This window comes from Coxiella endosymbiont of Amblyomma nuttalli, assembly GCF_018107685.1.
Classification (GTDB): Bacteria; Pseudomonadota; Gammaproteobacteria; order Coxiellales; family Coxiellaceae; genus Coxiella.
The window spans coordinates 461,374-519,044 of the sequence record NZ_CP064834.1 but is presented as its reverse complement, the minus strand read 5'-3'; the positions used below and the strand labels follow the sequence as shown (position 1 = coordinate 519,044).

Here is a 57,671-nt window from a genome sequence, read left to right as displayed (position 1 = left end):
GTAGGTTCATCAGCTAAAACACAACGCGGTTCAGTCACTAATGCTCTCGCAATGGCTATTCGTTGTTTTTCACCACCTGATAATTCTCCTATACGGTATTTTTGCCGATGAATCAAACCCACCTGCTCAATACAAAGTAATGCCTTTTCTTTAATTTGTTTTAGCTTCATAACACGTCTACGTACCAATAGCGGGATACAAACATTTTCTAACACATTAAATTCTGGTATTAGATGATGGAACTGATAAATAAATCCTAAATACTGATTACGTAACAAGCCCTTTTCATACTCATTTAAATGAGTTATATCTTTTCCGGCCACCTCAACTTTACCGGAAGTTGGCTTATCTAACCCAGCTAACAATTGTAAAAATGTAGATTTCCCTGCCCCTGAGGCTCCCATAATTGCTAATCGTTCTCCTTGAAATAATGAAAAATCGACATCCTGTAAAACAGAAACTCGTAATTTTCCTTCAAAATAGATTTTACTCAATTTTTTACAGCAAATTATTGGTCCATTATTCATATCGCAGGGTCTCTGCTGGCTCTGTCTGCAAAGCGATAAATGCAGGATAAATAGTCGCAACTAAACTTAGTGTCAAAGCAATAAAGGCAACACTAATGACATCTAACCACTGTAACTGAGATGGCAAAAAATTTACAAAATAAACTGAGCTTTTAATAAATTGTATATGAAAGTATTCCTGAATCTTATTAACAATAGTCGTGGCATTTAGTGATAAAATTACGCCAACAATAATACCAATGAACGTTCCAATAAGACCAACAATAGATCCTTGAATAATAAAAACTGACATAATAGTTCGTGGACTCACTCCCAACGTGCGAAGAATAGCGATATCTGCTCGTTTATCATTAACAACCATTACTAACATAGAAACTAGATTAAAAGTAGCTACTACTACGACTAATGATAAAATAATAAACATAATAGTTTTTTCCATCGCAATGGCATTAAAAAATGGACCAAACTTTTCTGTCCAATTTGTGATGAAAAAACTACTCATAAGTGATTTTTGTAACTCATGAGAAACCATCGCTGCTTGATAAATGTTTTTTATTTTAACATGTAACCCATTCTCTCCATGGGGAAATAATTTTATGCTATCCTTCATATTAATATAAATAATACCGATATCAAAATCAAAGCCGCTCTTCGTAGTAAAAATACCACTCACTGTAAAACGACGAAACCGAGGAAAAATCCCTAGAGGAGTTGTTGTCATCTGAGGTGTGAAGAGGTTAATTCTATCCCCTACATCTAATCCCAATTGATCTGCCAGCTTTCGCCCAATAATCATATTATAGCTCCCTTCCCTTAAACTACTTAACTGTCCTCTCGTCATTTTTTTATTAAGCTGAGAAATTTTCATTTCTTGGGAGGGTAGTATTCCCAATACATTTACACCACTAACAACACCTGAATTGCTTAAAATACCTGTTCCAGCAACAAACGGAGCTGACGCAACTACACGCGGATTAGCATCAATAATCTTTTGTAAATTTGACCAACTTTGATTAATATCTTTGTTTGTTATAACAGTAACTGAAGGAGCAATTTCAAAAAATTGCGTACGAATTTGATAATCAAATCCGTTCATAACAGATAAAACAGTAATTAACACTGCTACTCCCAGGGTAATACCCAATATTGAAACCAAGGAAATGAAAGAGATAAAGTGATTACGACGTTTCGCTCGCGTGTAGCGTAAGCCAATATAAAGAGCAAGGGGTCGTATCATAAGAAAAAGCTGTAACCAAAAGAACCCCATCTAGCAACTACCGCGGCTCCAAAGGCTTGATGTACTAATCTCATCTAGGTTATAATACTACGTGTATGGTAAAAAGCAATTTTGATAAAAAGAAAGCAATTTAATTTAAATTCTGATGTCATCAAGTAACGGTAAGTTCCACCGTGAGACCTTAATTCTAACAGTAGCGTGAAAGATCACAAAAAAAATGAAAATTTCCAAATTTCTGTCCGATCCATCAAATTATATCAACCACTATTTTTACTTAGTAAGCAAAAAATTAAATCTTCCGTTGAAAAAAAATTCCTTCATATTGATCTATTCGAACAAATAAGTTCAACTAATGAGTATTTAAAAACTATTAAACATTCAAATAAATTACATATTTGCACTGCTGAAATGCAAACTCACGGCAAGGGTCGTTTTAAAAGAAAATGGTATTCGCCTTTCGGACAGAATATTTATTTATCGTTAAAATATCTTTTTAATAAAGATATTAGCGCATTAACCGGTTTAAGTTTGGTTTGTGGAATGGCAGTTTGTAATGCGATTGAAACTGTCTGCCACATTCCTAAAGATATTTTGATGAAATGGCCGAATGATATTATCTGTGATGATAAAAAACTCTCTGGGATTTTAATTGAAATTATTGAAACAGAAACACATGGGTCGTGTTCTGTTATTATTGGTATTGGACTCAATGTAAATATGGACACTGACAATGATAATTGGACTTCAATTAAAAAATTGACAGGCTTCTACCAAGATAGAAATCAGCTTTGTTCTGCTCTTATCAATCGATTAGTCGACAATCTTTCTCGTTTTGAAAAAGAAGAATTTAATCCGTTTTTGACGCTTTGGAAAAAAAGAGATTATTTGTTTAAAAAACAGATGCGACTTCGATCTGGTCAACGGGAATTCTATGGAGAAGGCGTTGGAATTAATGAAAAAGGACACTTACTATTACAACTATCAGATGGTTCTCAAAAAGTTTTTTCTTCCGGTGATACTACATTACTGAAGTAATCACTGAAGTAATCTTCTGCCTTGTCTCCACGTGGTAACACCGCTAAACAAGAGGCTCTTATTTGGTTCTTCAATGTCTCAATATTTTCAGCAAGTACTGACATATCAGGTTGTAAACAATTAGCTACCCACCCTACCAGCGGAATTTTAGCTTGCCTAATCGCTGCTACCGTTAAAAGTGCGTGATTTAGGCAACCTAACCGGATACCTACCACTAAAATCACGGGGATATTAAGTAATTTCACTACATCAGACATTAATTCTTTTTCATTTAATGGAACAAACCAACCTCCAACACCTTCAATAACAAATACATCGGCTGGTATTCTAAATGTTCGATTTATTATGTCTACCACTTTATGTTTTTCAACAGATTGATTATTTAGCTGAGATGCGATATGCGGCGCGATAGGTGCTTCGAAAGCGAAAGGATTAATATATTCATAAGCTTTTTTAATTGAAGAAACTTTTTGTAAAGCAAGCGCATCTTTATTATAAAGCTTATGATTTATCCGGTGACAACCAGACGCAATAGGCTTCATTCCGAAAGTAGAAAAACCTTCATTATTAAATTTTCGTAGCAGTGCTACACTCACATAAGTTTTCCCAATCCCGGTATCAGTGCCAGTAATAAAAAATTTAAATGCCATATTCACACTCCATGATCTATTGCATTGCTTAAAGAGTACAATAGGAAAATCAATTGTCTGACTTTTAGATGATGGATTTTTTTACAATAAAGAAGCCAATTCGATAAGTTAATTGAGTATTTTTTATCCGACGAATCGAGAGTAACCCTTTTTCTCTCTTGCTATGAATCAAACAATTAGCGCCTATATTTTTAATAGAACGAATCGTTTCTATCGGTGTATTAAATGCCTCAACAAAATTTTCTTCCCGAAAAGAAGAAATTTCAAAACCAGTGTCTTCTAACAAATCGACAATGGATTGTGAATCTAAAAAGTAATTTCGATAATCATTTTTTAGCTCGTGGAAAGTACCTTGCAATGGAATTGAAAAAGCCATTACACCGAAATCTGCTAGTTGCAAAAACGATGTCGTTAATGTGTGCTTTAAATCTAACGCCCACTGAAATCCCATATTACACACGAGTAACTGAAAACAATTTTTTAAAAAAACGATGTCATCAAAATCAGCTAAAATAAAAACAACCTTAGAACCTAATTTTTTATTTTTAGCCTTTGCCAAAAGTTTATCGCTAAAATCAATAGCGTAAAGTGTTCTACAAGAAAATGCATTCATAATCTCCTGTGTGCTAATGCCAGTACCACAAGCAAAATCAGCGATAACATCGTGTCGGAAACTTAAATTTTTCAGTTGCTTTAACAAATTTTTACAAACTTCACGCTGAATAAAACTGTATGTATCATAGGTATCTGATGCATTATTAAATGATTGTTGAATTCTAACTTTTATATCATTCATCGTCGTTTATAAATTGAGTTAATTGTTCTCTGCATTCCGCTTCGTGAGAAATGAAAATCATATGCCCTCCTTTTGAAATCGAATAGATTTTAGTACGATTATTAAGGCGCATAAGCTTCTCAGCATTAAGTTGCACAATCGCGTCTTTTTCTCCAATAAGATAAAGTATGGGAATTTCAATAGATCTATATAATTCTCTGATATCTATCGAAAATAAAATTTCTAAATATTTTATGAGATAACTTTTATTTGCCTGCCAATCAATGGAGTGTTTAATTAGCAATGTTTTATAATAAACCGTAGTATTAGGATAATTAACTAGAAACAAAAAATAGTCGAACAAACATGTGATATTATTTTTTGCAAGGTTCAAGAACTTAATAGCTTCATTTTTTCTGATACCCTTCCATCCTTTATCTTTAGCAAACCGAGGTGAACTTGACAACAAAATTAATTTTCTAACTTTTTTAGGAAAAAGCGAGGCCAATTTAATAGCTATTAAACCACCTAAAGACCATCCTATTATAATACTGCCATTAGTGATATTCATAACTAAACGCTTTACGATCAAATCGAGTGTTAATTCATTCAAGTGAGGTAAGTCGATTAAAGTAAAATCACTACAATAACAAGAACTTTCTTTTATCAAATCCGCTCTAAATCCCCATCCGGAAATAAATAAAGTTAGTGATTTTTTTAACATATTTTCAACATAATAGCAAAGCAAGCTGTTGCACTAATTGACTAATTTGTTCTTTGGTATGAAAACAATTAAAAGAGATCCGAATTCTAGCTGTTTTTTCAGGCACGCTGGGTGGACGTATACAAGAAATAAAAAAACCCTTTTCCATCATTTTTTTTTGGATAATTTGCGTTTTTTTATTATCAGCAACAAGTAGGCATTTAATAGGTGTTATCTCAGTAGAAATGAGCACGAGTCCTTTTTCATGGGCTTGATGAATGAAAAATTGTATAATTTCATTAAGCCAATCCCGACGCCAACTTTCTGTTTGAATAATTTCAAGCGATTTTAAAGCGGCGGAGGAAATAGCAGGCGGTAAAGCGGTGGTGTTCCGATAAGTTTTTGAAAACTGCAGAACGGCCTCCATGAGATCTCTCTGACCAGAGACCATAGCACCAGCACAACCAAACGCCTTGCCTAAAGAAGCGATTAAACAAGGCACTTCTGCTTGACTGAGCCCCCAATAATCACTGCTACCTCCCCCATTTTTACCTAATACTCCAATACCATGGGCATCATCAACAATTAATATGGCGGGAATGGTGGTAAACAATTTAATCATAGACGGCAATATTGCAAGGTCACCTTCCATACTGAAATTACCTTCCGTCACTATGAAATCCGGTTTTTTTGCATGTAACAAAAACTTAAAATGAGCAAGATCATTGTGCCTATAACGATAATGCTTTGCCTTGGAAAGTTGAATGGCATCTAACAAAGATGCATGACAAAGTTTATCTGAAACAACAACACTTTCCCGATTTAATAACGAGGTTATAGTCCCTAGATTTGCCATATACCCCGAACTAAAAAAAACAGCTTGATCACGATTTAAAAACGCGGCGAACTTTTTTTCCAATTCTTGTTGTGACTCAAAATAACCAGCAATCAACGCAGAAGAAGCACTACCAGCACCATATTTCTGTATACCTTTCATTAATGATTCTTTTACTGCTGGATGACTAGCTAAACCTAGATAATCGTTACTGCAAAAATTTATACAAGATTCACCATTAACTTTAATCCAATTATCCTTCCGCTCACTAATAATCACTTGTCTCCGCAAAAGTCCATCTTGCATGTACCGGTCTAATCTATTTCTAATCTTCGCCAATAGCATATTTTATACTGCTATCGGTACAGGTGTTTTAAATCCCAATCGATTTAATAAATCAATATCACAACTTCGCTCCGGATTTTTTGCAGTCAATAATTTATCCCCGCAAAAAATGGAATTTGCACCAGCCATAAAACACCAGGCTTGAAATTCATCACTCATATCTTCCCGACCTGCCGATAGACGAACCATTGAATGAGGAAACATAAGTCGCGTTACCGCAATAGTTTTTATAAATTCAAACGAATCCAAAAGACTCACGTTTTCTAATGGAGTCCCTTTCATAGAAATAAGCTGATTAATGGGTATGCTCGTCGGAGGCTCAGATAGATGATACAACTGCATTAGTAATGCAATTCTATCATCCCGCGTTTCCCCCATGCCCAAAATGCCACCGCAACAGACGTTAATACCCGCTTCCCTCACGTATTTTAGTGTATCAATCCGGTCTTGATAAGTACGAGTCGTAATAATCTTTTTATAAAACTCAGGAGAAGTATCTAAATTATGATTATAAAAATCTAAACCTGCTTCCTTTAATTGCTCCGCTTGTTCTTTACCAAGCATTCCTAATGTAACACAAGTTTCCAAGCCCAAGGATTTAACAGCTTTAATCATTTCAAGTACTTTTGGCAAATCATCTTTGGGTGGACTCCGCCAAGCAGCGCCCATACAAAAGCGCTTCGCACCTTCCTTTTTAGCTGATTTGGCCTGTTCAAGAAGAGCTTCAAGATCAATTAATCTTTCCCGTTTAACATCCGTTCGATAATGTCCACTTTGCGTACAATAAGCACAATCTTCTGGACATGTACCTGTTTTAATACTCGAAAGCGTACAAAGCTCCATTTCAGTTACTTCAAAATTCATTCGGTGCACCGTATATGCTTTAAAAACGAGTTCAAATAAGGGTAGTTTAAATAACTTGGCAATTGACTCTTGATTCCAACCGTTTTTCATAAAAAATCCTTCCGAAAGATCCATCCCAGAGATTAATCACGGGACTTATGGTTATACATAGCTACTTGTTAAGTTAGTTACTTGTTAAACACAGAAATTCTATGATAATCTTCACCGTAAGTCAACTGTTTAAAATTCAAGGTTAATTTCCTATGATAAAAGAATTACTAAACTTAGATTCACAATACATCTGGCACCCTTGTTCTCAAATGAAAGATTACGAACAGTTCAGTCCTCTCATTATCAAAAGTGCTACTGGCAGCTATATCGAACTCGCCAATGGAAAAAAAATTATTGACGCTATTTCCAGTTGGTGGTGTAAATCATTAGGTCATGGTCATCCAAGATTAAAGAAAGCGTCGCAACAACAAATAGAAAATTTTGAACATGTTATATTCTCTAATACTACTAATCAAATTATTATCGAACTATCACAACAATTAGCCTCACTAATAACCGATTTAAATAGAGTATTTTATGCAGGTGACGGCTCCTGTGCCATTGAAATTGCTATGAAAATGAGTTTGCATTCAAGAATTATTAAGGGCGAACAACAACGAACAAAATTTATTGCTTTACACAATGGTTATCATGGAGAAACTATCGGTGCTTTGAGCGTAAGTCATGTGGGCATTTATCGTACACCTTACACGACAATGCTATTCGAACCTTATTTTATTACATCAATCCCTTACGTATTGAATACTCAAGATCCTCAATGGAACGATTGTTCTGACCAGTGGAAAATTATCGAACGCTCCTTAGAGCCCTACGCTGAAACTGCAACAGCTATACTCATTGAACCAATCGTTCAAGGCGCCGGTAATATGAAAATTTACAGTCAAGATTTTCTATCTCGTTTATCTCGATGGGCCAAAGCTAATCATATTCATTTAATTGCCGATGAAATCATGACTGGCATTGGCCGAACTGGAAAAATGCTAGCTTGTGAGCATGCTAAAATTGTGCCTGATTTTATTTGCCTTTCAAAAGGGCTCACTTCGGGCTGGTTACCTTTTAGTGCTGTACTGACGCATAACGAAATCTACCGCGTTTTTTATGATGATTATCAAACAGGAAAAGCATTCCTGCACTCTCATACTTATTCCGGCAATGTATTAGCAGCAAGTATTGCTCTTGAAACATTAAATATTATTCGTGAAGACAATATTTGTGAAAAAGCTACTTTCCTTGGTGAGATCATGCTCCAAAAAATGGATGCAGTGGCACAAAAAACCGGTCAATTAATGAATGTAAGGGGTATTGGTGCTTTAGTTGCCGCTGATTTAATCCCTGATCCCACTCGTCCTCGTCTAGGCTATGAAATTTATCAGGAAGCTATCAATCAAGGTGCTTTACTTCGTCCGTTGGGAAATACTATTTATTGGTTACCTCCGTTAAATAGCGATTTTAAGCTCATTGAAGAATTAGAAAAGATTACAACCAGCGCAATTTTAACGACCAAAAATCGACCTCGTCAAAAATGAGTTAACCAATAAAATGCCTTCCTGCAATCTATACTGAAGAAATTAAATTGTAAGAAACTGCGGCAATAGGTAGTATTAAGGGTTGGTCCATGGCAATTTATCACGTAACTGCTGAGGCAAAAGCTGCGTTTGTAGTTGCGTATTTTATGACGTATCCACTCTCACTCTCATTGTAACTTTAGGCGAAGACGTGCTCTGAAGTAAGATAGATTGCTTTCATTGCTTTATATTTAAAATTTATTACACCAATTTTTCTTGGGAATAGCTCTAACTATTTTAATAGAGCATCATCAGCCACCATATCGCTATAACGGAGAGGGCGGGATTCGAACCCGCGCAGGCCGATAAAGGCCTCAGCCGATTTCGAGTCGGTGCCGGTTGACCACTTCGGTACCTCTCCAAAGAAAAGTTATTGTATAGAATTAGATATACAATTCAAGAGATTGCTATGTAAAAGTACAGAGTTTGCAAACGAAAGAGATACTACTGAAGAGGAATTTTCAAACGATGCGCGATTTTTTCATAGGACTCGACAACTCGACCGAGATCTTTTCGAAAACGATCTTTGTCGAGAGATTTTTTTGTTTTAGCATCCCAAATGCGACAGGAATCAGGGCTGATTTCATCACCTAAATAAACTTCTCCATTACTGATGCCAAATTCATATTTGGCATCTACTAAAATCAAGCTAGCATTTGAAAATAAAGAAAAAAGAATACCATTAATTTTTAAAGACAACATTTTAATTTGATCAAGATAATTTCGCGTTGCCCAATTAAAACTTAATACATGATCTTCAGTAACCATTGGATCATGTAAGGCATCATTCTTCAAAAATAATTCATATAAAGGTGGATTTAATTGAAGTCCACTTGTGACACCCAAGCGATGACATAAACTGCCCGCTGCAATATTTCGGACTACGCATTCAAGTGGTATCATTTTAAGTTGTCGTACTACGGCGGCTTGAGGTGGAATTATTCTCTCAAAATGTATTGGAATACTAGCCTCTTTTAACATCTGCATAATATGGGCATTAATTTGGTTATTGACCGTTCCTTTTCTTGCTAATTTCTCATGTTTCTCACCATCAAATGCCGTTATATCATCTCGAAATTCTATAATCAAAAATCCCGGATTTTCCGTTTCATATACAGATTTAGCTTTACCGCTATAAAGTAATTTTTTCTTTAAAAATATCATGGCACTCATTTAAATTTATACGAACTATTGCCAACTAAACAGCAACATCTTCTATATTTGCTGCGAATGCTTTTAGCAGTTAATTAATCTTTAATTTAAAGTTATTTCTGTAATTGTATATGTATAGTACACGGTTACGTATCTATAGTACACATTTAACGTAATACGAGTTAATCTATAATACGAGTTAATCGTATTGGTTTCGATGATTAAATCGTTGTAAATTACTGCCAGGTGGAACTAGCGAAGGAGGTGTTATAGTCATAATTGAAGTAGAATCATTTGGCACTGGATAATAATTTTTGCTTGTTTTGAATTTTATATCTACTGGTATAACCATGGGATGCACTGTTTGAGCATGAGTAATATAACTTAAATGTTGTGCAGTACAACCAACAAGAAAAACTACTATCACAGCTACCAAAGTCATCATTAAATATTGCACACTCATCGGCTTTATCTTAAAAATTTTAATTCCTACTTAAATTTTAATGCCTACTTGTCGTAAAGCTTGTCGCACATTATCGTGATATTTCTGACTTAACGACATCAAAGGCAAACGCATAACATCAGATATCATATTCATTTGTGATAACGCCCATTTCGTTGGAATTGGATTAGATTCAATAAACAATGTATTATATAGCGGTGATAATTCTTTGTCATACTGTCTTGCCAACTTGGCATTACCTGAAACTGCTGCCATACACCATAGATGAGATCTTTTCGGCACAATATTAGCAACTACTGAAATTACTCCCTTACCTCCCGCCAACATAAAATTTGTCGCTGTTTTATCGTCCCCACTCAATAAATCTAACTGGTGTGTAGCTTGTAGTAATTGAGTAATTCGTTCTATATCGCCACTTGCTTCCTTAACTCCTACAATATTGTGATATTTCGTCAAACGAAGTATCGTTTCAGGCAAAATATCAGAAATAGTCCTTGAAGGAACGTTATACAGTATTTGAGGAATAGACACGGCTTTTGCAATTGATTTAAAGTGCTGAAAAAGGCCTTCTTGAGTAGGTTTGTTGTAATATGGTGCCACTAGTAAGGCGGCATCAGCACCTAATGCCATTGCTTGCTGCGTCAACTCAATACTATAATTGGTTGAGTACGTGCCCGTTCCCACAATGACTGGAATTTTTCCGTTGACTTGATTAACCACTTGCCGAATAATTCTTGTTCGTTCGTTAGGAGTAATTGTTGGAGATTCGCCCGTTGTTCCTAAAACAACAAGGCCATCGGTACTGTTGTGGACATGCCATTCTACCAGATTTTTAAAACTCTCATAATCAATTTCACCATTAGATTTCATTGGGGTAACGACAGCGACCAGACTTCCTTCAAACATACGCCTTGCCCTCTTTTTCTTAAGTCTATGCTAACTTCGTAATGATCGCAACGAATCTATGATCAACGAGAAGTGATGACACCAACAAAACTTACAGTTTTTTGAAAAGCCACTACGAGATTTAATCCTTTTGGAAAGTTATCAAACATATGAATCATTGCGATTGTCGCTATTCTTGCGTTGTATCCCTAATTAACCAACTAACCTGTTATTCTTGCATGCTATCTGGTAATCAACTAATTATTTAACATCATGTGATGAAAACATTTAGCTGCGTTTTAATTAAGGCGGCCGTGTCTTAAGGCAAGACAATAGGTAGTTAATTTTAAAATTTTAAATTTCGTGCCATCTAGATCTAACCGAAAACGAGAACGAAAATTAGTGTCAAAAAAATTTAATATTTTTAATATTTTTTAATATTTTGTCCTCAAGATAGTGCAAAAACTTATTGCGCCCTGTAATTGACGAATAGCGATGTAATCCCTGATAAATAGATTACACAGATTACACCAAATTCAAGTAGTCATTAGCACAAATGCTCTCCTTTTCCATTGCCCAATTTAGGTCTCAAGCCAATTTAATTGATTGGTTCAACCAAACATTTGAGCGCATTTTTCCTGAAAAAGAAAATAGCGATATAGGCGCTATTCCTTATACTCATTCCATAGCAACTCAATCTCCCGGAGAATGTAATATCAACTTTTATCCATTCGTCAATGCACATGCAGGAGAGGAAGCTCAACAAATTGTATCTATTATTCAGTCTTGTTACCAGAAAAACCCTAACATAAAAATCGCTATTCTCGTTCGTTTACGTTCTCATCTTCAAAAAATCATCCCTGCTTAATGCTAAATAGTGTGCCTATAAGTCCCGATTGTATAAACATGCTTTCTTTAAAACTTATTGTTATCGGGCACCCATAAGTTCTTGTGAACTGGTTAAATGGTTCAATACCCTACCTAATTATCTCTCTCAATTTTATTTTTTATATAATATCTTCTAATATCTCCTAACATCTTCTAGAATCTGGTATTATGTCATACGTACTATGATGGATTGCCAATCGATACTAATAATAACGGGAGCCTCCACACTCATTACACTTAGTGTGGGTATCTTAATTTGCTTTAACGTTAAACGACAATATCAAATACATCAAGTCATCACTCAACAATTAATGCTTATCCAGCATCGTTTAAAGCAATTAGATGAACAACGACACTTTATGCAAGTACTGATTAATCAACAACAAAAAGAACAAAACGAACAGCGACAACGGTTTGATGAGTACCAAATAAAGAGTTTAAAATTGATTCAAGATAGTTTATTGCAGGTTATGCAAAATATCCGTGAGCAAGTAAATACGGCGTTAATTAGTCACGCCGAAAATCTTGGTAAACGGGTGGATAAATTAACTAATGAAACTCAACAGCGACTTCAGGAAATTAGCGGCCAAGTGGATCGTAAATTGACAGAAGGATTTGAAAAAACAACAACAACTTTTACCGACGTAGTTAAGCGATTGGCTATTATCGACGAGGCTCAGAAAAAAATTACGGAACTATCGAACAGTGTCGGTAGTTTACAAGAAGTACTGGCTGATAAACGTTCTCGTGGTGCTTTCGGAGAAGTGCAATTAAATAATTTAATTCAAAATATGCTGCCAAAATTACATTACGCTATCCAACATACATTAACTAACGGTAAACGATGTGACTGCATTTTATTTTTACCAGAACCAACTGGGAATATTGCTATCGATGCAAAATTTCCGCTTGAAAGTTATCAACAACTCCATAGCCATTGTATCACCGATAATAAGCGTCTTCAAGCAGAAAAACAATTTCGACTAGATATACGCAAACATATTCATGATATTGCTGATAAATATATTATTCCCGGTGAAACTGCGGATGGTGCTGTGATGTTTATTCCTGCGGAAGCGGTCTTTGCAGAAATTCATGGCAATTATCCTGAATTAATAGAAATGGCTCATAAATCTCGTGTCTGGTTAGTATCTCCCACCACTATGATGGCTATTCTTACTACAGCACAAGCCGTTCTTAAAGACGCAGCAACACGTAAACAAGTACATATTATTCAAGAGCATTTAATCATGTTAGGAAAAGATTTCGATCGTTTTCAAAAACGAATGAACAACTTAGCTAAACATATTCACTTAGCCAATGAAGATGTTACCCAAGTTCATAAATCTTCCCAAAAAATTGCAGGACGCTTTAATAAAATTGAAAAGGTAGAATTGGACAGAGAAGATAATGAACCAGTTTTGCTTGAATAAAAAAGCCAGGAAATAACATCTGGCTTTTCCGATAAGATTCGATAAGACAATTTTCATCCGTGAGTACGTTTACAATGATACTTACCATGATGAGAATAACCCATTTTTACTTTTTTACAAGCAGGGGAACTTAAATGGGCTGGTTGCTGTGGAGTACACCCGCTTAAAATAACTGCTGCAACAAGAACCGAAGCAATAACAACACCTTTTTTGCTCATAATCTGATCCTTTTCAAGGTTAAATGAATTAAGCCACCCAAAAATTTTAGGGTGATTTTCAAGGAAATGCAAGTGCACTTTCACTTATATTATTACATGTCACTTGCACAAAACTCCTGGATAGTAATATCATGGAGACAAACAGATGATCATCTACTTTGTATTATTCTTGTAGTGCTTGTAAAAAGATATCAAGATAGACTCTAAATAAGATGTTAAAACATCTTGACTCGACAACAACAAATCCAGGTACAAATTTTAGATAACTTCCTGCCATGCAACCATTTTCATCATAATACCATAATAATACCATACATACATAAGTTAGATCATAAGCTGTTTTGGACATGACCGTCCGTAATACAAATATTCTAATTTTTGTCGTAATAAACCCAATCACAAAACCCCTATCTGTAACAATGCTAATATGGTTAATTTGACGCAAGGATATATTGACACACAATTAAAATTATCGTTCTATAATATACTGGCTGCTAAATCAAATAGCTCACGAATTGCTACAAATAATATAGCAAAGTCTTTTTTTTCCACATTTCGCATGGCTGCTAGAATATTTTGCCAACGCTGGATCATCGGTTCGTGTTCAGTAAACCACTCATTAATCTTTCCTGGAATGCTTCGTGCTTTTGTATCCAACAATACACGCACAGTTAACTCACGCTGGAGATAATCTAAATCTCCTTTATAACCCGCTCTCGCCAGAACAGCCCAGCGATCACTCACTGGATAAGTATTAATTTTTTCACGAAACCAAAACAAATCTAACCGATCCACCAACATAAAATAAATCTTCGCTACCCGAAACACTTCTTCATGATAAGAAGTTGCTGCTTCAATAATATTAAGCGCATGAAAAAGCGATGGCATACCAGCGATACGAAGTGCTAATTCCGCAGGTACATGCTGCTCTATTAACGATTTCTGTTGATCATTCATGGCTTGTTTATCGGCACCCAATAGTAGTTTAGGCAAGCGCGAATAAATCGCACCAACATAGTCTGAAAAATGATTGATGGTAACTGCAATATCTAGTTCACCACGGTGATGTCGCAATAGCCAACGTGACGCTCGCCGGATTAACCGAATTGCTTCTACGTTCATTTGATATTGGACTTTTGTTTCTATTTTATAGTCTAGCGTATCAATATTCGTCAATAATTCTTCTACTTGAAATATTTTTATTGCTGTAATAAAGGCGCGCATAATTGATGGTATGGAAACCCCCAATTCATCCTGCATTTGATAGAGAAATGGAATACCCATCATTGAAATCAATCTATTGCTAAGTTGTGTGGCGATAATCTCTTTTGATAGATAATGCGCTTTCATATGCTTACTAAATCGACGACGCAAAGGAGTTGGAAACACATCTGCTACATATCTAGATAAATAAGAGTCCTCCACCAAGCTTGAAGCTTTGACTTGAGCTTTTAAAATAATCTTACTATAGGCCAACAATATACTCAATTCAGGTCGAGTTAATCCTAAACCCGCTGCACGACGTTCAAGCAACGTTTTGTCATCTGGCAAAAATTCCAAGCTTCGATTAATTTTTCTTTCTTGCTCAAGTACATCAAGAAAACGCTTATTCAATTCAAAATCACGTACGGCTAAATAAGAAGCCAAGCTAAGCGTTTTATTCTGAAAATAGTTATCTTCCAATACCAATCTTGCCACTTCGTCTGTCATACTCGCCAACAATTCATTACGCTGCTTTTCTGTCATATTGCCCTGAGCAACAATATAATTGAGTAAAATTTTGACATTGACTTCATGATCAGAACAATCTACACCAGCAGAATTATCAATAAAGTCCGTATTGATTTTTCCACCATTTAGTTCATACTCGATCCGGCCCAGTTGCGTAACTCCTAAATTTCCTCCTTCACAAATAACACGCGAACGGATATTTTTTGCATTCACTCTTAAATTATCATTACTACGATCACCTACATCGATGTTTTTTTCCTGACTAGATTTGATATAGGTGCCAATACCACCATTCCAGATCATATCTACTGGCGCTTTCAAAATGGCGCGAATTAATTCATTCGGCACCATGATATCTTTTGTAACTTGTAATAATGTCTTAATTTCAGGTGAGAGTCGGATAGCTTTAAGCATTCGCGAATAAACACCCCCACCCTTGGACAATAACGCCCGATCATAATCGTTCCAACTAGATCTCAATAAATGAAACAATCGTAATCGTTCGTTATAACTCGTTAATGGTACAGGATCTGGGTCTAAAAAAATATGTCGATGATCAAAGGCAGCAACCAATTTTATCTGATGCGAAAGTAGCATACCGTTTCCAAAGACATCTCCACTCATGTCGCCAATGCCAACAACTGTTATTTCTACTTCGTCTAACTTAATGCCTAAATCCTGAAAATGTCGCCTTGCAGCTACCCAAGCACCGCGCGCCGTAATGCCCATTTTTTTATGATCGTAACCTGTAGAACCACCAGAAGCAAACGCATCACCCATCCAATAACCTTTTTCAATAGCAACATCATTTGCTATATCTGAAAACGTGGCCGTCCCTTTATCAGCGGCCACCACTAAATATGGGTCAGATCCGTCATAGCAAATCGTACTTTCAGGCGAAATAATTTGACCATCTTTTAAATTGTCGGTCAAATCTAACAAACCACTAATAAAATTTCGGTAACAAAAAACTCCCTCTTGCATTACTTCTTCACGATATGCATCCAGATCTAAAGACAGTCGTTTAGGCAAAAAGCCACCTTTAGCACCAGCAGGAACAATAATTGAATTTTTTACTTGTTGGGCTTTCATTAGACCCAATATTTCTGTACGATAATCTTCCCGTCGCTCTGACCAACGAATCCCTCCTCGTGCCACTTTAGCAGCCCGTAAGTGCACCCCTTCAAATCGAGGAGAATAAACAAATATTTCGTATTTAGGTAGAGGTAATGGCATATCCGGAATTTTCGAAGGATCAAACTTAAATGAAAGATAAGGCTTGGGATTACTGTCTCGATCCACTTGAAAATAATTAGTGCGCAATGTAGCATGAATCAATGCCAGGTATTGTCGTAAAATACGGTCTTTATCAAGAACGGCCACTGTATCTAGTTCTTTTTGAATTTTTTCTTCAATTGCCTCAGCTTCTTTTTTTACCATCATTACTTGTTGTGGATCAAAATAACATTTGAACAATTCAATAAGTAATTGTGCTACTTTCGAGTTATCAATTAACGCATCAGCAATATAACCTTCACTAAAGGTAAAACCTACCTGACGGAAATACTTAGTATATGCCCGAAGAACAGAAATTTCTCGCCAAGTTAGTCCTGCTCCTAAAACCAATTGATTTAAACTGTCATTTTCTGCCACGCCTAACCAGATTTTTTCATAAGCTTCTTGAAAAAAAACTTTAACAGTTTCAATTTCAAACCTAGATTCCTTAGCATAAGCCATTAAAAAATCATTTATCCAAACCCTACGTCCATCACGAAAAATTAACTCATATGGCTGTTCACCAATAATCCGCAAACCCATATTTTCCAGCATAGGTAAAGCGTCAGATAAAGGAACTGTGAAGTCAGAGTGAAATAATTTAAATCGAATGACGTCTTTTGCAACCCCATGTGGACGATAAATATTCATACCTAATTGGCTTAACTGAGACAGTTTTTCAATATGCTCCACGTCATAAACTGCTTGTTGAGGAGGAAATTCCTCTCGATAACTCGAAGAAAAGGCATATCGATAACGATTAAAAATATCATTTCCATATTCTTCGCCGAAATGTTCAAGTGCATACTTATAAAATTCATCCTGCCAGGATTCACCAACTTTAACGAGTTTTTTTTCCAACTCCTTGACATTATATTCAAGCGAACGCCGAGGGTTAATGCGAATGACGAAGTGAATACAAGCTAATATAGATTCTGAGAAATAAGTCGTAAAAGTTACATTCAAGCCATGAAATGTTTTAACCAAAACATCTTGCATGCACTTCACCAAATCCGTTGTAAAATTATCACGTGGTACATAAACTAGACACGATACAAAACGACCGTAAATATCTTTACGAACAAATAAACGAATGTGACGACGTTCTTGTAAATGTAATATTCCCATTGTCCAATCGAATAATTCATCTGTAGTTGCATGAAATAAATCATCACGAGGTAATGTTGCAAGAATACGTTGTATATCTTTATATCCATGACTTTTAATAGGTAGTTTCGAACGTTTTAGAATAGACTCTACTTTGGTACGAATAATTGGAATGATGCAAGGATCAGATCGATAAACATCGGAAGTATAAAGACCAATAAAACAACGCTCGCCGATTAACTGTCCTGTTTTCTCCTTAAAACGTTTGATACCAACATAATCCACGTAAGCCGGTCGATGAACTGTTGACATCATATTGTTTTGCAATCTAATTAGTATTTGATTAGTTGACAACACCATTTTACGCGCAGACTTTGGTAAATCAGCATACCGTCGAAACATCTTACTATGAGTATAGTCACGCAAAATGCCTAATCCAGAATTAGGTATCAAGCGTAATGCCGACTCTCTTGCTTCATCTACCATTTCATAGTCACGAAATCCTAAAAAAATAAAATGGTTGTCAACCAACCAATTTAAAAATGCTTTTGTCTCTTTAATTTCATCGGGTTGTTGCAGCATTTTTTCCGGATTTAATTCATCAATGGTCTCATACATACGTTCTTGCATTAAACTCCAATCTTCGACAACAACGCATACGTCCTTTAAAACACGACGAATATTATGCTGAATATTAGATAATATTTTAGGATCCGTTTGGCGATCCATTTCTATATGGATAGGCGCTTCAAGTATACAGTCTTTATGATGTTCGGTATGATAAGCTAAAACATCATCAATTTGATGCTTTTGATTGCGACAAACTTTAATACCACCAATATGGATCATTAAATGTATCGTTAAACCAAGACGATTAATTTCCATGCGAATAGAATCAATCAAAAATGGCATATCAGCCATTATGATTTGAATAATTGTATGGGTAGATCGCCAACCATCTCGCTCATATTTAGGATTAAAAACATGAATCTTTACTTCGGATGGTTTACGCTGCAGCATTAATTTCCATTCTGAAATAGCGGCGCCGTATAAATCTGGAACAGAACGTTCCTGCATGTCTTCCAACGCCATCGTACCATAAAAAAATCGAATAAATTTAGTCAATAACACAACTTTATCTTTAGATAATTGCTCTTTAGCATAAACAATAACTTTCTCAATTACCTCTTCCACCGAGATGGAAAAATGGTTCTGTGTCACAGTTTGCTACCTCTATCATGATTCAAAAAACGATTTTCGAAGACATAACGCTGCTCTCAAAAAAGGTGTTTGTTGCATTTAAGGTAAAATTAAACTAGCATACGAATGAGTCCGATTGTGTGACCATCGCTTAAATATTTCATCAATCGATCCCATTCTATCACGTCCGTTATGCGAGTACATATATGGATGAGCTTAAACAAAGATCGGTTGCCGAAATATCATCCACGATATCTAGAAACGATCATCAAATGTGTCAATTTGACTCATTACTCTAGGACACTCTTTAAATTAAAAATGATGTCGTTGTTCACAAATTTAGCAGATGTAGTAAACGAGTTTTTGTGTTTTTCACATTATCTATACTAAAACTGTCGGCAATGATCTAGAATAAGAAACTATTATGCAAATCGTTAACTTGTAAATTGCGTATACAGAAGCTAAACCTTCTGGTTCTTTTACAATTTCAATAAGTAACTGTATGGGCATGTTATCAAAAAGAGTTTAATCTTATTGATAACATAATAATAAATGCAATAAATTGAAAAATTTTTTAAGATTCTATGCTTTTTTATTACGCTTTAGCTTTATATTAAAAAGTTTGACACCTCTGCTAATATCAATATAGAGCTATAAGCAATCTTGTTGAATTAGAAGAAACTGTAATGAAAATTGTGTGCAGTATACAGCAAATTATGCCTACATTGGATCAAGACACTATCGTACTTACGGCGAGTAGCCATCTTAGTTATCACCTTAAACAGCAGTACGTGCAATACGAAGCCAAATCTAACAACAAAAAAAAACGATCCATCCCCATCATTATACCATTAAATGAATGGATTTCTCAATGCTGGCAGCATTGTCAGCAAACTTCCGAAATTCTATTGAGTGATTTTCAGGAATACTTACTATGGCGAGAAATTATTCCATTTACTAAAAATACATCAAATTTAATCAAAGAAGCTTGGCAATTGATGAAAGCATGGAATTTATCCTTAAAGGATTTAGAAAAAGAAGCTAATGGTGAAGTACGGCATTTTATACAATGGGCACTACAATTCGAAACCCAATTGAAGAAACATCACTGGATAAGCAATGCTGAATTGCCGAAACGACTAGAATCTTTAACTGCTCATTTAAAATTACCTAAGCAAATTATTCTGGTGGGTTTTTATAACTTAGCGCCGTCGATTCGGCAATTTTTAGAGGTATTAGCAAACAATGCCGTTCTTTCTGCTTCTTCTTCTAATAAAAGCGGAAATTCGGAAGTCTGCGTTAGTTATTGTGTTCCTCTTGTAACAAGTACTACAAAGCAATCACAGAGTATTTATCAGATTCATTTACAAGACAAGGAAAATGAAATTCAAACTATGGCAAGATGGGTACACGCACAGTGGATTATCAATCCCGCTAAAAAAATTGGCTGTATTATTCCTAATCTCACTTATAACCGTTCTCAAATTCTTCGTCTTTTTATGGAAGTATTCCATTCTGATAAACTATTTAATATTTCGTTAGGTGAACGTCTAACAAACATTCCTCTTATCAAAACTGCACTCGACATTTTAGAGCTAAATTACTCATGCATTGATATTATCCAACTGGGAGTTGTTTTTCGTTCTGCTTACATTAACAGTACTGATGATGATGCTTGCCTTGCTGCAATGTTGGACGTTAAATTAAGACAACTAAGGCAATGGAAAATCTCCCCTCGAACGTTTACCTATCATCTCAGTCAATTAAACAACTATTTTCAGCATTCAACACTAAACATGCGTTGTCAACAATGGTTTGGCATCGAACGCTCTACCACGCCAAAATATCCTAGCACATGGGCACAACAATTCACTACCGAACTTTTAGCTCTCGGATGGCCAGGACAACGAACACTAAATACCAAAGAATATCAGCAACACGAAAGATGGAGACTACTTCTTGAAGAATTTACTGCACTCGATTCAACAACTACCTATCCCTGTACACGAAAACTTGCCCTCCACCTATTAAGACAGCTTGCACACCATATATTTTTTCAACCCAAAACAGAAACAACTTCTATTCAAATCCTAACCTTATTAGAAGGTGCTGGAGAAAATTTCGATAAAGTATGGATGATGGGTCTCAATAATAAAAACTGGCCGCCTTTTCCGAAGCCTAATCCATTTTTACCACTCGACATACAAAAACGACATCACATGCCGCATTCGTCTGTAAAACATGAAATCAATAATGCCATGCAATTGCAGCAACAGTTATTGCATAACACGCCTACAGTCATTTTAAGTACTGCCTTACAAGAAGGTGATTTTCAATTATCCCCCAGTTCACTCATTCGTCAATTTCCTCTAATAACACTTGAAGAATTACAACTCCCACCTTTGCAGACAGTTGACGAAAAGATATTTAATGCTACAACAACTGAACGAATTGTCGATCAAACAACCCCGCTGCATGATAATGAGTTTGTTAGAGGAGGAAGCGGTTTACTACAAAGTCAATCTGTATGTCCTTTTCAAGCGTTTGCCAAAATCCGCCTACAGGCAAAACCGCTAGAAGAACCACATCTAGGATTAAGTAATATCGAACGTGGAGATTTTTTGCATCGCCTCCTCAATCTTATATGGAAAAAAATTAAAGACTGGCATACATTACATAACTATTCTAATCAAGAACTAGAAACGCTTGTTGATGAAACCATTAATCGTGTTTTCAAGAAAAAAAAATATTCCCGGTCTATTTTTATTCGTATAGAAAAAAAACGTATTAAACAACTCATTAAAAAATGGTTAATTTTTGAAAAAAAACGTGAACCTTTTATGGTAGCCCAACGAGAAACTACGCGCCATATAAAAATTGGTTCACTTAATTTACAGGTACGCATTGATCGAATTGATGTTATCGGCAACAACCAATTCCTGATTGACTACAAAATGAGTAATAAAAACAGCCCTAATGCTTGGCTAGGCGATCGTCTGAAACACATTCAGCTCCCACTTTATTGCACTTTTGCAGCACTTGATGTCAAAGGAATGGCATATGCAGAAATGAGTAGTAAAAAAATGCAATTTACCGGATTAATTGATTCCCAAGTAAAGACTTGCTTTAGGGATATCACGGTTTCTCCTAAACCTTGGGATATATTAATGAAAAAATGGAGAATTTTGTTACACCAATTGGCGATTGATTTTTCCAGTGGAAAAGCAGATGTTAATCCTTTAGACGCAGAAACTTGCAAATATTGTGAGCTAAGCACATTATGTCGCATTGGAGAAACGGATGACTGATCAAAAAATTCGAGAACAGATACTGGATCCCAAGCAATCATATATCGTTCAAGCACCAGCAGGTTCAGGTAAAACTGAGTTATTAATCCAGCGCTTTCTTCTACTACTGACCGTTGTAAAACTGCCTGAAGAAATTGTCGCTATAACTTTTACGCGCAAAGCCGCAGCCGAAATGGGAAACCGGATCACAAAGATACTTGAAGAAGCACAATATCAGCTGAAATCCACGAATCATCATCAACTATTAACACAGACATTAGCGAAAGCTGTTCTTGAGCGAAATCAGAAATATGAGTGGAAATTGGAAATTAATCCAAATCGCTTACGTATTTTTACTATTGATGCTCTCGCTCATCACATTGTTTCACAAGCGCCAACTTTATCCGGCTTCGGTGTACCTCCTTCAACGGTTGAAGCAGAAGAAGCTGACCTACTATATCAACAGGCTGTTGATGCATTGTTACGTTCAAGCAAGCATAGTAACCTTATCGAACAATTGTTATTACATCTTGATAATAAAGTATATTCTCTACAAAAATTATTAATTCAGATGATTAAATGTCGGGATCAGTGGTTACCGCACATTATCACGCACCGTCAAAATTTAAATATCGTTAAAAAAGAATCAGAAAGTGCACTAGAAGCTGTTGTCCTTGATATTTTAGAGTCGGCAAAGCTATCGTTAGAAAAAAGTAACTTAAAATCACCCCCTATTGCAATTGATGCTATTCCTGAATGGAAAACAATGGCAAATCGGCTCATCACTAAAAAAGGTCAATGGAGAAAAAGACAAACATTGGTCATCAAGCCAACGGAAGAATTAAAAGAAATACTTAATGAAATAAAAAACTCTCCTCCAGTAAAATACGACAATGAACAGTGGATACTTATGCAAGCTCTAATAATTTTGCTTCCTTTTCTTGTTGCACAATTAAATGTAATTTTCCAAGAAAATGAGAATGTCGATTTTATAGAAGTGACCTTAGCTGCGCTCCGTGCTTTAGAAAATGGAAATCAACTGTCTGATTATGCTATACAATCAGACACTGAAATTCACCATCTATTGATAGATGAATTTCAAGATACTTCCACCATTCAATTTCATCTGATCGAAAAACTAATTTCGGATTGGCGGCCCAATGAAGGTCGAACACTTTTTCTAGTGGGTGATCCCATGCAATCTATTTACCGCTTTCGGCAGGCAGAAGTTAGCTTATTTCTAAAAGTAAAAAATGAAGGCATCGGTGCTATTCGACTAACATCAGTGACTTTGTGCAATAATTTTAGGTCTCAAGCCAATTTAATTGATTGGTTCAACCAAACATTTGAGCGCATTTTTCCTGAAAAAGAAAATAGCGATATAGGCGCTATTCCTTATACTCATTCCATAGCAACTCAATCTCCCGGAGAATGTAATATCAACTTTTATCCATTCGTCAATGCACATGCAGGAGAGGAAGCTCAACAAATTGTATCTATTATTCAGTCTTGTTACCAGAAAAACCCTAACATAAAAATCGCTATTCTCGTTCGTTTACGTTCTCATCTTCAAAAAATCATCCCTGCTTTACGAAAATCAGCCGTTCCTTTTCAGACAGTAGAAGTTGAAAACTTTGCCAAATGCACAGAAATCCAAGATTTGCTCGCGCTAACGCGCGCATTACATCATCTAGGCGATCGCATTGCGTGGCTCTCTATTTTACATGCTCCCTGGTGTGGTTTAACTTTGCGTGATCTGCATGTCCTATCACATTATGCTGGCGAGAGACCGCTATGGGTAGCCATAAAAAATGCTAAAGAAATTAAGGCGTTAACATCAGATGGAAGAAATCGTATTGCTCACTTTTTTTCTATTTTATCTAATGGGTTGTCCAATCGTGAACGACTGCCCCTTTCTGTATGGATCAAAGATGTATGGTCTGCTTTAGGTGGACCAGCCTGTCTAAATGATGTAACTGAACTAGCCAATGCTCATACTTATTTTCGGATCCTAGAAACTATGGAAAATAAATTTACGTTTCATCGCTTAATGCAAAAACTTGGACAATTTTACACGCGAACTTACAAGCCTGGAATAAATGCTGTTCAAGTCATGACCATTCATAAAGCGAAGGGACTTGAGTTTGATTGCGTTATTTTACCAAGTTTGGAACGTATACCTAAGCGCGAAAATGACTGTTTGTTACGATGGATTGAACGACCTACTGTTACGTTACCTTTAGGTATAAAAAATCATCTTATTTTCGCTTTATTTAAAGCCACTTCACAACATGTAGATTCTATCTATAATTACGTTAAGAGAATAGAAAAGAAAAAAACGAATAATGAAATTATTCGTTTACTTTACGTCGCCACAACACGTGCTAAAAAAGAACTGCATCTTTTAATGAACCTAAATCGAAAAGATATAGACAAATCGCTTAAATTACCTGACCAGAATAGTTTTGCCGGAATTTTATGGCCTATTTATCAACTAGAGATCAAAAATACTCTTATTTTATCCGATAGAAAACAGGGACCAGTCTTCGAAGAAAAACCTAAAAAATTGCTACGTCGACTATCTAATGACCGTTTTTGTTTTATAGCTTGATCTGAGTCAATCGTATCACGCACCCTTATCAGATATTGCTTAAGACAATGCTACCATTACAATACATTTATACTTTTTGGAATATTCGTATCAACAAGCTAATGAAAATGCTATACTCAACTAGTACCTTTGATCTATGCTATGTTACATAACGCTGTTTATTTCAATATTGCAGCAAAAAGTCCTATCAGATCAGAAACAAAAACTGTAAGTATTGAGCTGATACTGTGTAAGCAGTAAGGAATTATAGCACTGTCGATAATCGGAAACCTATAAACCTAAAGGAAGGATGCAATTAGCATGTAGTGTGTACAATAAGGTGTATGAATTTGAAATTGGTGTCAGCTGTTATTAAGAATATGAAAATCAGCTTGAGTGCAACACAATGACGGCTGTTAGTGTTAGCGAGGACAATCTTATCTGGCTTGACCTTGAAATGACGGGACTTGATCCTAATCGGGATCGTATTTTGGAGATTGCAACAATCGTGACTAGTAGCAATCTTAATATCCTTGCCGAAGGGCCCTCTCTTGCTATTCATCAATCAAACGAAGTATTAGAAGCGATGGACGATTGGAATACTTGTAATCATACCACTTCAGGCTTAATTAAGCGGGTCAAAACTATCGGCATAACTGAAAGAAAAGCGGAAATTGAAACATTGGATTTTCTAAAAAACTATGTACCGAAAGGAAAATCTCCTCTTTGTGGTAATTCTGTCTGCCAAGATCGACGATTTTTACATCGCCACATGCCTACATTGGACCAATTTTTTCATTATCGTCATCTTGATGTTTCCACTTTAAAAATCCTGGCCCAACGCTGGGCTCCGGAAATTATGAGAGGCCTTATCAAAGAACTACAGCATCTTGCTTTACAAGACATCCGTGATTCTATCGAAGAACTTCGATATTACCGTACTCATTTATTAAAGTAGACATTTCGTTCATAAATCGATATCATTAATTTCAATGTTTGATCAAAGGATTAAGGCGTATGGGATGCCTCATTAGTGTTACTCTGGCTTACTTTATTGGTTCTCTTTCTTTTGCCATCATTATTTCAAAATTGATGCATGCTCTAGATCCGCGCATGGTGGGTTCAGGTAATGCAGGCGCCACTAACATATTGCGACTTGTGGGTAAACAAGCGGCCATATATGTTTTGTTGGCCGATGGATTAAAAGGGCTCATTGCTGTTCTTATCGGTCGATTGTTCCATGTTCATGGGATGAATCTGGCTTTTGTAGGGCTTATTACTGTTATTGGTCATATTTTTCCCATATATTTTAGTTTTAAAGGTGGCAAAGGTGTCGCTACGATGACAGGAGCTCTATTTGGTTTATCCTTTTGGGTAGGGTTGTTTAGTATTTTGGTTTGGTTTACAGTCGCGTATTTCACACGTTATTCTTCTGTTGCTACCCTCGTACTTACTATCGCCGCACCTGTTTTTATGGTAATTAGCACTCATATAGATTACTTTTTTCCGGTGTTAATAATGGTTACTTTCATTATATGGAAACACTGGGAAAATATTCAGCGGCTTTGCCAAAGAACAGAAAGGAAAATTGATTTTGGTAAACGTTAAAACCATCCCATCCAACCTTATCTGTTAAAAAATTTTACTATAATTACAAGATAAGGCAGAATTAGGCTTTGCTGTATATTGATAGATAAAGAGCCTGTAGGTTTGATTTGTTTTCACGGATTAAAATCGTGATCATAAACGAAGTCATAAATATCAGCTAGCTATAGTGGTCAGCGAATCCATCGGCCATCTGGCCCGAACATGAATCGTGTTATTTTCTTTTGCCCCAGCATTCAAATGCAACCAACCTATGTAGGCAATCATTACACCGTTATCAGTACAGAATTCCTGACGTGGATAATATATTTCTCCAGAACGATTGATCATTACTTCATTCAATCGCTTACGTAGTTTTTTATTAGCTGCTACACCACCTACTAAAACTAATGTATTTATCTTCGTTTTTTTAACAGCACGCAAACACTTTTGAACTAAAGTATCTATTACAGCATCTTCAAAAGCACACGCAATATCTGCTCGTGCTTGCTGATCATTACCATATTGCCTAACATAATAAACAGCATGTGTTTTTAAACCACTAAAACTAAAATTGAGATTTGGTTTATGTACCATTGGTCGCGGGAAATAGAAACGAGTAGGATCACCTTTTTCGGCTAATTTCGCCAATCTAGGACCACCTGGATAAGACAATCCTAATAATTTTGCTGTTTTATCGAATGCTTCTCCCACTGCATCATCAACACTTTCGCCTAACAGTTTATAACAGCCTAGATTTTCTACCAGCACTAACAATGTGTGTCCACCGGAAACCAGTAAGGCAATAAATGGGTAATCTGGCGATTTTTTTTCTAATTGTATCACCATCAAATGCGCTTCCATATGATTCACCCCTACCACTGGAATTTGCAATGCATAAGCTAAACTTTTTGCCACCGACGCACCAACCATCAAAGCGCCAATCAATCCCGGACCTTTCGTGTAAGCGATACCACTAATATCTTTCTTTGATAGCTGCGCATTGGAAAGAGTTTTGCTGATTAACGGCAAGACCTTTCGAATATGATCGCGCGAGGCAAGTTCAGGAACGACGCCTCCATATTCTACATGAACTGCAATTTGACTATAAATCTCATGTGCAAGCAACCCCTGTCTTCTATCATAAAGAGCTACAGCGGTTTCATCACAGGAGGTCTCGATACCTAAAACTATCCCTGTTTTATTCTTTAGCCTTTGTAGCACTAAATATTCCTCCGTTTACTCATCTGCTGATCTATATCATTGATATCTTGCAGTACTAAACTAATTACCATCCTATCATAACTATCTCTTTTTTTAATTATTTCCTACAAACCTATAACACAATATAACCTTTTCATAAACACCAAAACATAATCGCTACTTAGATAGTTCACAATAATTTAGCATCTAAAATAGAGCATTTTTCGAAAGCCTTAACTACATATATTTAATTGAATCTAGTAGTTGAAAACTATTACTGGCTAAAATAGTCAAGAAAAACAATGCATCCGTAGCTAACATAGTAATTACCATTAAATCTAACTAGTTTTCAAGGCATAGGATCAAATAAGTCCTAACTCTCTCACCGCATCTCGTTCTTCTCGCAACTCATCCAATGTCTCTAGCAACTTTTGCTGACCAAATTTATTATGTTGGATATTTTCAACAACTTTGACAACACTATTCTCTGTGCGACAAGGAAATGAGAAAATTAAACCTTCATCCACGTCATATTGACCTTGTGAGCACAAAGCCATTGAATAAATGTCATTCTCTGGTGTCTTAGTCATTAAACTCCATATACTATCGATCACTGCATTGGCTGCAGAAGCAGCTGAAGAAGTACCTTTAGCTTTAATTATAGCGGCACCACGTTGCTGAATTAAGCGAACAAAATCTTCCATCAACCAATTCTTATCACGAATGACACTAGGAATCGATAGACCGTCTACTGTCGCATGATAGAAATCAGGGTATTGTGTTGAAGAATGGTTACCCCAAATAATCATATTCTTTATATTAGTAACGTTAACACTCGCTTTAAGTGCCAACTGGGCAATCGAGCGGTTTTGATCAAGGCGCGTCATGGCGTAAAATCGATCATTAGGAATATCAGATGCATTTTTCATTAAAATCAAACAATTAGTATTACATGGATTACCGACAACAAGCACATGTACATCATCCGCTGCCCTCTCATTCAGAATATTACCCTGATAGACAAAGATTTCACCATTCTTTTCCAACAAATCTTTACGTTCCATGCCAGCTATTCTAGGAGCAGAACCTATTAAAAGAGCCCAATTCACATCTAAAAATGCAATGCGCGGATCGGAAGTAACTATAATATTACGCAATAATGGAAAAGCACAATCCTCTAATTCCATTACAACCCCATTCAAGAGAGATAAAGCAGGCTCAATTTCCAATAAATGCAGATCAATGGTCGTTTCTAATCCAAAAGCTTGCCCTGAAGCTAAGCGCGGTAATAAAGCATAGCTAATTTGTCCCGCTGCCCCAGTTACTACGACTTTAATATGCTTAATCATTGTGAGCGCACCTTCTATATTTCATTAATTTCATTAAGTTCAATAATACTGTTTTTAGTTCTAAGATCCCTAATTGCAACAAGGACAGAAAGCAATAAGCGAAACCTCTCTTCTCATGCTCGCAGGAGCGCACCATGACTACAAACAGTGTTTTGCCATTTAAATTAACCCTGATACCCATTTTACAATGTGATAACATACAATAAATTGTTTAAACAGATTATCCGATAAAATGTTAGAACTAAGGTGCTTTAGACACTACTCCAACAGAATGCAGGGTGTTTCTAATTCACTTGATAATTTATTGCTCATCTACTCAAATACACTATGTTATTCGGGAAGGTAACGTCTTCGAAACAGCGTATAAATAATTCCAACATTAGTCGATAGTGTTACGCTCAATTAAAATAATATCTACCATAAATATCACGTTTTCTACAAAATCTATATATCAACCTCAGATCTAAATAACCAATAATACCCCATTATCAATGAACATTCTCTGTGTGATGAACATTCTCTGTGTGATATATCTCCCGCTATAGAAATCAGGATTTGTTGAGATTAATACTTGTAACCCTCGATAATAGCGTCATATATTTTCAAAGGTCGACTCGGTAATAAGTATATTATCTTTTTTATGGATGATATCGTACCATTATTTCATGCAGAAACACATGATACTTATAAATATCTTAGTCTGCTATTAGTAAGATAGCCTATCTTAGACGTCGTTCATTGTTCGCACTGCCGTCTTTCAACTAAAAATAAAGCAGCAACACTACGTGCGTCATGAAATTCAGGATGGATCAATAGTTCATCCAAATTAGCAAGTTTCCAGGGAATAATTTCGATAGGTTCAGGCTCATCACCAAAAGCTTTTTCCTTATATAGATTTTTAGCAACAATAACATGCATCATTGAATGCAAATAACCTGGAGAAGCACTATAACAAGCAATAATCGACATATTATGTGCACCATAACCCACTTCTTCTTTTAATTCACGTTCAGCAGTAATTAAAATATCCTCTTTATCTTCAATGGCTCCCTTGGGAAAACCCAGCACATAATTGCCTATTCCTGCACCATATTCACGCACTAACAGTACTGTTTCTTCATTTAAAAGTGGAACAATCATCACAGAACCATATCCTCGTCCAGAGATTTGCTCAAAATGACGTTCCTGTCCATTAGAAAAGCGCAAATGAAGCTCTTTAATATCAAATAAACGACTTTGAGCCACTACAATCTCGTTAAGAATCAGAGGTTTTTTATTCATGATGCTCACTCATTAATCTCAAGAAAACGAAACCTCACGAAAACAATTTACACCCGTATGCCCCTTTTTTGCGGAAACCACATAAAACTCTGTTAAAACTTTGTGACATTTTTTATCCTGCTTAGTTTATATATTCATACACTCTATTAATGATTTGAGACATGTTTTTATTGCTGTGATTTTGATTGCCATACACGATATAAGAACTCAAGAAAGTTGTACACGACTATATATTAAAACATTCATTGATGATCTAAAATAATGATTAATCGATTACGTTTTACTCATTCCATTTTTATTAGCAGATACTTTCTCAATTTATTCTCTATAACAGCTTATACATAAAATATAAAAATTATTTTGATCTATAAGATAAATATTAACTGTATCTATTGGTGTGAAAAATTTTCAGGTTTTTATACATTAAAACGTTAAGTAGCGTCACATGCTATCTAACGCAAATATGCTATTCAATCAGCTAACGTACCATTTTGGTAACGTCAATATCCTGTCCACAGATGTTATTCCACAATAGCTTGATATATCACTTATTTATTTTTCATAGTTCTAAACCTAAATATTTTTCTTACAAATATTTACTGATGCTACTAATGAACAATTAAATTTTAGTGATACAAGCTATAAAAATATAAAATTTCTGCTTATTATCATAAGCCATAATATTTATTTAAATAAAATATATAAGATACTACTAGTAATATACTATTAATAATATGAAAGTCCTTGATTTGATACGTTAATTACAACTTAAAAATTTCGTAAGAACGAAAATTTTAAGAATTTAAAATATGAAAATTCATGGATTATTATTTCATCACCAAAATAGTATTTATTGTCTTTCTAAATAAACTTTTATAATTTTTTAAGAAATATCACTATGAGGCGACTGAATCAAGAAATAAGAAATATCCTACAGAAAATTCTTTATGCATTATTTTAGCATGCACTGCAAAAATAACTTTAGAATGGATTAATAGACCGACTAGTTCTGGATTTTTTCTTCCTAAAAGTATCAGAAATATTGCTATTTAAAAATCACTTTTAGCTACTTCTGTATTCCACACTTCATATTCCACATCCGATGGCTGATATGGGAGCCATTTTTCTGTTTATTGTGGTAAATGATTTATAATAAATTCTTACTTATATATGTTCTTTATTACAAGACTTCATGGTTATTTTTTCATCCGAAAACGCATATAAATAGCTTTGCTTAAGCCAAAGAGACTGATTAATAACCATATAATTTCAATCACTCCTGAAGCTAAATTCCAAGAAAAAAATAAAGAAAATAAGATTAAATTTGCACCAAGTAAATTCATAAATGAATACATGATACTATCTTGATTAAGTTTATGAATTTGCAATAAAAAATAAGCCAATAAAACAAAAACAACGCCAATCATACCAATGACGTTGAATTCGGATGATAAAAACTGTAAAAAAACGCTTATCATGCTCTTCCTACGTGATCTATAATTAGTTATTGACACGTTGTCGCTATCGTTGATCATTTATCGTTACATCCGTTATTCGCAATTTGTTCTTCCATAAGACATTCCACTACATAACCACTATATTTTTGAATATTGACCACACCGCTGTCTAGAATTAGATATTGCCCTTTTATTCCTAAAAGACGACCATGGACTAAAAAAACTTTATCTAGTGATAACGCTTTTACTTTATCGGGATACTGTAACACTGGATAATTTAATCGTGTCACTATGGAAGTTCCAACTGGATGAATATCTTCTGACTTAAATTGACCCGTAACTACTTTGAGTGAATGATGAGCTTCTTGAAGCAATGCATCACGGACTGCAATTAAATCAACTTCTTTCGTTTCATTTCTCAACATTCGTCGCCAATTGATTCGATCCGAAATGAAAGCTTTTAACGTAACTTCGATGATACCAGCTTGATAACGATTTGCTGTATAAAAAATAGGAACTGCTTGTAATGCTCCCTGATCAATCCAGCGTGTCGGTATATGAGTTTCGCGTGTAATGCCCACTTTTAAACCAGATGAGTTGGCTAAGTAAACTACGTGACTTTGATGACAATGTGTGTGTGCCCAATCATCCACTGGGCATTTTTCTTTTTCAATTTGGCAACGTTCGGGATGAATAATGCAAAGATTACATTCCTGTAGTCTACGCAAACATGGAAAACAAAAACCCCGCTGAAAACTTTTATTTGTTTTACGACCACACTGAATACAACAAATGATACCAATATGATAAAAAGAAATCAATTTGCCAAGGAATGCATTCAATAATATTTCCTTATCGTCCAAAAGCAGATAATAATCAATGGTTGTATTTAAAACAGTTTTTAACTTTTTTAAGTGACCTGTGATTTTTTTCATAATTTTTTAATTAATTTTTAATTAATACGTATTCTTCGACCGGCTTGTTACAAATAAAATATCTTTAAAATATTTTTGAATAATCTACTTAAATAATGGCAGTTATGCAGGGGTGATACCATACTCTACTTAGATAGACAATAGCAATATGGCACCTCTTGATAACAGATCCAAAATAATTAACCTTTACCCTGTTCTACAAATCCTGCCTTCGATGACGAATCCTATAGGTTTTTTATCCTGTTTTTCTGAAAGCAGATATACACTAAAGGCTATTTTCTATGGCAGTCACAATTAATTGTTATTTTGTGAAAACAAAAGCTTATGATTATCACTGAAATTCAACATTCGCTGAAGCGGTATTTTAGCTTTAGTAATTATTTCTGGTTCTATCGTGATTTCGTTATGACCAGTAATCAATGATTGTTCTAGACGCTGCAAGTTATTCATAGCCATCCAGGGACAATGTCCGCAGCTCTGACAGGTTGCCCCATAACCTGCAGTAGGTGCTTCAATAAATGTTTTGTGAGGAGATTTCTGCTGCATTTTATAAAAAATTCCGCGATCTGTTGCCACAATAAGAGTATGATGAGGCAATTCTTGAGAAGCTTTTAATAATTGAGATGTCGAGCCTACAACATCTGCCTGATTTATTATTGCAGGTGGTGATTCCGGGTGAACTAAAACAGCCGCTTGAGGATACTGTCTTCGTAAATCTACAAGTGCTTGTTCTTTGAATTCTTCGTGCACAATGCAAGCACCGTTCCATAAAATCATATCAGCATTAGTCATTCTATGAATATAGGCACCTAAATAACGATCTGGTGCCCACAGAATTTTTTCACCTTCCTCATCTAGATAGTTAATAATCGCTAATGCATTCGACGATGTAACCACCCAATCGGCACGAGCTTTGACAGCTGCCGACGTATTACAATAAACAACTACAGTTCGATCGGAATTTTCATCGCAAAATTGAGCAAATGATTTAATAGAACAAGAAAGGTCAAGTGAACAGGTGGCATCCAACGTCGGCATTAATACACGTTTTTCAGGACTAATAATCTTTGCACTTTCTCCCATAAAACGCACACCTGCAATCACTAATGTTGATGCAGAATGGTCGCGTCCAAATTGAGCCATCGCAAGAGAATCGCCTACAAAACCCTCTGTGCTATCAGCTAAAGCCTGCATTTCAGGAGATGTATAGTAGTGAGCAATAACTACTGCATCTTTAGTCTTCAATAAATCAGCAATGCGCACAATAATTTGATTAGGTTCAGACATACTATAATATACCGATTAATTATTTATTCGGTCGAAGTTTGGTGATAAGCTTTCCAGGTTTCAAAACCACCAATTAAACTGTAGGCTTCTTTAAAGCCTTGCTCAACAAAATACTGAGCCACTGACCGACTACTTACTCCATGATAGCAATATACTAAAATAGTTTTTTCTTTATTCACATTGTTAAAATATTTCTGCAACACTGCCATTGAAAGGTGAATGGCATCGACAATATGCGCCTCTTCGTAGCTATCTTCGTCTCGCATATCAAAAATCACGATATCACGTTGAGTTATCAACCGTTCTGCCTCGATGTGAGAAATTTGCTTGTACATTAAATTTAAGCTTCCTCATGTCTGTATCTACTGTAAGATACTCTAACTCAGATTATATCGTATTCATTCATATTCGCTCAATCCTTTCTGTCGCAAATAGGTAATCCAACCAAAGATTTGATAAAATTTCCTGAGCGCAATTCTGAGATAAACGTTCATCAATGTTGTCGATATCTACCACCTCCATGGGTTGGTGTTGCCAGGAGCAAGCATAAACTGCCTTGGTTCTTTTCCCTGTTATAGGATCAATTTGCCACTGCAAACATTGAGCACAAACTCCTTTTATCATACATTGCATTGGACCATAAACCGAAGCGATGAATTTTACACCAGATTGAAAATATTCTTTTAAACAGTCCTTGCGAGCTTTCTGGACACATCTCAAAAGTTGAGTCGAACCCACTACATATACTTGATCAATAGATTGTAACAAAATAGATGATGGCTTCAACGCATAATCACGTAATGCTGAAGTCAATTCTCCTTGCTTTGTGCTGTCTTGAGGTCGGATAGGATAAACCATTTCCCCCTTTTTTGTGATCCACAAAATAGCGTCACTTGTGGCTTCTAATTCTTCTTTATAAAATAATTCCTCAGCTGTCTCCATCATAGCTACATAGAAAATTCTGTGTCCTGCTTGGCGGAAAATAGGGCCCAAAGAGCGTAAATGAGCAGCTGCCATATAGCCACCGACGATCATGATGGTTTTTGGTGATTTATCGGTGGGAATTTTACTAGCACATCCTGTAGGCCCCATAATGGAAATTGGCTGATTTGGCTTTAGGGTGGCAATTAATCGAGAACTTGCCCCACGTTCCAATATCATAAAACTCATTACATCAGGATCATGACTTTGATTAGCGCCAATCATAGCCAGTGCCTCCGTTTGCAAACGAGTCCCTCCAATTAACGGGGAAAGACATTCATAATTTTGTAAGCGATAAAATTGACCGACTGCAAAATTCCGTACTGCCATAGGAGCTCGAATTTGGCATTCCACCATTTCAGAGGTATGTCGACGAACAGTAACTATTTTAGCCTGAAAAAATATCTGCATTTGTTGACGAAACTGGTCATACTCAGCACGGTCGCAATTGAAGCGATGATTATGCTGTAAAGCTTCGATGATTTTTGGATAAGTCCGTTTCGCTGAAGAGATAGCTTTTACCACACTACCATGAAACACAGGGTGTGTATCGCCCAAAAAACTAACGCGATGATCCTCTTTTTCGTAAGAAGTGAATGGTCCGAAATTTTCCGTTTTGCAATGGCTTAATTCACTGATAGCTCGAAGCTGATTCTCAACTAGTTCAAATCTCTCATAAGTCAATCCTTTTCGTGAAAATGTATTTTTATGCTCATAAGCATACGCAATATTTGGTCTCGCTCCAGTTGCAACAAAAATAGAGCGGGCTAGTAGAACTTGCTCTTTATCCGTTAGTGTCCATACTCCTTCCTCGTCCATAACACGAGATCGACAAATCAGGGCAGATACCCATCCTCGCTCATCCACTTCTACAGCTTTCGGTTCGAGTCCTTCAGCATAGTAAATACCTTCTTCTAATGCCTTGATTATTTCTGTGTAGCTACGTTTATAGGCCGGTGATTCTTGCATGGTTTTCCGATAAGCAATAGTCACTCCGCCCCATTGATGGATAAGATGAGTAAAGTTTATCGATCTCTTTTCTTCCTTTGCTTTTTGACGTTCTAAAGCAACGAGTTGCCCATGTTTCAGAAATTCATCAAGGATCTCCATAGAAATTTTGTCAAAATGGGATCTTACTGTTTCTTCTCCAAAATATTTGGTAACTATTTCATATCGCTGTTTTACTTTTTCAACTTGAGCAATATAATACGCTTGAACTTCCGTCGCTGTATCAATAGCGGTTAATCCACCTCCTATGACAACAGCCGGTAAGCGAACTTGTAAAGTCGACAGACTGGAAGATTTAGCAGCACCAGTTAGTTGCAGGGACATTAAAAAGTCATTTGCTTGTCGAATGCCAGGTGCTAAACTATGAGGGATCTGTAATGCGCGCGGTAGACCTGCCCCTACAGCTACTGCCAAATGGTCGAATCCCAGTCGCCACGCATCTTCAACAAGCAAAGTTCCACCAAAACGAATACTTCCAAATACTTGGAAATACGGACGTCTTAACAAACTAATATAAATTAGTTTTAAGAAATTTTTATCCCAACGCACGGTGATTCCATATTCAGCGACTCCTCCAAAACCAGCCATGACCCGATTATCTAAACGCTCTTTTAGTGCATCATAATTTCGAATAGGTTGAGTGATAATTTCTCGCGGCAACGATTCAATTTTCAAACCTTCCGCTCCTACTACTGCAAAACCTTCCATCAAAAGATAATGCGCTAATGTAAAGCCTGCTGGCCCCATCCCCATAATTAATACTTTTTTTCCAGTATAAGGCTTTGCCACGTATTGTTTACAGCGTAAGGGATTCCAACGAGTCAATAAGTCGTAAATTTCAACGCCCCAAGGAAGATTCAATACATCAATTAAAACACGTGTTTCTATTTGAGGGATGTCAACAGGCTCTTGTTTCTGATAAATACAGGCTTTCATACAATCATTACAAATACGATGCCCTGTTGCAGGACACATCGGGTTGTCAATCATTATAATCGCTAAGGCTGCAATGCCAAAGCCTTCTTTCTTTAAAAGATGCATCTCCGAAATTTTTTCATCCAACGGACATCCTGTTAATATTTCCCCTAATGGATTAGTTTTTAATCCTTGCTTATAGTTACCTTTTTTTACCGGAAAACCTTTGGAACAAAAATCTCTGTTCGTCTTATGACAATAAACACAATAATGAACATGATCCAAAACTTCACGGTGACGCATGCGTGGATCGGTTAAATCAAACCCATCACGACAACGGCGAGATTTAGAAGACCCTTCAAGTCGACCAATGGAGTCGTTGGAAACAGTTACTGTTTTGACTAGATTTTCATAGTTTAGATATTTAGGAACATGAAAACTCACCCATCCTTTAACAGCTGCTTGTCCTTCCGACTGTGTTATGGCAGCTATACACCACCGTGTTAGTCTTTCGATGAGCTTTGCATTCATCTGCGGCTCTTGCAATAAACGTTGACCCCATATTGCTATAGCAAGTTCACGATCTTCCTCTTCTAACTTATTTTGTTTTAGCTGTTCTGTTACCCATCGATCTATTTTATGAAAATTATCTATTTCTTCTGCTTTCTTCAATAAGCGACGTGCTTGACGGAGGATATAAAACTTCTTGAAAGCAAAAATTGGATTTTCTTTTAACGTCATGGCTTGTAAACAGCTAACAGCTTCTTCAATCGAAAAAAGATCGGCAATAAAAGATTCTAAAATAGGCCCGCATTCAATGATTAATTGACTGATTTCTTCGGGTCTTAGGTAAATACCTTTACGATAATTAAGCAGTCGAGCTTGCAGTCTCTCATCAACGCTTTTTAAAAATTTTAAAAAAGATGTGTCTAATCTAGTAAGACCATCTGCGTTAAACAGTTCTGAAAAATGAAATTCCTTTAACGATAACGATGAATATGGCATGGAAACAGCGTCCATTTCATTTTATAATGAAAATTATTAACGATAACTGATTTACACAGCTTTTTATTGTAGCAGAACTTCTGAATATGTTTATAAGGAAAAAAAAATCTCAATACCATGGTGCTTTTATTAGTGAAATTGATAAACATCTTGTAGAATTTGATCGTACGCACGATTGGTCCAAAACACAAGCTGCCGAAAGAAGAAAATACGGACGTATTTTTAAGTTGCGAAACGAACCTATTAAATCAAAGGAAGAAAAAACTATCTGGGATTTTTAATGACAGACATAAAATTCATAGACCTTTAAATAAGTCCATTAAAGCCCCGCTTTCATATAATTCTCCGATAATATCACTCCCACCAATAAATTCACCTTTAACGTAAAGTTGTGGGATTGTAGGCCAATTAGAAAATTCTTTAATGCCCTGACGAAGCTCAGATGATTCCAATACGTTATAGCTTGTAAACTCAACTTTACATTGCTCTAAAATTTGTACGACACGTCCTGAAAACCCACATTGCGGAAAATCAGGCACTCCCTTCATATACAAAACAACAGGATGATTGCCTATTTGTTGTCGAATTTCTTCTTCTATATTCATTGCCTTACTAATCTCCTTTATATTCATTGGGTGTATAAGTCTTGAGTGAAAGCGCATGAATATCAGAGCGCAAGCGATCACCTAATGCTGCATAAACTAATCGATGCCGTGCTATAGAAGTTTTCCCTTCAAAGGCACTGCACAAAACCACCCCTTCGAAGTGATACCCGTCTCCTTTAATAAACACCACGTGACTCTCTGGTAAGTTCGCTTCAATCCATTCTTTAATGTTACCACCTGTAACCATAAAATGACTACCCTCTCTTCTTACGTTACACTACAATTATAACTTTTCATATACCATAATATATCATGATGTATCAGGAGGGAGATATTGTAACATGACTTTTGTTGTAATCGATAGTTGTATACGCTGCAAGTATACGGATTGCGTTGAAGTCTGTCCCGTTGACTGCTTTCGTGAGGGGCCTAATATGTTAGTCATCGACCCAGATGAATGTATTGATTGCAATCTCTGTGTGCCTGAATGTCCTGTTGATGCTATTTTTGCTGAAGATCATTTACCTCAAGATAAGCAATCCTATATTGAGCTTAATGCAAAACTCTCAAAAGAATGGCCAATTATTACCTCAAAAAAAGATGCTCCTCCAGATGCTGATGAGTGGACGGAAGTAAATAATAAATTACAATATCTAGAAGATAAATGGCCAAACAAAATAATTAAATAAATTGTTTTGTGCTAAAAAAAGGACATATCACGCAGTGATACTTTGGAAATCAACACCACTTGCTTGATAATCCAACATATAATTTAGGTTAAGATTAAACTTAGCTAACATATTCCGAAGTAATAACCAATAAGGAGGGCAAGTCATTCTATATTTATTATTCTGTCATGCAGTAGTCATGAGATCAAGCATTCAATACTCGACATAGTATCTATTATTATTCTTGACTACGTTGAGTGATAAATGAATTCCTGATAATAAAAAGGTTTGGCATTGATTATTACCAGTGGGTTTGTATCAAGGATACACATTTTAGAAATTAACTACCAATAGGCATGATTATTAAACTATAAATTATGGCATTGTTTCCAATCTTCTAAAGATTAATGATGCAGTGACAGCGTGTTATTCTAGTGTAGTTAGAAAAAAAGATTTGTTATGTCCTATAGTTGTTGATCAAAGAATATCTTCTTATTTTTATTCTAGAAATCAAATCATGAACCGATAATAAAATCTCATTGGAAAAATTAAGTCAATAATTTTTCCAATGAGATTTTGTCAATTTATTTTTATCAATCCCATACCATCAGGATAGTTATCCAACAACTTGACGAAGACAATATGTGGTGTGATTCTAATTTTTAGACAAGTGTAAAAAAGATAAGTGTAAAAAAAGGATATAGATCAGCAGTTCTTTTTAAAGAACATCCAGATTGTTGGATAATAATCAAATGAGCAACATACATATTTAAAGTAAAATATACTCAATTTTGATAATTCATCTACTAAGCGCTTTTAAAAAACTTGGTAAACAACGAATTTATTTAAGGAAAATACGTTGCAATCACTAAAACAAAAATAAATATAATAAAATAAATTAAGGATAGCTTATCTTAATAATTAAGTCTCGCGAAACATCTCTTTTTAAAAGAGGAAAATTGAAAAAATTGAATGTATCTAATATGTGGTGATTGACCAAAAATATACTTTAAAGTTATAAAAAATGAACCACCGCTACATCCAAATAAGCGAGACTCGGAAATTTCATTGTTCCTATACATGGTCAATCACTGTTATTCTTATGCTTGTCGGTTTTTTAGCCGCATGATTACAATAGTCGCTAGTTATGGCGATTCCTGTCAAACAGCTGAAAAGACGTCTTGCTGCATTAGTAATTAACAGTGTTTCATTCGTTTTATAATGTTTGATTTGTTCTTAAAATATATTAGTTCATTTTTCTCCTAATTATAATTAAGTTTATTTAGGTATTTTGACTCTTGAAAGTTGTATCTCATAGATAACTTTTTAGTATATTTATTGTATTATCGACAGATCACCAGCTATATTGTCAATAATGCTAAACGTCGTTTTGAAAATTACTTTACTAGATATCACAAATGTTACTGACGTATTGACATGTTACTGACACTAGCACAGTAGGGCCTGTTTGTCTATGGTAATAGAGCCTCTCGCATACTTTGTACAGGCTAGTATTAATTAATTGTCAAGATATTATACTTAAATCTTTAACAAGAGTTATGCACGTTAATTTTGTAGACTAGCTGTATGAGCAATCTTTAGATATTGGTCTAAGTTACTACTTATTTTCTTACTCTATTACGCTATTAATTATTTATTTTCAGTATCTTCTAAATACCTTGCGATATTTATATAAATTGTTATACTATTTTCTGGATGTGATCTTACTTATAGACTTGAGTGTTGCTTTCTGTCTAGGTTCTTAGACTTGGATGGACGAAAGGCGCGTTGTTCTCTTTGTCTGAAACTTTGTATTTCTCCATTCTCTACATCCGACTAAGGCCGTTCCATTTCGGCAGATGATAGACATACCAGTGAAAACATACCAGTGATACTGTGATTGCTTTACAGGAGATATGCATACTAACATCCAATCGAATAAAGACATTCGAAGTAAAGAAAACGATTTTTGCCACAATTAGATCTAAGAGCATTGCTTCATGAAGAAACTATACATAAAAACGTATGGCTGTCAAATGAATGAATATGATTCCGCTAAGATATTTGATGTGCTTAGAGCTTCGCATGGACTGGAATTGACTATTGATCCAAAAAAAGCAGATTTGATTTTGATCAACACCTGTTCTGTCCGCGAAAAAGCGCAAGAAAAGGTATTTTCAGAACTGGGGCGATATCGTCTACTTAAAGAAAATCGACCAGAAGTGGTAATCGGCGTGGGTGGCTGTCTAGCCAGTCAAGAAGGCAAGACTATTATCAAGCGCGTGCCTTTTGTTGATATTATTTTTGGTCCACAAACGTTACATCGATTACCTGAGCTTTTAAATAAATTCATGCAAACACGACAACCATCGATCGATATTACCTTTCCAGAAATCGAAAAATTCGACCATTTACCAGAACCAAAAGCTTCTGGCCCAACAGCATTTATTTCAATCATGGAGGGATGCAGCAAATATTGTACATTTTGTATAGTTCCATATACGCGGGGTGAAGAAATTAGCCGCCCTTTTGATGATGTTGTTGCTGAGGTCGTTAAATTAGGTCAACAAGGTGTGCGTGAAATTACTTTATTAGGGCAAAACGTTAATGATTATCGAGGTCTTATGTACAATGGACAAGTGGCAGATTTAGCGGTACTTATTCATTATTTGTCAGCTATTGATGATATTCAACGCATCCGTTTCATCACTTCACATCCTTCAGAATTTTCTGAAAGTTTAATAGACGCTTACGAAAAAGAACCAAAACTTGCCAATCATTTACATTTACCTGTACAAAGTGGATCAGATCGTATCTTGAGTGCAATGAAACGCCGATACACGGTGCTTGAATTTAAATCTAAAATTCGAAAATTGCGGAAGATTCGTCCCAATATTAGTATTTCTTCTGATTTTATTGTGGGATTTCCTGGTGAGACAGCAACTGATTTTGAAGCTACCATAAATCTCGTTCGCGAAATCGGTTTTGATCATTCTTTTAGCTTTATTTATAGTCCCCGCCCGGGTACACCAGCAGCACAATTTCCAGATGATGTTTCATTAGGAATTAAAAAAGAAAGATTAGCTGTTCTTCAAAGTTACATTAATGTCAATGCTGCCAAAATTAGTCAGGCGATGCTAGAAACCGAGCAACAAGTATTAGTTACGGGCTCTTCTAAAAAATACTCCGGGCAACTAAACAGTCAAACGGAAAATAATCGCGTAGTAAATTTTATAGGGGCGCCATCATTGATTGGGCGAATTGTAAGAGTTAAAATACAGAAGGCCAGGCTCAATTCGTTCTGGGGTGAGATTTTAGGGTGAGATACACTAAAGGCAGCTTTAGATGTTTCAAACAGATAATGAATATTAAATAAAAACACTTAACGAAGAGACATCTCATCAATTATAACTACCATCATAGCCCATGCACAACTCATATAAAGATGTCAGTGCACACCTGCGAATTAATCATACTATCATATATCATCGACAAAAACAATTTGCATATAAGCCCTTAAAGTACATTTACTCCGAATAAAACACGTATATTCAATCAACAATATCTTGATGAGATGCATAAACATAGTACTAATAGGGCATAAACGTGATACCAATTTTGGCTCTTCTAATATTAACAAAATTTCCATTGCTTACAGATTGTCCGTTCTAGAAAAGGAAGAAATCTCTTGCACTGTATTGGCACAGTTAGTTATCGAAGTTGGGGTAAAATTAGACTATTTATCTTAAAGTCTAGCTATTAATATAAAATGTCCACTATAATTATATCTTCGTACAAGGTACACTCTATTAAAATACCAGCAATCCTAAGTGAATAATTTTCTGGAAAAAACACAGTTAGAACTATTCCTTAATCATCGCGATATCGCACAGACGGATTTACTAAAACGTATATTGTATTGTTAATTTATTGCGAGTACAACGATGAATGCATTCAATTTTTGAAATTAATGATATTGTTACTACTCACAATGCAACGCACCACTGAGGTATGCAAAGGGGATGGCGAATAAAATAAATATTAAATTTCAGAATGTAACACAATTTCAATCTTTACCCGTACTTTCACAGGTACAAGAGTGGATTCACTCTGTGTTTCAATTTATCCCTTCTTATTCTCGCAGTAGTTCAGAATTAACTATTCGTTTTATAGATAAAAAAGAAAGCGCAGAACTAAATAAAACCTATCGCTATAAAAACGGTCCCACGAATATTTTGTCATTTCCGGATGAATCTATCCCAGGATTTTCTTCAACTTCGCTCGGAGATCTGGCCATCTGTGCGCCGCTTGTGGACGAAGAAGCTACAGCCCAAAATAAGATGTTAGAATCCCATTTTGCCCATCTCATTATTCATGGCTTGTTACACCTATTAGGTTATGATCATATTGAGGAAGAAGACGCAAAGGGAATGGAAGAACTCGAAATTAAAATTTTATCTAAGCTAAATTATAAAAACCCCTACGACTACGAGTAAAATGAGAATTTTGTAGAGGATGCTATAAAATAGAAAAAGAGCGAAAAGACCCATTCGTAAATAGTGTATCTATGGGAGTGTATATCTTCATGTCTTTTGACGCTTCTTCGAATTTACTTAGGTATCATGATGCATATTTAGTTAATTTTGTCATACATTCTCAATGATGCTCGGTGTTTTTATTTTTGCGAAATCTGTTGCTTGATCTGTCACATTCACTAGTCAGATTCATAAGGTATTATTGATTTATCTTTAGTTTTTTAGCATCTTAAATCGCTACTAGTAGTTTTCAGCATGTATTAGGAACTAGTAACTCTACTTTAATATATTGGTAGATATTTTATTATTAAGTTGTTTTTATTAGGATATTCTTTAAAATAGCAGCGAGCAGTTCAGATGGCTGTTTGTGCCAGGCTTGGTTATTCGTTTATTATCATTGTGTCTTCAGAACAAACTTTCATTAGAGATATCACACCATACCATATATAAGAATTATATTTCCTAGAAGCAAAAGTAATTAAAGTAGTTGCACGATTTTGAATTATTAAAATTAATTTTCGAATGGTCGATTTTATTTTAGTCGTTTTTATCGGTTTCTATTTTTCTTTATTTACTTTATTTATAAACGAGACAACTAACGATATAATCTATATCGATAGTGAGTTACAAATCTGTATTACCATTCTGTGTTACCATGTATACATAGTAGTTTATGAACTGAAGACCTCACGTAATTTGCTGTTTTTTAATTCCAAAATAATCATTTGATATTCTATTGTAAGCAAGCATTTAAGCTGAAACATTATCATATGATCATGATCATCGACGAATATAGCCACTTCTCAGAATTAGTACAACTGAAAATATGCTCAAATCAATCATTGACAATATTTAAGCATTAAAATGGATAAATATAAATTTTTGAAACAAATATTATAAATATAATTTCAATACATACTATAAGTGACTATGTTATATCTATGTTATATAAAACATAAGGATAGTCAATTAAACTAATTAATTTGATAGTAATATTAGCCAACAACACGATGCAATATTAGTTACGATGTTTATCAAATAAATATAGGAAATGAATAATTTCATATTCACGCTTTTAGCTATGAGTAGTGGTGCTATGCTAGTGCTGGCCTTTTCTCCTTTTGGCTGGTTTCCTATCGCCTTTATTTCTCCTGCTATTTTATTGGCCATTTGGCTTCGTTCAAGACCTTTACAAGCTCTATGGCAAGGATGGATCTTTGGGGTTGGGTTTTTCGGTGCGGGAATCTCATGGGTTTACATCAGCATTCATAGTTTTGGTCATACTCATATCCCTTTAGCTGTTTTAATTACTATTTTATTTATTTCTGTTCTCTCTTCATTTCCTGCCATTCAAGGTTGTCTCTTTTCACTCTTTCGAAAAAAAAATTCTATTTTGATTGCTCTTTTCATGTTTCCTGCTTGGTGGGCTATCTATGAATGGTTGCGAAGTGAGTTATTCACGGGATTTCCTTGGCTTTTTTTAGGATACAGTCAAACTAATTCTCCATTGCGAGGATTTGGACCTATTTTTGGAGTGTATGGCATCTCTCTGATTGTAACCTTTATCAGCAGTTGTTTATATCTTCTATTCTTTCATAAAAGAATCTTCGTAAAAATACTTAGTGTTATTTTAATTATTCTATTGTTTATAGCTGGCGGTATTTTAGGCATGATTCGTTGGATACATCTTCAAAAGATATCACTTAAAGTTAGCTTAGTGCAAGGTAATGTATTTCAATGGCGAAAATGGGACATCGATCAATTACTTTCTATATTACAGATTTATCGTTCCGAAACAGAAAGACATTGGAATACTGATATTATTGTGTGGCCAGAAGCTGCTATTCCTGTCTATCCACAACAAGTTTCTACTTTTCTCAAAAATTTAGATGAAAAGGCTAAACAACATAAAACAGCACTTATTATTGGTATTCCTATCTGCCAGATAAAAAGTAAAAAACTCTTCAATGGATTAATTGTTATAGGTGATGGGCAAGGTTTTTATTTAAAGCGTCATTTAGTGATTTTTGGCGAATATACCCCACCATTTTTTTATGCTGTGATGAAAAATTTTGATATTCCTCTGTCAAATTTAAAGCCCGGTCCTCAATATCAATTCCCATCTTTAGCCAAAAATATGTCCTTTGCTCCATTCATTTGTTATGAAATCACTTATTCTCGTGAAGTATTAGCAAATCTACCAAGAAAAAAATTCATTGTTGTCGTTAGTGACGATAGTTGGTTTAATGGAACTATCGCTTCATCCCAACAATTACAAATTGCTCAAATGCGTGCGATAGAAACGGGACGGTATGTACTCTACAGTACAAATACTGGTATTACTGCCATAATTAACCCTCAGGGTAAGATTCAACAATCAGCTCCAGAGAATAGACAAATTGTTTTATCAGGAAAAATTTTTCCTGTTACAGGAAAAACGCCATTAATGGCATGGGATTATTATCCGGTAATTGGGATAATCATCTTATTTTTGTTAATAACGTTTACTTGAAAGATCATTGCATGTTCATAATTTTTCAGTTAATTTTAGTATCACAATAGTGTACTCACCGATCAAACTGCATCAGGTACGAGTCTAAATATGATATCAGATAGGGAATTTCTTCAAATGCATATCGTTTAGACTTAGTAAATTTGAATAAATACCAATTGCTGCTTGCTAATAATCATGGCTAATAGATGATTAATATTTTGAAAATTTCTTCTACTTGAAGCAAACTTCTTCTGAAATTGTATGCACGCCTAGATTTTCAACCATTCTAAAAACATCAAATATCCGTATACACCATATGCCATTAATCAGAAACATTTTCAGATCGTGCGTTAATAAACATAATAGGCCTGTCTGTAATAATTGTTGCACCTAAAGTATGTACAGACCAATGATACTCCACAGTTAACAAAATTTAGCATTTCAACGTAGTTGACCGAGGAAATAGTTTGCACAGTACAATTTAAGAGAGTGATGCTATAGAGAGTGATGCTCTAGTATGCTTTGACACTCATACAATATCTGTTGAGAAATTTGTAACAGGCTCAGCTGCCATTTTGAAACTTATCAATTACCCATCATACCAACGAGGGACGTTTGTATTGACTAGAATAAACCGAAAAGTATATTCACACACTAACGTACTTTAAAATATGAGTTAGAACTAGAAGTGACGGTACTCAACGTCGTAAGAATTTAATATTTAGGAGTGCGATAGAACACAAAAGAGATCGCTTCATTCAACGCCATAATTATTACGCATCAGCAATATAGATTTGTGTTCAATGTTACGAATGCAAGTTTATATGCACTGGTATCATGGAAAAATCTACTTTGTCCACCTACTTTGTCCACATTTGTCCACATTGCCAAATAGACAAGCAATACTAGAATTTTCGCGGTGGATATACGATGAAAAAGCAGATGGATTTTGTTTATAAACAGTTGCTTAATTTGCTTAATCGATCTATTTGGCAACTTATTATGCCTAGCGGCTATACTACAATTGAATCAACTTCTTTACTCTTTTCTTTTTTAAACACTCGAGTACTAGAGAATCTTTTAAAAACAGATTATTTACTATGAAGGGACATTTAATAAATTTCCGCAGTGTAAATATACTGCCTATCCTATTGTTGGTTATCCAACAAGGAATGTAGATATTGCACATCATCACTGAAGGATAATAAAGTAATTTTTCTACCTTCCATCTAGAAAGTCACTGAGGTATTCTAGCCAACTATGAACAAATCATACAATCCAGCAAACGTAGAAATAGCTGCTCAAGCTTACTGGGAAGATAACGAGTGCTTCAAAGTAAAAGAAGATCTTAGTAAAGAAAAATTTTATTGCGTGCCCATGTTACCTTATCCCAGTGGGGAATTACATATGGGGCACATACGCAATTACACTATTGGCGACTTTATCACTCGATATCAAAGGTATAAAGGCCGTAATGTTCTTCAGCCCATGGGATGGGATGCCTTCGGCCTTCCAGCAGAGAACGCTGCTATTCGCCGAAAACTATCTCCTGCCGTATGGACTCATAAAAATATCAAAAGAATGCGAAAACAGTTCAAAAAATTTGGTTTCTCTTACGATTGGTCACGAGAAATCACCACTTGTGAACCCGACTACTACCGTTGGGAACAATGGTTTTTCATTCAGCTCTATAAAAAAGGATTAGCTTACAAAAAAAATGCTATTGTTAATTGGGATCCGATTGATCAAACTGTCCTTGCTAATGAGCAAATCATTAATGGCCGAGGCTGGCGTTCTGGTGCTCTCATTGAACACCGCGAAATTCCACAATGGTTCTTGAAAATTACTGATTATAGTGAAGAATTATTAAAAGGTCTGGATGAATTAAAGGGATGGCCAGAGCAAGTCATTATCATGCAACGTAATTGGATCGGACAAGTACAAGGTATTGTTGTTAAGTTTGCCCTTGAAAAAGAAGACACTATACTAGAAGTCTTTACCATGCGTCCAGATACTCTAATGGGTGTGACTTATCTCGCTATTGCTCCTGAACATCCTCTAGTAAAAACATGTACCAAAAAGAGCAAAAAAATCGCTGCTTTTTTAAAGAAATATCAACAAACGAGAATAAATGAAGCTGATATTGCTACCAATGAAAAAGAAGGTATTGCAAGCGGACTTTTTGCTATTCATCCCATCACACATGAAAAACTGCCAATTTGGATTACTAATTTTGTCTTAATGGAGTATGCTTCTGGTGTCATTATGTCAGTTCCAGCCCACGATGAACGTGATCATGCATTTGCTATCAAATACAATTTACCAATTAAACTGGTAATTGAACCAGATAATCCTGAATGGAATTATCTACAGACTGCCTACACAAAATCCGGCAATTTAATTAATTCGACACCTTTTGATGGAGTAAATTCTAAGACAGCTTTTGATGTTGTTGCTAATTACCTTAAAAATAATAATCTTGGTCATCGACAAATAAATTATCGTTTACGAGATTGGGGTATTTCACGTCAACGTTATTGGGGAACACCTATTCCGATTATCTATTGCCAAACTTGCGGTACCGTCCCTGTTCCAGAAAATCAATTACCTGTTATTTTACCAGAAAATATTATTCCCACTGGTTATAGTTCCCCATTGAAAGATTCGCTTGATTTTTATAAAACCAGATGTCCTACTTGTAATAAATCTGCTGTTCGCGAAACCGATACGATGGATACTTTTGTTGAATCTTCTTGGTATTACGCACGCTATGCCTGTCCTGATCAAAGTAGAGTAATGCTTGACGATCGTGCAAAATATTGGACTCCTGTGGATCAATATATTGGTGGCATTGAGCATGCCGTAATGCATCTTCTTTATGCACGTTTTGTGCATAAATTATTGCGTGACCTTGGACTTTTCAATTCAAATGAACCTTTTATTCATCTATTAACGCAAGGCATGGTTTTAAAAGACGGTACGAAAATGTCAAAATCGAAAGGTAATATCGTTTCGCCTCAATCGCTGATTAAAAGATATGGTGCAGATACTGTTCGATTATCTATTATTTTTGCCGCCCCACCTGATCAAGATTTAGAATGGTCTGATAGCAGCATCGAAGGCGCTTATCGGTTTCTAAATAAATTATGGAATTTTTCTTTTAAAGTCAAAAACATATTAATTGCTATTAATCAACAGAAAAATGGCAACGACTATCAATTGGAGACCTCTTCGCATAAACAGATTCGTCAAACATTGCATAAATATTTGCAACAAGCTAATAACGATATAGAACGGATGCAATTTAATACTGTAGTTTCAACTACCATGAAAATACTAAACTTGCTGATGGAATTAGCTACGGATAATGAAGCGGATTCTCATTTAATTCATGAGGGAATAAGAATTTTATTAAGATTATTATCGCCAATTACGCCTCACATTACTCATCACTTGTGGTACGCCTTAAGATTTGGTGAAAATATTCTTGAAACAAACTGGCCAAAACCAGATTCTAAAGTACTACAAACTGCTCAAACTGAAATGATCGTCCAAATTAATGGGAAGCTTCGCGCTCGCATTCAAGTGCCCACTGAAGCGACCGACGACATCATTAAAAACACCGCTTTACATCAGGAAAATGTGCAACGACATCTTATCGATAAAAAAATTAAAAAGATTATCATTGTTCTGCATAAGCTAATTAATATTGTGACAGATACGCATGAATGAAGTTAAAAGCAACATTGTAAATTTATTTAAAACGCTATTAATGGGAATTTTAATTTGTAGTATTCTTGTTGCTTGCGGTTTCAAGCCACACTTACCAAGCGATATTACTAAACAAATGCGTATACTGTATCTAGATTCACCTAACCCTTATCACCCGTTGATTGTCCAACTACGCCATATGTTACAGGCATTAAACGTACAATTTACCCAACGCAGGAAAAGCGCTCCAGTCATATTACAGATTAATAATATCGGCTGGGATGTCATTATTCCTCCAATTGTACCTATCACTAATAATACCATTGTTTATACCTACACTTTACATGTAAAGGTTGTATTAGAAACAAAAGAAGGAAAAAAAATACGAGGTCCTCACACTTTTTCATTAAGTCGCACCTTAGTTCAAAACAGTACTCAACTCTACACGCCCAATGCAACCTATTTGATGAAACGAGAAATGACTCGAATCATGGTGAATTTAATCTATCATTATCTTATTACAACTACAAAACTTCTTGACCAGTAATAACTGTATGCAATTATCTTACAAACAACTTAATGCTCATTTAAACCAGAACATTCTTTTACCTGTTTATTTAATTTGTGGTGATATTCCGCTCTTAGTACAAGAATCAGGTGATCTCATTCGAAAGATTGCCAAAAAGCAAGGGTTTCAGCAACGTGAATTACTTTTTGTTGAAACTGATTTCCATTGGCAGAGATTCACAGACATTGCTGATAATTTTAATTTACTCAGCAAAAAAATCATCATTGAAATTCGGAATGCCAAGGCGAAATTTGACGAACAAGCAACTCAAACTTTATTGCGTTATCTCAACCATCCACCTAACGACAAACGCCTATTGATTATTACCAATAAATTGACTGTCACCCAACAAAAAACCAGATGGTACAAAGCGATTGAGTACTATGGCGCTGTTATCTCACTATGGCCTTTATCGACGCAAGAGCTTTTAGTATGGATTACGCAACGTTTAAAGTCAGCGAATTTAAATGCGGATGCGGAAAGTATTACATTTTTAGCAGAGTTAACTGAAGGAAATTTATTAGCCATTCAACAATCTATTGAAAAATTGCGTTTGTTTTATCATGATAAACCCATTACTTCTACAGCCATCAGCACAATAGTGAGTGACAATGCCTATTTTACAATTTTCGATTTGACGGAAGCAGCGTTAATCGGCGAATCTTCGCGTGTGATTCGAATTTTATGGAATCTATACTGCACTAATAAAGAATTAGCTTCACTTGTCCTATGGACACTCACACGTGAACTACGTGTACTCTACCCATTAGTCTACGACTATCAACGTGGTAAACCTCTCGTACAATTACTTGCCTCTCAAAGTCAGGTACGTAAACAGCTATTCAAAATAGCGCTTCCTCGACTCAACACGGAAACTATCGCGCAATTACTAAAACAAGCAAAACATATCGATCATATTATTAAGGGGATCATACCTGGTAATGCTTGGCAAGCGCTAGAAAGTTTAAGTTTGGTAATTGCTGGTCAGAAATTAACATGACATTTTCATTATTAGGTATTTTTGGCGGAACTTTTGATCCTATTCATAAGGCTCATTTACTTATCATCAACAAATTAGCTAATAAATTGCCATTTAAAGAAATCCAACTAATTCCTTGCGGATATCCTCCTCACCGAAATTCACCAGTAGCAAGTCCAGAAGACCGTGTTGAAATGATAAAACGGGCAATTGTCCATATCCCTCATTTAAAAATCAATGAAATCGAAGCAAAAAGAGAAGGTTTTTCTTATACAATCGATACTCTTAAATCCTTGCGCGTTTCTTTTCCCCGTCAATCACTTTGCTTTATTATGGCGACAGACGAACTTTTACGTTTTAATCAATGGTATCATTATCAGGCTATTTTAAGGTACTGTCATCTAATTATTGTCAATCGTCCAAACTATCCTTTGTCAAAGAAAAAATGGCTCAATGAATTGCTTTTACAACATCAAACTAATAAAGAAGAAGATTTGAGTTATATACAATCTGGTAAAATAATTATCAAACATCTCTCTCCAAGTAAAATCAGCGCTACAGAAATCCGCTACTTCTTAAGAGAAGGCGATGATACTGCTGTAAAACAGCTATTACCTGCACAGGTATTTGACTATGTTAAAGGGAAGCACCTCTACCTCTACTAATGAAATTACTTTACTAAGAGATTCCTTTTCAACCAGAGCTTGTTTAAAACAAACAACTCTTATATTATTTAAAGCGAATGAAGACAATTGAACTCGTTAAACTGATTACCGACACGTTAGCAGAATATAAAGCTTTACAGATCACTGATCTTAACGTTACAACGCTCACTGATATTGCAGATCATGTGATCATTTGTAGCTCCATCTCGCGACGTCACGCCGGTGGGCTGGCTGATAAGATTATCCACCGTGTAAAAGAAAGCGATGTACGACCGCTTGGGATTGAGGGTAAGGCAACGGCTGAATGGATTCTAATCGATCTTTGCGATATTGTTGTACACATCATGTTACCCAAGATTCGTAATTTCTATAGCTTAGAACAATTATGGAGTACGACAGAGGTCACTTACCATTAATAAAATAGTACAAAAATAGTACAATAAATATTACAAGGTGTAATTTTCACACATATGTTGAGTCTATCATCCGATTTTGTTTTAAGTTTGCTGAAATATATAATGCCCTATTAACCTCATCATCGCTAAAGAGTAACTACGGTTGGCATGAAAAAACAACCACTTGTAATTAAAAACATTCAATTGGAAATACGTTTGTTCAAAAGCCGCTGCTTGATGGCTCTCCTGCTCCTTTTTGTATTTGCCTTTATTCTCACTAGTCGATTAGCCTATTTACAAATTAAAAATCATTGTTTTTATTCAACTTTATCGCGACACAATTTACTCAATATTATTCCTATTCAACCTAAGCGCGGACTAATTTTCGATCGCAATGGGCTTTTATTAGCTAAAGATATCCCCATTTACACATTAGCTATAGTTCCAGATACAATAAAACACTTGGAAAAAACGATAAAACAATTAAGTAAAATTATTCCTATTTCAAAAGATGAAATAAAACGATTCCATCACATTGCTTATCAATATCGCCCTTATCAGCCTATTCCACTAAAATATAAATTAACCAACGAAGTGGTTGCTCGTTTTTATGTCAATCGATACCGGTTTCCTCAAGTTGAAATTGAAACGCGAATGACACGTTACTATCCATTAGCTGATATTACCAGTGACGTATTAGGATATGTCGGGCGTATTAGCCCGCAGGAATTACAAAAAGTTAACACAAGCAGTTATACTGCCGATGATGATGTTGGTAAAATGGGCATTGAAAAATATTATGAAAAGCAGCTTCGCGGTACTCTCGGCATTAAAGAAGTAGAAATCGATGCTAGCGGACGAATCGTTCGTATTCTAAAAGAAATTCCTCCAAGTGCTGGTGACAACATCTATTTAACTATTGATAGCAATCTACAAGCAGAAGCTAAGAGAGTATTAGGTGATGAAAACGGTGCCATTGTAGTGATGACACCAAATACTGGCCAAATACTGGCATTGGTCACTAAACCTAGCTTTAATCCTAATCCATTCGTATCCGGGTTGAGTGTACAAGCATATCAAAGATTATTACATTCACCTCTACATCCTCTTTACAATCGCGCTATTCGTGGGCAATTTGCATCTGGTTCCACCATCAAACCATTCTTGGCTGTTTTTGGTTTAGACGAAGGTATTGTCACTCATCAATATCAGATTTATGATCCAGGCTGGTTCCAACTACCAAACACAAAACATATTTATCATGATTGGCAACCTACTGGCCACGGTTGGGTTAATATTGTTAAGGCCATCGCTGTTTCTTGTGATGTTTATTTTTATAATCTTGCTGTTATGATGGGTATCGATCAAATCGACAGAATATTATATAAGTTTGGTTTTGGCCAGTTAACTGGTATTGATTTGCCTGAAGAAGTACCTGGGCTCGTTCCCTCTCCTCGTTGGAAAAGAGATACACAAGGTTGCCCGTGGTATACAGGTGACACTATTGAAACCGGCATTGGGCAAGGATTTTTTCTGGTTACTCCTTTACAGCTAGTACAAGCAGTTTCCATTATTGCTGAACATGGCAAGCGGTACCGACCCACGCTGTTATTTAAAAGTGTAGCTCCGGATGGAACAGAGATGATACCACAACCTATTTCTGAAACACCAGTGATATTAAAAAATCTGAATAATTGGGATATTATCATTCGTGCAATGCAAGAGGTAGTAGATAAGCCATGGGGGACAGCTGATTTTTTTGGAAAGCACTCAGGATTTACTGTGGCAGCAAAGACTGCAACTGCCCAGATTTACGGCCATCAGAGAGATGAAGACGCCAGTCGTGCTAATATTCCTAAACAATTACGTAATAATCATCTTTTTATCGCTTTTGCATCTGTTGACCATCCTACAATTGCGGTCGCTGTGGTGGTTGAGCATAACGCTATGGCTGATAAAATAACAGGTGAGATTATGAATTATTACTTTAACCATTTAACAAAAACCCAAGATGCCCCATCAACTGCCACTCAATAAGATAAACCAAGAGTCGTATTTCAAACGGCGAATGGTTTATTTAGAGTGTAAAACATTACGCATTGATCCTCCACTTTTTGTTTTTATTTTTTTACTAGCAGCGACAGGACTACTTATTTTATTTAGCGCTAGTAATCAAAATATGGGAATGATGTTAAAACAAACCATCTGGCTATTTTTAGGTTTTACTATACTGTTTATTTTCGCCTATATTTCCCCAAAATGCTATCAGCAATGGACGCCATGGATATTTTTTGTGGGACTATTATTATTAATTGCGCTATTAATTTTTGGAAACGTCAATAAAGGTTCTCGTCGATGGTTTGATTTAGGATTTTTTCATTTGCAACCTTCAGAAATTATGAAGCTCGCTATGCCGATGATGTTAGCTCACTATTTTAGTGATAAAGAATTACCTCCTAAAGCAATTTCCCTCATGGTGTCTCTTTTTTTGTTAGCTTTACCAGTAATTTTAACAGCAAAGCAACCCGATTTAGGCACAGCCATTATTATCGCTGTCTCTGGTCTATGTGTTTTATTATTGGTTGGACTCAATTGGCAGCTTATTTGCACTTTTTTATCTATCGGCGCTCTAAGCATGCCTATCTTATGGCACTTCATGCACACTTACCAAAAAGAACGCGTGCTAACTTTTCTTAATCCGGAACGTGATTCTTTAGGGAGCGGTTACCACATTATTCAATCTGAAATTGCTCTCGGTTCTGGAGGATTATTTGGTAAAGGATGGTTACATGGCACACAGTCACATCTTCAATTCTTGCCTGCTCACACCACTGATTTTATTTTTGCTGTTGATGGAGAGGAATTAGGATTTATTGGCTGTCTTATTTTATTGGCTATTTTATTCGCTATTTTTATTCGTTGCTTTTATATTACTAGTCGAGCACAAGATACATTTACTCGCTTATTAAGTGGTAGTTTAAGCTTAACATTTATTTTCTCAGCTTTTGTAAATATCGGTATGGTGATTGGCATTCTACCAGTTGTTGGTGTTCCATTACCTCTGATAAGCTATGGTGGTAGCTCAATCATTACCACAATGGCTGGGTTTGGTGTGATTATGTCTATTCATACACATCGAAAATTGTGGTCTAGTTAAGAAGAGAGATTTTATGTTAAGGAAATGTATAGAACGAGGGCTATGCGTAGTGTTGTTATTATCAAGTCTATCTGTTTTTTCTGTCGAAACAAAATATCAGTTCCTCTTACCAACGAAAGAGAGTATTTTTATTAACTATATGGTGAAACGCTACCACTTCAGTCGTGCTAAGCTCACCGATATTCTTTCTAAATCAAAATGCAATAAAGACGTAATGCACCGGGTTACTCATCCTTATGAAGCTAAACCATGGAATGTGTATCGTACCTATTTTTTAACAACACAACGTATTCAAAATGGTCTTAATTACTGGAAAATGCATAAAGACGTGTTAGAGTACGCTGAACACCATTATGGAATTCCACCTCCCATTATTGTAGCTATTATTGGTATTGAAAGTAATTACGGTGCATTAGTTGGAGAATTTTCTGCATTAGATGCTTTAACAACATTAGCCTTCCATTATAAAAAACGAGAAAAATTCTTTGCACGAGAATTGGTGCAACTTCTTTTATTAGCTAAAGAACAAAAGCTAACACTCAAATTAATAAAAAGCTCTTATGCAGGTGCTATTGGTATTCCTCAGTTTATGCCAGGTACTTATAGATGTTACCAAATAAATTATTTGAAAAATGCCCATGTTGATCTCATACATAATGATGATGAGGCTATTATTAGTATTGCTAATTTCCTCAATAAGAACGGCTGGAAAATCCATCAACCTATCGCTTATAAACTTACTGTCATAAAATCATCCGATCCGCACCTCATCTCAAAAGAAGCTATTGCACAGAAATCCATTAATTTTTTGAAAAAAAATGGGATTACCATATCCTATTCTTTATCATCCAATCAAAAAGTCACTGTCGTTCGACTTAGAAGCGAAAATACCGATGAATATTGGCTAACCCTTCATAACTTTTATGTAATTATGCGATACAATCCACGTGTAATCTACGCAATGGCAGTTTATCAATTGAGTCAAGCAATTCAACAAGAACATGGCCAACAGCTTCTTAATAAAGATCGTGGAGAACACTCAAAGGTTATCAAAATCTACGAAGGAACCGAAATAGGTTAACACTTTTTGCGTACGCAGTTTTAGGATTGTCTTATCACAATTGATATATCAAACGTAGCATGACAATGTGTGATAAGCTAGTTATCTTTGTATCTTTAGGAATCCGTCCTTTCAAGTAGCCGTAACTGTATAACATATTATCTAGTCAGAATACTCATTGAAGCTATTAATGCAAAAGTTTAAAGGACTACTTCTGTTTAAGTCTATACCCAATTGCTGCCAGTCGCTTTACTAGCGATGGATGAGTCGAAAAGAAATCACTAAGAAAGTGCCGAAACTGTGTTCCTGTGATTACAGGATTGAATATATAAGAGGCATGACGAACAGCCTCATGAGGAGTGTGAAAATATTGATGAGAATAATCTTCTTGGTTTTGTATGGAATCATTCTGAATTTTTATTAAAGCGCGTGCAAGAGGTTCATTATCTCGCATTAATTCTACAGAACCTGCGTCAGCCATGTATTCTCGTGTCCGGCTCAGATATAACAGTAATATTACAGTTATAAAAGACATTAAATATCGTGATAGAAAAATCAAAACAAATAACGAATTTCGTGTTGTTGCCCCTTCCTCTTCACGACCTCTAAGAATAATACTAAAGAAAATCGTATCAACGACGATCAATAAAATATTAGCCAGTACGGAAGCTGTCATTGTTAATTTAATATCCATATGGCGGATATGACTAAGTTCATGTGCCATGACCGCTTCTAATTCACTACGATCCAGTTTATATAAGAGACCGCGGGTAATTGCTATCATCGCCGATTTTTCATTATAGCCACTGGCAAATGCATTCATGTAATTAGCATTTATGATATACATCCTAGGCATAAATTTAAGTCCTGCCGAAATTTTCAACTCTTCAATGACATTGTAAAGCATTTTTTCTTTCAGCGTTTTTGCAGTATCTAGAGTAATTTCTTGATATTCTGTTCCTAACATCATCAGTTTATGACTAAAAGCAAACGTGACATATAATGAAACTGCG

Annotated in this window: 44 protein-coding genes and 1 tRNA gene (2 of these 45 only partly in view); 21 read left to right on the top strand and 24 right to left on the bottom strand. The window is 35.5% G+C overall.

The window, feature by feature from the left end; genetic code table 11:
- A protein-coding gene (locus CEAn_RS01905) for an ABC transporter ATP-binding protein (protein WP_211923558.1) crosses the window boundary here: on the bottom strand, positions 1-527 show its 5' portion. The gene continues 175 nt to the left of window position 1, outside the view; 527 of the gene's 702 nt are visible here — the first part of the coding sequence; it begins with the start codon at positions 525-527; the stop codon falls past the left edge of the window.
- Positions 520-1,764: a lipoprotein-releasing ABC transporter permease subunit gene (locus CEAn_RS01900; RefSeq protein ID WP_211923557.1), complete on the bottom strand. Its 1,245-nt coding sequence runs from the start codon at positions 1,762-1,764 to the stop codon at positions 520-522. The genes CEAn_RS01905 and CEAn_RS01900 overlap by 8 nt, the downstream gene beginning before the upstream one ends.
- Positions 1,765-1,962: 198 nt before the next feature.
- On the opposite strand from CEAn_RS01900, the gene CEAn_RS01895 reads away from it, so the two are divergent.
- Positions 1,963-2,799 carry a biotin--[acetyl-CoA-carboxylase] ligase gene (locus tag CEAn_RS01895; RefSeq protein WP_211923556.1) on the top strand — a complete coding sequence of 279 codons (837 nt, stop codon included), beginning with the start codon at positions 1,963-1,965 and terminating at the stop codon, positions 2,797-2,799.
- Here CEAn_RS01895 and bioD read toward each other — a convergent pair.
- The 5 genes from bioD to bioB all read right to left on the bottom strand — a co-directional run bounded on the left by bioD (position 2,757) and on the right by bioB (position 7,061).
- Entirely contained in the window at positions 2,757-3,449 is a 693-nt protein-coding gene (gene bioD / locus CEAn_RS01890; RefSeq protein ID WP_211923555.1) for a dethiobiotin synthase, read from the bottom strand. The genes CEAn_RS01895 and bioD overlap by 43 nt on opposite strands.
- A 64-nt stretch (positions 3,450-3,513) precedes the next feature.
- Positions 3,514-4,245 carry a methyltransferase domain-containing protein gene (locus tag CEAn_RS01885; protein WP_211923554.1) on the bottom strand — a complete coding sequence of 244 codons (732 nt, stop codon included), beginning with the start codon at positions 4,243-4,245 and terminating at the stop codon, positions 3,514-3,516.
- Complete coding sequence (locus tag CEAn_RS01880; RefSeq protein WP_211923553.1) at positions 4,238-4,948, bottom strand: alpha/beta fold hydrolase; 711 nt, start codon at positions 4,946-4,948, stop codon at positions 4,238-4,240. Before CEAn_RS01880 ends, CEAn_RS01885 begins: the two co-directional genes overlap by 8 nt.
- Before the next feature lie 4 nt (positions 4,949-4,952).
- Positions 4,953-6,068, bottom strand: coding sequence for an aminotransferase class I/II-fold pyridoxal phosphate-dependent enzyme (locus CEAn_RS01875; RefSeq protein WP_244670036.1), 1,116 nt, complete (start codon positions 6,066-6,068; stop codon positions 4,953-4,955).
- Between the two features lie 42 nt (positions 6,069-6,110).
- The gene (gene bioB, locus CEAn_RS01870; protein ID WP_211923551.1) at positions 6,111-7,061 is read right to left on the bottom strand and encodes a biotin synthase BioB; all 951 of its coding nucleotides are present in this window, start codon (positions 7,059-7,061) and stop codon (positions 6,111-6,113) included.
- Between the two features lie 152 nt (positions 7,062-7,213).
- Here bioB and bioA point away from each other — a divergent pair, with 152 nt between their 5' ends.
- Positions 7,214-8,548, top strand: a complete 1,335-nt coding sequence (bioA, locus tag CEAn_RS01865) for an adenosylmethionine--8-amino-7-oxononanoate transaminase (protein WP_211923550.1) — start codon at positions 7,214-7,216, stop codon at positions 8,546-8,548.
- Positions 8,549-8,859: 311 nt separating this feature from the next.
- Here the strand turns inward: bioA and CEAn_RS01860 are convergent.
- The 4 genes from CEAn_RS01860 to dapA form a co-directional block, all read right to left on the bottom strand.
- Positions 8,860-8,948: transfer RNA gene (locus tag CEAn_RS01860), tRNA-Ser, on the bottom strand.
- 83 nt (positions 8,949-9,031) lie between these two features.
- The gene (gene purC / locus CEAn_RS01855) at positions 9,032-9,751 is read right to left on the bottom strand and encodes a phosphoribosylaminoimidazolesuccinocarboxamide synthase (protein ID WP_211923549.1); all 720 of its coding nucleotides are present in this window, start codon (positions 9,749-9,751) and stop codon (positions 9,032-9,034) included.
- 187 nt (positions 9,752-9,938) lie between these two features.
- Positions 9,939-10,202 (bottom strand): hypothetical protein, encoded by a 264-nt coding sequence (locus CEAn_RS01850; RefSeq protein ID WP_211923548.1) that lies wholly within the window; start codon positions 10,200-10,202, stop codon positions 9,939-9,941.
- 30 nt (positions 10,203-10,232) lie between these two features.
- Complete coding sequence (gene dapA, locus CEAn_RS01845) at positions 10,233-11,108, bottom strand: 4-hydroxy-tetrahydrodipicolinate synthase (RefSeq protein WP_211923547.1); 876 nt, start codon at positions 11,106-11,108, stop codon at positions 10,233-10,235.
- A gap of 535 nt (positions 11,109-11,643) precedes the next feature.
- On the opposite strand from dapA, the gene CEAn_RS01840 reads away from it, so the two are divergent.
- Together CEAn_RS01840 and CEAn_RS01835 are read left to right on the top strand one after the other, a co-directional pair.
- Positions 11,644-11,955, top strand: a complete 312-nt coding sequence (locus CEAn_RS01840; protein WP_244670035.1) for a 3'-5' exonuclease — start codon at positions 11,644-11,646, stop codon at positions 11,953-11,955.
- A gap of 205 nt (positions 11,956-12,160) precedes the next feature.
- The gene (locus CEAn_RS01835) at positions 12,161-13,408 is read left to right on the top strand and encodes a DNA recombination protein RmuC (protein ID WP_211924152.1); all 1,248 of its coding nucleotides are present in this window, start codon (positions 12,161-12,163) and stop codon (positions 13,406-13,408) included.
- A 53-nt stretch (positions 13,409-13,461) separates the two neighbouring features.
- On the opposite strand, the gene CEAn_RS01830 is transcribed toward CEAn_RS01835, so the two are convergent.
- Positions 13,462-13,626 (bottom strand): hypothetical protein, encoded by a 165-nt coding sequence (locus CEAn_RS01830; protein WP_211923546.1) that lies wholly within the window; start codon positions 13,624-13,626, stop codon positions 13,462-13,464.
- Between the two features lie 477 nt (positions 13,627-14,103).
- Entirely contained in the window at positions 14,104-18,960 is a 4,857-nt protein-coding gene (locus tag CEAn_RS01825; protein ID WP_211924110.1) for an NAD-glutamate dehydrogenase, read from the bottom strand.
- Between the two features lie 665 nt (positions 18,961-19,625).
- On the opposite strand from CEAn_RS01825, the gene CEAn_RS01820 reads away from it, so the two are divergent.
- From CEAn_RS01820 to plsY, 4 genes are all read left to right on the top strand, one after another.
- Complete coding sequence (locus CEAn_RS01820) at positions 19,626-22,247, top strand: PD-(D/E)XK nuclease family protein (protein WP_211924109.1); 2,622 nt, start codon at positions 19,626-19,628, stop codon at positions 22,245-22,247.
- Positions 22,240-24,837: a UvrD-helicase domain-containing protein gene (locus CEAn_RS01815; RefSeq protein ID WP_211924108.1), complete on the top strand. Its 2,598-nt coding sequence runs from the start codon at positions 22,240-22,242 to the stop codon at positions 24,835-24,837. The genes CEAn_RS01820 and CEAn_RS01815 overlap by 8 nt, the downstream gene beginning before the upstream one ends.
- 385 nt (positions 24,838-25,222) lie before the next feature.
- Positions 25,223-25,774 (top strand): oligoribonuclease, encoded by a 552-nt coding sequence (gene orn / locus CEAn_RS01810; RefSeq protein ID WP_211924107.1) that lies wholly within the window; start codon positions 25,223-25,225, stop codon positions 25,772-25,774.
- A gap of 59 nt (positions 25,775-25,833) precedes the next feature.
- A complete protein-coding gene (gene plsY, locus CEAn_RS01805; protein WP_211924106.1) occupies positions 25,834-26,424 on the top strand; it encodes a glycerol-3-phosphate 1-O-acyltransferase PlsY in 591 nt (196 codons plus the stop codon).
- 153 nt (positions 26,425-26,577) lie between these two features.
- On the opposite strand, the gene tsaD is transcribed toward plsY, so the two are convergent.
- The 8 genes from tsaD to CEAn_RS01765 all read right to left on the bottom strand — a co-directional run bounded on the left by tsaD (position 26,578) and on the right by CEAn_RS01765 (position 37,836).
- A complete protein-coding gene (gene tsaD, locus CEAn_RS01800) occupies positions 26,578-27,624 on the bottom strand; it encodes a tRNA (adenosine(37)-N6)-threonylcarbamoyltransferase complex transferase subunit TsaD (protein ID WP_369804524.1) in 1,047 nt (348 codons plus the stop codon).
- A gap of 341 nt (positions 27,625-27,965) precedes the next feature.
- Positions 27,966-28,952 (bottom strand): malate dehydrogenase, encoded by a 987-nt coding sequence (locus CEAn_RS01795; RefSeq protein WP_211924105.1) that lies wholly within the window; start codon positions 28,950-28,952, stop codon positions 27,966-27,968.
- Positions 28,953-29,687: 735 nt separating this feature from the next.
- The gene (gene nudE, locus CEAn_RS01790; protein ID WP_211924104.1) at positions 29,688-30,233 is read right to left on the bottom strand and encodes an ADP compounds hydrolase NudE; all 546 of its coding nucleotides are present in this window, start codon (positions 30,231-30,233) and stop codon (positions 29,688-29,690) included.
- A gap of 1,196 nt (positions 30,234-31,429) precedes the next feature.
- Entirely contained in the window at positions 31,430-31,711 is a 282-nt protein-coding gene (locus tag CEAn_RS01785; RefSeq protein WP_211924103.1) for a CBU_0592 family membrane protein, read from the bottom strand.
- 53 nt (positions 31,712-31,764) lie between these two features.
- Entirely contained in the window at positions 31,765-32,625 is an 861-nt protein-coding gene (locus tag CEAn_RS01780; RefSeq protein ID WP_211924102.1) for a DUF2797 domain-containing protein, read from the bottom strand.
- 294 nt (positions 32,626-32,919) lie between these two features.
- Complete coding sequence (gene nadA, locus CEAn_RS01775; protein ID WP_211924101.1) at positions 32,920-33,912, bottom strand: quinolinate synthase NadA; 993 nt, start codon at positions 33,910-33,912, stop codon at positions 32,920-32,922.
- Between the two features lie 23 nt (positions 33,913-33,935).
- Positions 33,936-34,247: a thiosulfate sulfurtransferase GlpE gene (gene glpE / locus CEAn_RS01770; protein ID WP_211924100.1), complete on the bottom strand. Its 312-nt coding sequence runs from the start codon at positions 34,245-34,247 to the stop codon at positions 33,936-33,938.
- 67 nt (positions 34,248-34,314) lie between these two features.
- A complete protein-coding gene (locus CEAn_RS01765; protein WP_211924099.1) occupies positions 34,315-37,836 on the bottom strand; it encodes an FAD-dependent oxidoreductase in 3,522 nt (1,173 codons plus the stop codon).
- Positions 37,837-37,907: 71 nt separating this feature from the next.
- Here CEAn_RS01765 and CEAn_RS01760 point away from each other — a divergent pair, with 71 nt between their 5' ends.
- A complete protein-coding gene (locus CEAn_RS01760) occupies positions 37,908-38,102 on the top strand; it encodes a CBU_0585 family protein (protein WP_211924098.1) in 195 nt (64 codons plus the stop codon).
- A gap of 15 nt (positions 38,103-38,117) precedes the next feature.
- Here the strand turns inward: CEAn_RS01760 and grxD are convergent, their stop codons facing one another.
- Complete coding sequence (gene grxD, locus CEAn_RS01755; protein ID WP_211924097.1) at positions 38,118-38,426, bottom strand: Grx4 family monothiol glutaredoxin; 309 nt, start codon at positions 38,424-38,426, stop codon at positions 38,118-38,120.
- 7 nt (positions 38,427-38,433) lie between these two features.
- Positions 38,434-38,673 carry a BolA family protein gene (locus CEAn_RS01750; RefSeq protein WP_211924096.1) on the bottom strand — a complete coding sequence of 80 codons (240 nt, stop codon included), beginning with the start codon at positions 38,671-38,673 and terminating at the stop codon, positions 38,434-38,436.
- A 94-nt stretch (positions 38,674-38,767) separates the two neighbouring features.
- Here CEAn_RS01750 and fdxA point away from each other — a divergent pair, with 94 nt between their 5' ends.
- From fdxA to mltB, 12 genes are all read left to right on the top strand, one after another.
- Complete coding sequence (gene fdxA / locus CEAn_RS01745; protein WP_211924095.1) at positions 38,768-39,115, top strand: ferredoxin FdxA; 348 nt, start codon at positions 38,768-38,770, stop codon at positions 39,113-39,115.
- Between the two features lie 1,979 nt (positions 39,116-41,094).
- On the top strand, positions 41,095-42,417 hold the full coding sequence (gene miaB / locus CEAn_RS01740; RefSeq protein ID WP_211924094.1) for a tRNA (N6-isopentenyl adenosine(37)-C2)-methylthiotransferase MiaB: 1,323 nt from the start codon (positions 41,095-41,097) through the stop codon (positions 42,415-42,417).
- A gap of 699 nt (positions 42,418-43,116) precedes the next feature.
- Positions 43,117-43,590 carry an rRNA maturation RNase YbeY gene (gene ybeY / locus CEAn_RS01735; protein ID WP_211924093.1) on the top strand — a complete coding sequence of 158 codons (474 nt, stop codon included), beginning with the start codon at positions 43,117-43,119 and terminating at the stop codon, positions 43,588-43,590.
- A gap of 1,090 nt (positions 43,591-44,680) precedes the next feature.
- The gene (lnt, locus tag CEAn_RS01730) at positions 44,681-46,141 is read left to right on the top strand and encodes an apolipoprotein N-acyltransferase (protein ID WP_244670110.1); all 1,461 of its coding nucleotides are present in this window, start codon (positions 44,681-44,683) and stop codon (positions 46,139-46,141) included.
- Positions 46,142-47,383: 1,242 nt separating this feature from the next.
- Positions 47,384-49,855: a leucine--tRNA ligase gene (leuS, locus tag CEAn_RS01725; protein ID WP_211924092.1), complete on the top strand. Its 2,472-nt coding sequence runs from the start codon at positions 47,384-47,386 to the stop codon at positions 49,853-49,855.
- Positions 49,848-50,381 (top strand): LPS-assembly lipoprotein LptE, encoded by a 534-nt coding sequence (locus CEAn_RS01720; protein ID WP_211924091.1) that lies wholly within the window; start codon positions 49,848-49,850, stop codon positions 50,379-50,381. Before leuS ends, CEAn_RS01720 begins: the two co-directional genes overlap by 8 nt.
- A 7-nt stretch (positions 50,382-50,388) precedes the next feature.
- On the top strand, positions 50,389-51,402 hold the full coding sequence (gene holA / locus CEAn_RS01715) for a DNA polymerase III subunit delta (RefSeq protein WP_211924090.1): 1,014 nt from the start codon (positions 50,389-50,391) through the stop codon (positions 51,400-51,402).
- Positions 51,399-52,046, top strand: coding sequence for a nicotinate-nucleotide adenylyltransferase (gene nadD / locus CEAn_RS01710; protein ID WP_211924089.1), 648 nt, complete (start codon positions 51,399-51,401; stop codon positions 52,044-52,046). The genes holA and nadD overlap by 4 nt, the downstream gene beginning before the upstream one ends.
- Positions 52,047-52,123: 77 nt before the next feature.
- Complete coding sequence (gene rsfS / locus CEAn_RS01705; protein ID WP_211924088.1) at positions 52,124-52,462, top strand: ribosome silencing factor; 339 nt, start codon at positions 52,124-52,126, stop codon at positions 52,460-52,462.
- A gap of 147 nt (positions 52,463-52,609) precedes the next feature.
- Positions 52,610-54,478, top strand: coding sequence for a penicillin-binding protein 2 (gene mrdA, locus CEAn_RS01700; protein WP_211924087.1), 1,869 nt, complete (start codon positions 52,610-52,612; stop codon positions 54,476-54,478).
- Entirely contained in the window at positions 54,453-55,598 is a 1,146-nt protein-coding gene (gene rodA / locus CEAn_RS01695; RefSeq protein ID WP_244670109.1) for a rod shape-determining protein RodA, read from the top strand. The genes mrdA and rodA overlap by 26 nt, the downstream gene beginning before the upstream one ends.
- Before the next feature lie 139 nt (positions 55,599-55,737).
- Complete coding sequence (gene mltB / locus CEAn_RS01690) at positions 55,738-56,679, top strand: lytic murein transglycosylase B (RefSeq protein WP_244670108.1); 942 nt, start codon at positions 55,738-55,740, stop codon at positions 56,677-56,679.
- Positions 56,680-56,866: 187 nt separating this feature from the next.
- Here the strand turns inward: mltB and htpX are convergent, their stop codons facing one another.
- On the bottom strand, positions 56,867-57,671 hold the 3' portion of the coding sequence (gene htpX / locus CEAn_RS01685) for a zinc metalloprotease HtpX (protein WP_211924149.1). It continues 242 nt past the right edge of the window; the window shows 805 of its 1,047 coding nt (coding positions 243-1,047); its start codon lies beyond the right edge, outside the window — the gene reads right to left on this strand; its stop codon occupies positions 56,867-56,869.

Excerpts from the sequence above, each read along its gene's own strand:
- CEAn_RS01900 (WP_211923557.1), bottom strand. The coding sequence starts at position 1,764 with ATGATACGACCCCTTGCTCTTTATATTGGCTTACGCTACACGCGAGCG.
- bioD (WP_211923555.1), bottom strand. The coding sequence starts at position 3,449 with ATGGCATTTAAATTTTTTATTACTGGCACTGATACCGGGATTGGGAAA.
- CEAn_RS01885 (WP_211923554.1), bottom strand. The coding sequence starts at position 4,245 with ATGAATGATATAAAAGTTAGAATTCAACAATCATTTAATAATGCATCA.
- CEAn_RS01880 (WP_211923553.1), bottom strand. The coding sequence starts at position 4,948 with ATGTTAAAAAAATCACTAACTTTATTTATTTCCGGATGGGGATTTAGA.
- CEAn_RS01875 (WP_244670036.1), bottom strand. The coding sequence starts at position 6,068 with ATGCAAGATGGACTTTTGCGGAGACAAGTGATTATTAGTGAGCGGAAG.
- bioB (WP_211923551.1), bottom strand. The coding sequence starts at position 7,061 with ATGAAAAACGGTTGGAATCAAGAGTCAATTGCCAAGTTATTTAAACTA.
- bioA (WP_211923550.1), top strand. The coding sequence starts at position 7,214 with ATGATAAAAGAATTACTAAACTTAGATTCACAATACATCTGGCACCCT.
- purC (WP_211923549.1), bottom strand. The coding sequence starts at position 9,751 with ATGATATTTTTAAAGAAAAAATTACTTTATAGCGGTAAAGCTAAATCT.
- CEAn_RS01850 (WP_211923548.1), bottom strand. The coding sequence starts at position 10,202 with ATGAGTGTGCAATATTTAATGATGACTTTGGTAGCTGTGATAGTAGTT.
- dapA (WP_211923547.1), bottom strand. The coding sequence starts at position 11,108 with ATGTTTGAAGGAAGTCTGGTCGCTGTCGTTACCCCAATGAAATCTAAT.
- CEAn_RS01840 (WP_244670035.1), top strand. The coding sequence starts at position 11,644 with ATGCTCTCCTTTTCCATTGCCCAATTTAGGTCTCAAGCCAATTTAATT.
- CEAn_RS01835 (WP_211924152.1), top strand. The coding sequence starts at position 12,161 with ATGGATTGCCAATCGATACTAATAATAACGGGAGCCTCCACACTCATT.
- CEAn_RS01830 (WP_211923546.1), bottom strand. The coding sequence starts at position 13,626 with ATGAGCAAAAAAGGTGTTGTTATTGCTTCGGTTCTTGTTGCAGCAGTT.
- CEAn_RS01820 (WP_211924109.1), top strand. The coding sequence starts at position 19,626 with ATGAAAATTGTGTGCAGTATACAGCAAATTATGCCTACATTGGATCAA.
- CEAn_RS01815 (WP_211924108.1), top strand. The coding sequence starts at position 22,240 with ATGACTGATCAAAAAATTCGAGAACAGATACTGGATCCCAAGCAATCA.
- orn (WP_211924107.1), top strand. The coding sequence starts at position 25,223 with ATGACGGCTGTTAGTGTTAGCGAGGACAATCTTATCTGGCTTGACCTT.
- plsY (WP_211924106.1), top strand. The coding sequence starts at position 25,834 with ATGGGATGCCTCATTAGTGTTACTCTGGCTTACTTTATTGGTTCTCTT.
- CEAn_RS01795 (WP_211924105.1), bottom strand. The coding sequence starts at position 28,952 with ATGATTAAGCATATTAAAGTCGTAGTAACTGGGGCAGCGGGACAAATT.
- nudE (WP_211924104.1), bottom strand. The coding sequence starts at position 30,233 with ATGAATAAAAAACCTCTGATTCTTAACGAGATTGTAGTGGCTCAAAGT.
- CEAn_RS01785 (WP_211924103.1), bottom strand. The coding sequence starts at position 31,711 with ATGATAAGCGTTTTTTTACAGTTTTTATCATCCGAATTCAACGTCATT.
- CEAn_RS01780 (WP_211924102.1), bottom strand. The coding sequence starts at position 32,625 with ATGAAAAAAATCACAGGTCACTTAAAAAAGTTAAAAACTGTTTTAAAT.
- nadA (WP_211924101.1), bottom strand. The coding sequence starts at position 33,912 with ATGTCTGAACCTAATCAAATTATTGTGCGCATTGCTGATTTATTGAAG.
- glpE (WP_211924100.1), bottom strand. The coding sequence starts at position 34,247 with ATGTACAAGCAAATTTCTCACATCGAGGCAGAACGGTTGATAACTCAA.
- CEAn_RS01765 (WP_211924099.1), bottom strand. The coding sequence starts at position 37,836 with ATGGACGCTGTTTCCATGCCATATTCATCGTTATCGTTAAAGGAATTT.
- CEAn_RS01760 (WP_211924098.1), top strand. The coding sequence starts at position 37,908 with ATGTTTATAAGGAAAAAAAAATCTCAATACCATGGTGCTTTTATTAGT.
- grxD (WP_211924097.1), bottom strand. The coding sequence starts at position 38,426 with ATGAATATAGAAGAAGAAATTCGACAACAAATAGGCAATCATCCTGTT.
- CEAn_RS01750 (WP_211924096.1), bottom strand. The coding sequence starts at position 38,673 with ATGGTTACAGGTGGTAACATTAAAGAATGGATTGAAGCGAACTTACCA.
- fdxA (WP_211924095.1), top strand. The coding sequence starts at position 38,768 with ATGACTTTTGTTGTAATCGATAGTTGTATACGCTGCAAGTATACGGAT.
- miaB (WP_211924094.1), top strand. The coding sequence starts at position 41,095 with ATGAAGAAACTATACATAAAAACGTATGGCTGTCAAATGAATGAATAT.
- ybeY (WP_211924093.1), top strand. The coding sequence starts at position 43,117 with ATGGCGAATAAAATAAATATTAAATTTCAGAATGTAACACAATTTCAA.
- lnt (WP_244670110.1), top strand. The coding sequence starts at position 44,681 with ATGAATAATTTCATATTCACGCTTTTAGCTATGAGTAGTGGTGCTATG.
- leuS (WP_211924092.1), top strand. The coding sequence starts at position 47,384 with ATGAACAAATCATACAATCCAGCAAACGTAGAAATAGCTGCTCAAGCT.
- CEAn_RS01720 (WP_211924091.1), top strand. The coding sequence starts at position 49,848 with ATGAATGAAGTTAAAAGCAACATTGTAAATTTATTTAAAACGCTATTA.
- holA (WP_211924090.1), top strand. The coding sequence starts at position 50,389 with ATGCAATTATCTTACAAACAACTTAATGCTCATTTAAACCAGAACATT.
- nadD (WP_211924089.1), top strand. The coding sequence starts at position 51,399 with ATGACATTTTCATTATTAGGTATTTTTGGCGGAACTTTTGATCCTATT.
- rsfS (WP_211924088.1), top strand. The coding sequence starts at position 52,124 with ATGAAGACAATTGAACTCGTTAAACTGATTACCGACACGTTAGCAGAA.
- mrdA (WP_211924087.1), top strand. The coding sequence starts at position 52,610 with ATGAAAAAACAACCACTTGTAATTAAAAACATTCAATTGGAAATACGT.
- rodA (WP_244670109.1), top strand. The coding sequence starts at position 54,453 with ATGCCCCATCAACTGCCACTCAATAAGATAAACCAAGAGTCGTATTTC.
- mltB (WP_244670108.1), top strand. The coding sequence starts at position 55,738 with ATGGTGAAACGCTACCACTTCAGTCGTGCTAAGCTCACCGATATTCTT.